This is a genomic window from Micromonospora sp. NPDC005806 (assembly GCF_042871425.1).
Classification (GTDB): Bacteria; Actinomycetota; Actinomycetes; order Mycobacteriales; family Micromonosporaceae; genus Micromonospora.
In genome coordinates this window covers 1-52,146 of the sequence record NZ_JBIAIL010000042.1, presented here as the reverse complement: position 1 = coordinate 52,146, position 52,146 = coordinate 1, and the positions used below count along the sequence as shown (strand labels likewise).

42 protein-coding genes, 1 tRNA gene and 1 pseudogene are annotated in these 52,146 nt (G+C 72.4%); 31 read left to right on the top strand and 13 right to left on the bottom strand.

Annotated features, from left to right (window positions below):
• Positions 1 to 172: 172 nt before the first annotated feature.
• Positions 173 to 1,729: a hypothetical protein gene (locus ACFYOS_RS30435; protein ID WP_387148881.1), complete on the bottom strand. Its 1,557-nt coding sequence runs from the start codon at positions 1,727 to 1,729 to the stop codon at positions 173 to 175.
• Between ACFYOS_RS30435 and ACFYOS_RS30430 the strand changes: the two genes are divergently transcribed.
• Together ACFYOS_RS30430 and ACFYOS_RS30425 are read left to right on the top strand one after the other, a co-directional pair.
• Positions 1,646 to 2,707, top strand: a complete 1,062-nt coding sequence (locus tag ACFYOS_RS30430; RefSeq protein WP_387148879.1) for a Replicase polyprotein 1ab — start codon at positions 1,646 to 1,648, stop codon at positions 2,705 to 2,707. The two genes, ACFYOS_RS30435 and ACFYOS_RS30430, sit on opposite strands and share 84 nt — an antisense overlap.
• The gene (locus tag ACFYOS_RS30425) at positions 2,704 to 3,723 is read left to right on the top strand and encodes an HAD-IIA family hydrolase (RefSeq protein WP_387148877.1); all 1,020 of its coding nucleotides are present in this window, start codon (positions 2,704 to 2,706) and stop codon (positions 3,721 to 3,723) included. Before ACFYOS_RS30430 ends, ACFYOS_RS30425 begins: the two co-directional genes overlap by 4 nt.
• A gap of 27 nt (positions 3,724 to 3,750) precedes the next feature.
• On the opposite strand, the gene ACFYOS_RS30420 is transcribed toward ACFYOS_RS30425, so the two are convergent.
• A complete protein-coding gene (locus tag ACFYOS_RS30420) occupies positions 3,751 to 4,086 on the bottom strand; it encodes an SCP2 sterol-binding domain-containing protein (RefSeq protein ID WP_387148875.1) in 336 nt (111 codons plus the stop codon).
• 112 nt (positions 4,087 to 4,198) lie between these two features.
• On the opposite strand from ACFYOS_RS30420, the gene ACFYOS_RS30415 reads away from it, so the two are divergent.
• The 5 genes from ACFYOS_RS30415 to ACFYOS_RS30395 all read left to right on the top strand — a co-directional run bounded on the left by ACFYOS_RS30415 (position 4,199) and on the right by ACFYOS_RS30395 (position 11,165).
• A complete protein-coding gene (locus ACFYOS_RS30415) occupies positions 4,199 to 4,723 on the top strand; it encodes a hypothetical protein (protein ID WP_387148873.1) in 525 nt (174 codons plus the stop codon).
• The gene (locus ACFYOS_RS30410) at positions 4,720 to 4,983 is read left to right on the top strand and encodes a hypothetical protein (protein WP_387148871.1); all 264 of its coding nucleotides are present in this window, start codon (positions 4,720 to 4,722) and stop codon (positions 4,981 to 4,983) included. Before ACFYOS_RS30415 ends, ACFYOS_RS30410 begins: the two co-directional genes overlap by 4 nt.
• A 21-nt stretch (positions 4,984 to 5,004) precedes the next feature.
• Complete coding sequence (locus ACFYOS_RS30405) at positions 5,005 to 5,850, top strand: TlyA family RNA methyltransferase (RefSeq protein ID WP_387148869.1); 846 nt, start codon at positions 5,005 to 5,007, stop codon at positions 5,848 to 5,850.
• The gene (locus ACFYOS_RS30400) at positions 5,847 to 6,731 is read left to right on the top strand and encodes an NAD kinase (protein ID WP_387148867.1); all 885 of its coding nucleotides are present in this window, start codon (positions 5,847 to 5,849) and stop codon (positions 6,729 to 6,731) included. The genes ACFYOS_RS30405 and ACFYOS_RS30400 overlap by 4 nt, the downstream gene beginning before the upstream one ends.
• 705 nt (positions 6,732 to 7,436) lie before the next feature.
• On the top strand, positions 7,437 to 11,165 hold the full coding sequence (locus tag ACFYOS_RS30395; RefSeq protein WP_387148865.1) for a S8 family peptidase: 3,729 nt from the start codon (positions 7,437 to 7,439) through the stop codon (positions 11,163 to 11,165).
• Positions 11,166 to 11,349: 184 nt separating this feature from the next.
• Here the strand turns inward: ACFYOS_RS30395 and ACFYOS_RS30390 are convergent, their stop codons facing one another.
• Positions 11,350 to 12,336 (bottom strand): helix-turn-helix domain-containing protein, encoded by a 987-nt coding sequence (locus ACFYOS_RS30390; protein WP_387148863.1) that lies wholly within the window; start codon positions 12,334 to 12,336, stop codon positions 11,350 to 11,352.
• 94 nt (positions 12,337 to 12,430) lie between these two features.
• On the opposite strand from ACFYOS_RS30390, the gene recN reads away from it, so the two are divergent.
• The 9 genes from recN to ACFYOS_RS30345 all read left to right on the top strand — a co-directional run bounded on the left by recN (position 12,431) and on the right by ACFYOS_RS30345 (position 25,167).
• Entirely contained in the window at positions 12,431 to 14,188 is a 1,758-nt protein-coding gene (gene recN, locus ACFYOS_RS30385) for a DNA repair protein RecN (RefSeq protein WP_387148861.1), read from the top strand.
• Between the two features lie 118 nt (positions 14,189 to 14,306).
• Positions 14,307 to 15,485, top strand: coding sequence for a putative cytokinetic ring protein SteA (steA, locus tag ACFYOS_RS30380; protein WP_387148859.1), 1,179 nt, complete (start codon positions 14,307 to 14,309; stop codon positions 15,483 to 15,485).
• Positions 15,486 to 15,512: 27 nt separating this feature from the next.
• Positions 15,513 to 16,454, top strand: coding sequence for a copper transporter (locus tag ACFYOS_RS30375; RefSeq protein ID WP_387148857.1), 942 nt, complete (start codon positions 15,513 to 15,515; stop codon positions 16,452 to 16,454).
• Positions 16,455 to 16,512: 58 nt separating this feature from the next.
• Positions 16,513 to 17,376 (top strand): hypothetical protein, encoded by an 864-nt coding sequence (locus ACFYOS_RS30370; protein WP_387148855.1) that lies wholly within the window; start codon positions 16,513 to 16,515, stop codon positions 17,374 to 17,376.
• A 1-nt stretch (position 17,377) separates the two neighbouring features.
• Positions 17,378 to 19,063 carry a murein biosynthesis integral membrane protein MurJ gene (murJ, locus tag ACFYOS_RS30365; RefSeq protein WP_387148853.1) on the top strand — a complete coding sequence of 562 codons (1,686 nt, stop codon included), beginning with the start codon at positions 17,378 to 17,380 and terminating at the stop codon, positions 19,061 to 19,063.
• Entirely contained in the window at positions 19,060 to 20,193 is a 1,134-nt protein-coding gene (locus tag ACFYOS_RS30360; RefSeq protein ID WP_387148851.1) for a glycosyltransferase family 4 protein, read from the top strand. Before murJ ends, ACFYOS_RS30360 begins: the two co-directional genes overlap by 4 nt.
• Positions 20,193 to 22,571: a hypothetical protein gene (locus tag ACFYOS_RS30355; RefSeq protein WP_387148849.1), complete on the top strand. Its 2,379-nt coding sequence runs from the start codon at positions 20,193 to 20,195 to the stop codon at positions 22,569 to 22,571. Before ACFYOS_RS30360 ends, ACFYOS_RS30355 begins: the two co-directional genes overlap by 1 nt.
• A gap of 150 nt (positions 22,572 to 22,721) precedes the next feature.
• The gene (locus ACFYOS_RS30350; protein ID WP_387148847.1) at positions 22,722 to 24,485 is read left to right on the top strand and encodes a CTP synthase; all 1,764 of its coding nucleotides are present in this window, start codon (positions 22,722 to 22,724) and stop codon (positions 24,483 to 24,485) included.
• A 76-nt stretch (positions 24,486 to 24,561) separates the two neighbouring features.
• A complete protein-coding gene (locus ACFYOS_RS30345) occupies positions 24,562 to 25,167 on the top strand; it encodes an NUDIX domain-containing protein (protein WP_387148845.1) in 606 nt (201 codons plus the stop codon).
• A gap of 71 nt (positions 25,168 to 25,238) precedes the next feature.
• Here ACFYOS_RS30345 and ACFYOS_RS30340 read toward each other — a convergent pair whose 3' ends face one another.
• On the bottom strand, positions 25,239 to 25,613 hold the full coding sequence (locus ACFYOS_RS30340) for a TM2 domain-containing protein (RefSeq protein ID WP_387148843.1): 375 nt from the start codon (positions 25,611 to 25,613) through the stop codon (positions 25,239 to 25,241).
• Positions 25,614 to 25,784: 171 nt separating this feature from the next.
• Between ACFYOS_RS30340 and ald the strand changes: the two genes are divergently transcribed.
• The 10 genes from ald to ACFYOS_RS30290 all read left to right on the top strand — a co-directional run bounded on the left by ald (position 25,785) and on the right by ACFYOS_RS30290 (position 35,420).
• A complete protein-coding gene (gene ald / locus ACFYOS_RS30335; RefSeq protein ID WP_387148841.1) occupies positions 25,785 to 26,900 on the top strand; it encodes an alanine dehydrogenase in 1,116 nt (371 codons plus the stop codon).
• Positions 26,901 to 26,910: 10 nt separating this feature from the next.
• Positions 26,911 to 27,897, top strand: a complete 987-nt coding sequence (locus ACFYOS_RS30330) for a site-specific tyrosine recombinase XerD (RefSeq protein ID WP_387148885.1) — start codon at positions 26,911 to 26,913, stop codon at positions 27,895 to 27,897.
• A gap of 192 nt (positions 27,898 to 28,089) precedes the next feature.
• Complete coding sequence (locus ACFYOS_RS30325) at positions 28,090 to 29,013, top strand: ParA family protein (RefSeq protein WP_387148839.1); 924 nt, start codon at positions 28,090 to 28,092, stop codon at positions 29,011 to 29,013.
• Between the two features lie 41 nt (positions 29,014 to 29,054).
• The gene (locus ACFYOS_RS30320; RefSeq protein WP_387148837.1) at positions 29,055 to 30,002 is read left to right on the top strand and encodes a segregation and condensation protein A; all 948 of its coding nucleotides are present in this window, start codon (positions 29,055 to 29,057) and stop codon (positions 30,000 to 30,002) included.
• A gap of 5 nt (positions 30,003 to 30,007) precedes the next feature.
• Positions 30,008 to 31,033 carry an SMC-Scp complex subunit ScpB gene (scpB, locus tag ACFYOS_RS30315; RefSeq protein WP_387148835.1) on the top strand — a complete coding sequence of 342 codons (1,026 nt, stop codon included), beginning with the start codon at positions 30,008 to 30,010 and terminating at the stop codon, positions 31,031 to 31,033.
• The gene (locus tag ACFYOS_RS30310; RefSeq protein ID WP_387148833.1) at positions 31,023 to 31,793 is read left to right on the top strand and encodes a pseudouridine synthase; all 771 of its coding nucleotides are present in this window, start codon (positions 31,023 to 31,025) and stop codon (positions 31,791 to 31,793) included. Before scpB ends, ACFYOS_RS30310 begins: the two co-directional genes overlap by 11 nt.
• Positions 31,794 to 31,984: 191 nt before the next feature.
• On the top strand, positions 31,985 to 32,665 hold the full coding sequence (gene cmk, locus ACFYOS_RS30305) for a (d)CMP kinase (RefSeq protein ID WP_387148831.1): 681 nt from the start codon (positions 31,985 to 31,987) through the stop codon (positions 32,663 to 32,665).
• The gene (gene der, locus ACFYOS_RS30300) at positions 32,662 to 34,068 is read left to right on the top strand and encodes a ribosome biogenesis GTPase Der (protein WP_387148829.1); all 1,407 of its coding nucleotides are present in this window, start codon (positions 32,662 to 32,664) and stop codon (positions 34,066 to 34,068) included. Before cmk ends, der begins: the two co-directional genes overlap by 4 nt.
• A gap of 205 nt (positions 34,069 to 34,273) precedes the next feature.
• Positions 34,274 to 34,347: transfer RNA gene (locus tag ACFYOS_RS30295), tRNA-Pro, on the top strand.
• Positions 34,348 to 34,460: 113 nt separating this feature from the next.
• Complete coding sequence (locus ACFYOS_RS30290) at positions 34,461 to 35,420, top strand: tyrosine-type recombinase/integrase (protein WP_387148827.1); 960 nt, start codon at positions 34,461 to 34,463, stop codon at positions 35,418 to 35,420.
• A 590-nt stretch (positions 35,421 to 36,010) separates the two neighbouring features.
• Here ACFYOS_RS30290 and ACFYOS_RS30285 read toward each other — a convergent pair.
• Both ACFYOS_RS30285 and ACFYOS_RS30280 read right to left on the bottom strand, forming a co-directional pair.
• The gene (locus tag ACFYOS_RS30285; protein WP_387148825.1) at positions 36,011 to 36,943 is read right to left on the bottom strand and encodes a tyrosine-type recombinase/integrase; all 933 of its coding nucleotides are present in this window, start codon (positions 36,941 to 36,943) and stop codon (positions 36,011 to 36,013) included.
• Positions 36,944 to 37,007: 64 nt separating this feature from the next.
• Positions 37,008 to 37,700 carry a hypothetical protein gene (locus tag ACFYOS_RS30280; protein WP_387148823.1) on the bottom strand — a complete coding sequence of 231 codons (693 nt, stop codon included), beginning with the start codon at positions 37,698 to 37,700 and terminating at the stop codon, positions 37,008 to 37,010.
• A 498-nt stretch (positions 37,701 to 38,198) separates the two neighbouring features.
• On the opposite strand from ACFYOS_RS30280, the gene ACFYOS_RS30275 reads away from it, so the two are divergent.
• Positions 38,199 to 38,981, top strand: a complete 783-nt coding sequence (locus ACFYOS_RS30275) for a transposase family protein (protein ID WP_387148821.1) — start codon at positions 38,199 to 38,201, stop codon at positions 38,979 to 38,981.
• A 139-nt stretch (positions 38,982 to 39,120) separates the two neighbouring features.
• Here the strand turns inward: ACFYOS_RS30275 and ACFYOS_RS30270 are convergent, their stop codons facing one another.
• Positions 39,121 to 39,852, bottom strand: coding sequence for a hypothetical protein (locus tag ACFYOS_RS30270; protein ID WP_387148819.1), 732 nt, complete (start codon positions 39,850 to 39,852; stop codon positions 39,121 to 39,123).
• Positions 39,853 to 40,007: 155 nt separating this feature from the next.
• A complete protein-coding gene (locus ACFYOS_RS30265) occupies positions 40,008 to 40,973 on the bottom strand; it encodes a helix-turn-helix domain-containing protein (RefSeq protein ID WP_387148817.1) in 966 nt (321 codons plus the stop codon).
• Positions 40,974 to 41,270: 297 nt separating this feature from the next.
• On the opposite strand from ACFYOS_RS30265, the gene ACFYOS_RS30260 reads away from it, so the two are divergent.
• The gene (locus tag ACFYOS_RS30260) at positions 41,271 to 44,993 is read left to right on the top strand and encodes a S8 family serine peptidase (RefSeq protein WP_387148815.1); all 3,723 of its coding nucleotides are present in this window, start codon (positions 41,271 to 41,273) and stop codon (positions 44,991 to 44,993) included.
• A gap of 206 nt (positions 44,994 to 45,199) precedes the next feature.
• On the opposite strand, the gene ACFYOS_RS30255 is transcribed toward ACFYOS_RS30260, so the two are convergent.
• The 4 genes from ACFYOS_RS30255 to ACFYOS_RS30240 form a co-directional block, all read right to left on the bottom strand.
• Positions 45,200 to 45,370: an integrase core domain-containing protein gene (locus ACFYOS_RS30255; protein ID WP_387148813.1), complete on the bottom strand. Its 171-nt coding sequence runs from the start codon at positions 45,368 to 45,370 to the stop codon at positions 45,200 to 45,202.
• Between the two features lie 154 nt (positions 45,371 to 45,524).
• Positions 45,525 to 45,803: a hypothetical protein gene (locus ACFYOS_RS30250; protein ID WP_387148812.1), complete on the bottom strand. Its 279-nt coding sequence runs from the start codon at positions 45,801 to 45,803 to the stop codon at positions 45,525 to 45,527.
• Positions 45,804 to 45,808: 5 nt separating this feature from the next.
• Positions 45,809 to 46,201: a hypothetical protein gene (locus ACFYOS_RS30245; RefSeq protein ID WP_387148810.1), complete on the bottom strand. Its 393-nt coding sequence runs from the start codon at positions 46,199 to 46,201 to the stop codon at positions 45,809 to 45,811.
• A 478-nt stretch (positions 46,202 to 46,679) separates the two neighbouring features.
• A complete protein-coding gene (locus ACFYOS_RS30240; RefSeq protein ID WP_387148808.1) occupies positions 46,680 to 48,212 on the bottom strand; it encodes a tetratricopeptide repeat protein in 1,533 nt (510 codons plus the stop codon).
• Between the two features lie 141 nt (positions 48,213 to 48,353).
• On the opposite strand from ACFYOS_RS30240, the gene ACFYOS_RS30235 reads away from it, so the two are divergent.
• The 3 genes from ACFYOS_RS30235 to ACFYOS_RS30225 all read left to right on the top strand — a co-directional run bounded on the left by ACFYOS_RS30235 (position 48,354) and on the right by ACFYOS_RS30225 (position 49,888).
• Positions 48,354 to 48,914, top strand: a complete 561-nt coding sequence (locus tag ACFYOS_RS30235) for a helix-turn-helix domain-containing protein (RefSeq protein ID WP_387148806.1) — start codon at positions 48,354 to 48,356, stop codon at positions 48,912 to 48,914.
• 149 nt (positions 48,915 to 49,063) lie between these two features.
• Positions 49,064 to 49,429 carry a transposase gene (locus ACFYOS_RS30230; protein WP_387148804.1) on the top strand — a complete coding sequence of 122 codons (366 nt, stop codon included), beginning with the start codon at positions 49,064 to 49,066 and terminating at the stop codon, positions 49,427 to 49,429.
• A 39-nt stretch (positions 49,430 to 49,468) separates the two neighbouring features.
• The gene (locus tag ACFYOS_RS30225) at positions 49,469 to 49,888 is read left to right on the top strand and encodes a transposase (RefSeq protein WP_387148883.1); all 420 of its coding nucleotides are present in this window, start codon (positions 49,469 to 49,471) and stop codon (positions 49,886 to 49,888) included.
• Positions 49,889 to 51,799: 1,911 nt separating this feature from the next.
• Here ACFYOS_RS30225 and ACFYOS_RS30220 read toward each other — a convergent pair.
• Positions 51,800 to 52,146 (bottom strand): annotated as a pseudogene (locus ACFYOS_RS30220) (alpha/beta hydrolase); the annotation flags it as partial.

Here is a 52,146-nt window from a genome sequence, read left to right as displayed (position 1 = left end):
ATTCCGAACCCGGAAGCTAAGCCCTCCAGCGCCGATGGTACTGCACTCGGGAGGGTGTGGGAGAGTAGGACACCGCCGGACAAACTTTCCAGTCAAGGGCCGCCCCAGCAGGGTCGGCCCTTGACTGCGTTAGCGTCCTGGGGACGCAATCAGGAAGGATGTACCTGTGAGTTCAGGACCGCAGGGCGGAGATCGCCCCCGTCGTAACGAGGACCGTGCCGAGCGCCGGCCGGGGCGCGACGACGCCCGCCGCGACGACCGTTCGTCGTACCGGGGCAGCCGCGACGACCGCTCGGGCGGCCCGCGGGGAGGCGCCGGCGGTGACCGCCGGGAGGGCGACTTCCGGTCGGGCTCCCGCGAGGGCGGCTTCCGCGGCGGCGACCGCCGCGGGGGTGGCTTCCGCTCTGGCCCGCGAGAGGGCGGCCCCCGCGAGGGCGGCGTCCGTGGTGGCGACCGCGAGGGTGGCTTCCGGGGCGGCGAGCGCCGTGAAGGTGGCTTCCGTGGTGGTGACCGTCGGGAGGGTGGCTTCCGCCGCGACGACCGCGAGGGTGGCTTCCGTGGTGGTGAGCGTGAGGGCGGCTTCCGTGGCGGCGAGCGCCGCGAGGGTGGCTTCCGTGGCGGTGACCGTCGTGAGGGCTTCGCCGGCGGCGAGCGCCGCGAGGGCTTCCGTGGCGGTGAACGCCGCGAGGGTGGCTTCCGCGGCGCTGAGCGCCGCGAGGGTGGCGACCGCGAGGGTGGCTTCCGCGGCGGGGAGCGCCGCGAGGGTGGCTTCCGTGGCGGTGACCGTCGTGAGGGCTTCGCCGGCGGCGAGCGTCGCGAGGGTTTCCGTGGAGGTGACCGCCGTGAAGGTGGCTTCCGTGGGGGCGACCGCGAGGGTGGCTTCCGCGGCGGCGAGCGCCGCGAGGGTGGCTTCCGTGGCGGTGACCGTCGTGAGGGCTTCGCCGGCGGCGAGCGCCGCGAAGGTGGCTTCCGTGGCGGCGACCGCGAGGGTGGCTTCCGTGGTGGCGACCGCGAGGGTGGCTTCCGTGGCGGCGACCGCGAGGGTGGCTTCCGTGGCGGCGACCGCGAGGGTGGCTTCCGTGGCGGCGAGCGCCGCGAGGGTGGCTTCCGTGGCGGCGACCGTCGTGAGGGCTTCGCCGGCGGCGAGCGCCGCGAAGGTGGCTTCCGCGGCGGCGAGCGCCGCGAAGGTGGCTTCCGCGGCGGCGAGCGCCGCGAAGGTGGCTTCGGCGGCGAGCGCCGCGAGGGCTTCCGCGGTGGGGACCGCCGCGAGGGCGGCATCCGTGGTGGCGAGCGCGAGGGCGGCTTCCGCGGCGGGGAGCGCCGCGAGGGCGGCTTCCGTGGTGGCGACCGCGAGGGCGGCTTCCGCGGCGGGGAGCGCCGCGAGGGCGGCTTCCGTGGCGGCGAGCGCGAGGGCGGCTTCCGTGGCGGCGAGCGCCGCGAGGGCTTCCGTCGTGACGAGCGGCCCAGTGGCCCCCGTCGTGAGGAGCGTGAGGGTGGCTTCCGCGGCGGCCGGGAGCGTACCGAGCGAGACGGGGAGCGTCGGGGCCCCGGCCGGGACGACCGCCGCCCGGAGGGCGCGTACCGCGAGCGGCAGGACGAGCGCGCCGAGGGGCGTACGGGTGCGGCGCCGGCGCTGCCGGACGAGGTGGTCGCCAGTGACCTCGACTCGACCGTCCGGGCCGAGCTGCTGTCGCTGGCCAAGCCGGTGGCGGAGAGCGTCGCCCGGCACCTGGTCGCGACCGGCCTGCTGATCGACGACGATCCGGAGGAGGCGCTGGCGCACGCCATGGCGGCCCGCCGGCTCGCCTCGCGGATCGCTGCGGTACGGGAGGCCGTCGGGCTGGCGGCCTACCACGCCGGGGAGTGGCAGACGGCCATCGCCGAGCTGCGGACGTATCACCGGATGACCGGGCTGCAGAGCCACCTGGCGGTGCTGGCGGACTGCGAGCGGGCGCTGGGCCGCCCGGAGCGGGCCATCGACCTGTTCCGCGGGGCGGAACGCGACAAGCTCGACCAGGCGGTCGCGATCGAGCTGCTCATCGTGGCGGCCGGGGCGCGCGGCGACCTCGGGCAGAAGGACGCCGCCGTGGCAATGCTCCAGGTGCGTGAGCTGACCACCGACTCGTCCGAGCCGTGGGCGGCGCGGCTGCGCTACGCGTTCGCGGACGCGCTGCTCGCCGTGGGCCGGCGCGAGGAGGCGCGGGAGTGGTTTTCCCGGGCCGCCGATGTGGACTCCGAGGGCGAGACCGACGCCGCCGAGCGGCTGCTGGAGCTCGACGGCGTGGTCATCGAGGGCGACGACGAGGAGGACGAGGAGCTCGCGGCCGGGCCGGGCGCGCCCGGGGCCGTGCCGGCCCGTTCGGACGCCGACCTGACCGGTGGCGCCGACTCCGACGAGCTCGACGCCGACGACCGGGACGACGACCTCGACACCGACGACGAGGACGACGACCTCGACGACGAGGACGAGGACTTCGAGGACGACGACCTCGACGACGAACGGGACGGCGACGCGCGCCTGCGCGACGACCGGGACGTCGACGGCGTGGGCCGGGGCGGCGAGGCGGCCGGCTACCGGGACCGCGACGCCGCGGATCTCGGCGACGACGAGCTGACCGACGCCGAGGCGCGGTCGCTCGCCGACGACACCCGCGTCGCGGCGAAGGGCGACGAGCCGGAGCGGGACGCGGAGGCGGACCGCCGGTGACCGGGAGCGCCGGGGGACGGCTGGTCGACGGGTACACCCTGGTCGTGTTCGACCTGGACGGGGTGATCTACCTGATCGACCGGCCGATCCCCGGCGCGGTCGAGGCGGTCGGCCGGCTGCATGCCGAGGGCCGGGCGGTCGCGTACGCGACGAACAACGCCTCGCGGCGCTCCAGCGATGTGGCCGACCTGCTGGCCGGCATGGGCGTCGCGGCCCGGCCGGAGGAGGTGCTCACCTCCGCCGCGGCCACCGCTGAGCTGCTGCGGGACCGGCTGCCCGCCGGCGCGCCGGTGCTGGTGGTCGGGGCGGAGGCGCTCCGCGCCGAGCTGCGCGCGGTCGGCCTGCGCCCGGTGTCGAGGGTCGACGACAACCCGGCCGCGGTCGCCCAGGGTTACGGGCCGCAGGTCGGCTGGGTCGAGCTGGCCGAGGCGTCGCTGGCGGTCCGGGCCGGCACCCCCTGGTACGCGACGAACGTCGACCGGACGCTGCCCAGCCCGCGCGGCCCGCTGCCGGGCAACGGCTCGCTGGTGGCGGTGCTGCGCACCGCGCTGGGTCGGGATCCGGATGTGGTGGTGGGCAAGCCGGAGCCGGCGCTGTTCGCCACCGCCGCCCGCCGGGCCGGCGAGGGGCGCACCCTGGTGGTCGGCGACCGCCTGGACACCGACATCGAGGGCGCCGGCCGGGCCGGGCTGGACAGCCTGCTGGTGCTCACCGGCGTCAGCGACGTACCCGAGCTGCTGGCCGCCCCCGCCGATCGGCGGCCGACGTACGTCTCCTTCGACCTGGCGGGGCTCTTCGACCCGGCGGCGGTGGTTCGGGTGCCGGGCGCCCCGGACGGCGGCGGCTGGTCGGCGACCGCGGCCGACGGCGGTTTGCTCCTGGACGGTGCGGGAGGCCCCCTCGACGCCCTTGCCGCGCTCTGCGCGGTGGCCTGGTCGACGGGGGCCGTCGGGCGGGTGCGGGCGGCGTCCCCGGCGGCGGAGGAGGCCCTCGCCGCGCTCGGCTTGGCGAGCTGACGGTCCGGCGGCGCCGGACCCGCACAGTCAGAGCAGCTTGCGGAGCTTCAACAGGTCGAGCGGGTTGGCTTTGATCGACACCCGTCGCGAGGTGACCGCCTGGGTGATGTCCAGCTGGCCGTGCACCAGCGCGACCAGGTCGTCGCTGCTGGTGCTGAGCGCGATCTTCGCCTTCGGGTCGTCACCCTCGGTCAGGCCGACCAGCCGCCCGCCCTCGATGCGGCCGTGGAACGCGGTGCCCAGGTCGGTGACCCGGCAGGCCAGGGTGCGGTCCAGGTCGATCCGTCCCTGCGTCTCGGCGTGACGGTCCAGCCGGGCGGCCAGATCCTGCAACGCCTGCCGGCACTCGTCCACGCTGGCCACATCATCTCCTCATCACACGCCACGCTGTTTCCCGGCACCGTACCGCAATGGGGCGTCCCAGGCGCCCGGTAGCGTGACACCTGCACACCCCGCTCCGCGGAAGGACTCAGGCATGCAGGACGCGTGGCGCGCCTACCTCGAGCTGGCCATGGGCCTGACGGAGGCGCCCCGGAAGAAGGCCCAGGACGCCGTGCGGCGCGTCGTCGGCCAAGGCGGCACGGCCGCCCAGCTCCAGGCCCTCGCCGAGGAGCTGGTCTCCACCGGCATGGCGAACCGGGAGGCGCTGACCAAGCTGGTCCGCTTCGAGGTCGACCGGGCGTTGGGCGCGGTCGGGCTGGCCACCGCCGACGAGGTCGCCGAGCTGACCCGCCGGGTGCACGAGCTGGAGCGCCAGCTGCGCGAGGCGAAGGCCGTCCCGGCCGCGGCGCCCTCCGCTACGCCGACCGGCCCCGCGACCGCCCCGACCTCCGTCGGGCCGAGCAAGGCCGTGGCGAAGAAGACCCTGGCGAAGAAGGCGATCGCGAAGAAGCCGCCGGCGACCGTGTCGCGCACCCCGGCCAAGGAGTCCCCCGCCACGCCGGTCCGCCCGGCGAAGAAGGCGGCCGGCCGCAAGCAGACCGGCGGTGCCGGGTCGTGACCGCGCCGTACCGCCCCGGGCCGCCGCCCGGCCCTCGTCCGGGCCCGCCGCCCGGCGGCCCTCGTCCCGGCCCGCCCCCGGGAGTCCGGCCGGCGGCCGCGCCCGCCGAGGACGTCGGGGACGCCCGGCACCCCGCGGTGGACGCCGCCGTGCAAGCCATGGTCAACGCCGAGGCGCTCTCCCCGGCGGACCAGATCGCCCAGTACGAGGCGGCGTACGAGACGCTGCGCGAGACCCTGGCCAGCATCGACCAGGCCTGACCGACCGGAGAACAACCACCCATGGCACGTCGTACCCGGCTGGATGCCGAACTCGTCCGCCGCGGCCTGGCCCGCTCCCGCGAGCAGGCCGCCGCGCTGGTGGAGGCCGGCCGCGTCCAGCTGCGCGGGGTGCCGGCGCGCAAGCCCGCCGCGATGGTCGACCCCGCGGACCCGTTGCTGGTCACCGGCGAGGACCCCACCTCGGAGTACGTCTCCCGCGGCGGGCACAAGCTGGCCGGCGCGCTCGCCGCGTTCGCCCCCGGCGGGTTGACCGTCGCCGGCCGGCGCTGCCTGGACGCGGGCGCCTCCACCGGCGGCTTCACGGACGTGCTGCTGCGCGCCGGGGCCGCCGAGGTGGTTGCCGTCGACGTCGGGTACGGCCAGCTCGCCTGGTCGCTACGGACCGACGAGCGGGTGCACGTCTTCGAGCGCACCAACGTGCGTACCCTCACCCCGGAGGCGATCGGCGGCGAGGTGGACCTCACGGTGGCCGACCTGTCGTTCATCTCGCTGCGGCTGGTGCTGCCGGCGCTGGCCGGCTGCACCAGGCCCGACGGCGACCTCGCGCTGATGGTCAAGCCGCAGTTCGAGGTGGGCAAGGAGCGGGTCGGCGCGGGCGGGGTGGTCCGCGACCCGGAGGTGCGGGCGGAGGCGGTCCTCGACGTGGCCGCGGCGGCGGCGCAGCTCGGTCTGGGGCTGGCCGACGTCGCCGCCAGCCCGCTGCCAGGGCCGAGTGGCAACGTCGAGTTCTTCGTATGGTTACACCGGGACGCGCCCGCCGCGGACGCCGAGCGGGTCCGCGCGGTGGTGGCCGCCGGGCCGCAGGGATTCCCGTCGGCGCCCACGAACGAGGAGGTGTCCGGGTGAGCCGGACCGCTCTGCTGGTGACGCACACCGGTCGTCGACGCAGCACCGAGCACGCCCGGGCGGTGGCGGCCGACCTCATCGCGGCCGGCTTCGAGGTGCGGGTGGTGGCCGAGGAGGCCGACGACCTGGACCTGCCCGGCGTGGTGCCGGTCACCGGGCCGGAGGCCGCCGAGGGCGCCGAGATCGTCTTCGCGCTCGGCGGGGACGGCACGTTCCTGCGCGCCGCCGAGCTGGCCCGCCCGGCGAAGGCGCCGCTGCTCGGCATCAACCTCGGCAAGGTGGGCTTTCTCGCCGAGGCGGAGATCGACGACCTGGACAGCGCGGTACGCGACGTGGTGGACCGCAACTACACGGTGGACGAACGGCTCACCCTCGACGTGACCGCCGAGTTCGACGGCGGCCCGACCATCGAGTCCTGGGCGCTCAACGAGATCAGCGTCGAGAAGGGCGAGCGGGCCCAGATGCTGGAGCTGCTCGTCGACGTGGACGGCCGGCCGCTGTCCCGGTACGGCTGCGACGGAGTGGTCTGCGCGACCCCGACCGGCTCCACCGCGTACGCGTTCTCCGGCGGCGGACCGGTGGTCTGGCCGGAGGTGGAGGCCCTGCTGCTGGTGCCGATCAGCGCGCACGCGCTGTTCAGCCGCCCGCTGGTGACCGCACCGACGTCCACCTTCGCGATCACCGTGGACCCGTTCACCACCCTGGCGGTGCTCTGCTGCGACGGTCGCCGGGTCTACGACCTGCCGCCGGGGGCGCGGGTCACCGTGCGCCGGGGAGCGCTGCCGGTGCGCATCGTCCGGCTCAAGGCGCGCCCGTTCACCGACCGGCTGGTCGCCAAGTTCGACCTGCCGGTGCAGGGCTGGCGCGGCAGCCGCCGCTGAGCCCCGCTCAGCGGCGGCCCGTCGGGCCGACGCCGCGTCGGCGGTCCGGGGTACCCGGGCGTCGGGTCGGTCGGGTTACGGTAGGAGCCTCCCTCGCCGACGACGTGCCGGCGCGGCGTCCCCGCAACGCCGGGGAGCATCGGCCGCGGGCGGGTCGCCGCGGGGCCGGCAGCGCCGTCGATCGAGCGGCCATCGGAGCGTACGGGCTGCGCTGAGGTGGAGTCCGGGCGGGCGGTGACGCCCCGTATCGCCCGGACGCGCGGTCCGGCGGTCGTGGCCCTGGCCAGGGGGTGGTCGGGACCACGACGGTCGGGGTGCCGGAGGAGTCGCGTGCCGGCCGCGGCGGGCGGACCGGTGAGCCGGGCCCGGTCGGGTGTCGACCCCGGCCAGGTCGGCGGGTCGGCGAGCCGTCGCCGGAGGAAGCGGCGGCTCACGAGCCGAGCGGCGAGCGCTCGTCCGGCACCCCAGCCATCAGCCCGCTGCACCGACCGCCGCTGATCGCCGCACACGCTGACGTGCGTCCATGGCCCGGTCACCGCCGGGCAACCGGCCGGACAGCCGGCGGTCCGGCCCCGGCCGTCCGTTGTCCACCTGGCGACATGTCGCCGATGCGGCGGGCCGCAGCTAGTGACCATCGATGATCTCCGTCGCAGACTCCGATCGGTCGACCTCCCCGGTCGAACCTGGAGCAGAGGAGCGCATCGCATGCATTGGCCCCCACGCTGGCTGACCGCCGGCGCGGTCGGCGCGCTGGTCGTCGGACTCGCCGCACCGGCGTCCGCCGCCCGGCCCATCCGGCCCACCGGCCCGATCCCGGCCGCCCCCGCCCCGGGCGCCGCGCCCGTCCGCATCACCCTGATCACCGGCGACCAGGTCGACCTGGTCCAGGCCGCGCCCGGCCGGGTCGCCGCCACCGTCCACCCCGGCCCCGGCCGCGAGCGGATCACCTTCCACACCGTGGAGGCCGACGGCGGGATGCGGGTGCTGCCCAGCGACGTTGTGCCGTACGTCTCCGCCGGGGTGCTCGACTCCAACCTGTTCGACGTGGAGGAGCTGGCCGCCGACGGCTATGGCGACGCCGCTCAGGGCGCGATGCCGCTGATCGTGCGCTACCAGGCACCGGCCGCTGGCCGGGTCCGGCCGCTCGCCGGCGCCACCGCCGCCCGGCCGCTAGAGAGCATCAACGGCGCGGCGCTGCGGGTCGGCAAGGGCGACCTCGGCGGCCTGTGGACAACGCTGCGCGGCACGCCGGAGGCCCGGACCACCGCCGGCGCGCCCCGGCTCGGCGCCGGCATCGCCCGCGTCTGGCTGGACGGGCGGGTCCACGCGGATCTGGAGCACAGCGTGCCGCAGATCGGCGCCCCGGCGGCCTGGGCGGCCGGCCGGGACGGCAACGGCGTCCGGGTCGCGGTGCTCGACACCGGCGTCGACGCCGGCCATCCCGACCTGGCCGGCCGGATCGCCGAGACGCAGGACTTCACCGGCAGCGGCAGCGCCCGGGACGGCCACGGCCACGGCACCCACGTGGCCTCCACCATCGCCGGCAGCGGCGCCGCTTCCAGCGGGCTGCGTAAGGGCGTCGCCCCCGGCGCGCAGCTGCTGATCGGCAAGGTGCTCGACGACGGCGGCCGCGGCTACGACTCGGGGATCATCGCGGGCATGGAGTGGGCCGCCCACTCCGGCGCGAAGGTGGTCAGCATGAGCCTCGGCGGATCGCCCACCGACGGCACCGACCCGATGAGCCAGGCGGTCAACGACCTCACCGCCGAGACGGGCACGCTCTTCGTGATCGCCGCCGGCAACTTTGGCGAGGCGTCCACCGTCGGGACGCCCGGCGCGGCCAGTGCGGCGCTCACCGTCGGCGCGGTGGACCGCGACGACAACCTGGCCGAGTTCTCCAGCCGCGGCCCGCGCCTGGGTGACAACGGCCTGAAGCCGGAGATCACCGCGCCCGGCGTCGGCATCGTCGCCGCCCGCGCCGCCGGCACCACCATGGGTACACCGGTGGACGACATGTACACCCGGGCGTCCGGGACGTCGATGGCGACCCCGCACGTCGCCGGCGCGGCGGCGATCCTCGCCCAGGAACACCCCGACTGGACCGCCGGGAAGCTCAAGGACGCGCTGGTCAGCACGACCAAGGCGAACCCCGCCCTGACCGTCTTCGAGCAGGGCGGCGGCCGGGTGGACGTGGCCCGTGCGCTGGGCCAGCGGGTGTACGGCTCGGCCACCGCCGACTTCGGCCGGCTGAACACCGGCGGTGCGGTGGCGGAGCGGACCGTGACGTACACCAACGGGACCGGCGCGGCGCAGACCCTGCGCCTGGCGCTGGAGCTGCGCAACCTGGACAGCGGCGCGGCCGAGCCGGACGGGGTGTCGCTCGACGCCACGGAGGTGACCGTGCCGGCCGGCGGCAGCGTGGCCGTCCCGCTGCACGCCGACCCGGCGAAGCTGGACCGGGGAGTGCACGGAGGGTGGCTGGTGGCCACCGGGGCGGACGGTGTCGCGGTGCGCACCGCAGTCGGGCTCACCCTCACCGGCCCGATCCACACCGTCACCCTGCGCGCCCTGGACATGGCCGGGCAGCCCGGCCTCTCGCCGGTGGTCACCCTCTTCGGTGAGCACCCGGAGTCGGACCAGCTGCTCTGGCTTCCCCCCACCGGGTGGCAGGTGCAGGTCGAGGAGGGCCCGTACCTGCTCGAGGGGCTGATCGAGCACGGCGCCCCGCTGGACGAGCAGATCACCCTGGTCACCGACCCTGAGCTGATGGTCGACCGGGACATGACCGTGGTGCTCGACCCGCGCAAGGGCACTCCGGTGCGGATCGAGACGCCGAAGCCGACCGAGCAGCGGACGGTGATCAGCTTCTACGAGCACCGGGTCTTCGGCAACGGCCGGCAGGTCGACCACGGCGTCATGAACTTCAGCACGACCCAGCAGGTCAACGTCACCCCGACGCGGCCGGTGAGCCGGGGCGAGTTCGAGTTCGCCTCCCGCTGGCAGCTGGTCGCGCCCATGGTGGACGCCCAGGTCAGCAACGTCTCCGGTCCGCTGGACATCAACCTGCTGGGCCAGTCGCCGGCTCCGGCCGGCCGGAAGAAGCTGCCGCTGGTCTGGGCGGGCGACGGCACTCCGGCGGAGCTGGCCCGGGCCGGGGTCCGGGGTGCGGCCGCGCTGGTCGCCGGCAGCTACGAGCGCGCCGAGCAGGACCAGATCGCCGACGCCACGGCGGCCGGCGCCGCGATGGTGCTCATCGTCCGGCCGGCGGACTTCAGCGCGTGGACGGTCTGGCGCCCGGACGGGGACCGGTTGCCGATCCCGTCGATGGTGGTCGCGTATGACGACGGACAGCCGATGATCGCGGCGGCGAAGAACGGCGCGACGCTGGATCTGACGCTGACCGTGGACAGCCCCTACCTGTACGACGTGTGGCAGGTGTCGAAGGGGCGGGTCCCGGATCGGATCCTGCACCGGGTCACCGCGGACAACACCGCCGAGGTGACCGCCCGCTACGCCGACACCGGCGGGTCCGACTGGGCCAGTGAGCAGCGGTTCGGCTGGCGTCCGTGGCAGACGTACTCCTGGAACGACGACCAGCGGATGGTGCGTACCGGCACCACCCGGCAGGAGTTCGTCAGCGCCGGGGACTCCTGGTGGCAGCAGCAGGTGCTGCACCGACTCACCTGGGGCTGGGGGCCGCTGCTCAGCGGGCTCACCCAGCAGCCCCGGCAGTACGCCGCCGACGACCGGGTCACCGAGACCTGGCACGCCCCGGTTGTCCGGCCGGCCGTGCCGGCGGGTTCCGGGGCGCCGGTGCCCACGCGTACCGGGGACACCCTGAACCTGCGGGTGGCCGAGTTCGTCGACGCCGAGGGCCACTACGCCCCGGCCGGCTGGGGCGAGGAGCAGGACACCGTCGAGCGCCGGCTGAGCCGGGACGGGCAGCAGATCGCCGACCTCTCCGGCCGCTGGGCACTAGTGCCGACCACCCCGGGGGCGGCCCGCTACCGGCTGGACCTGACCACGAAGCGGTCGTCCGACGAGTGGTCCCGGGCCACCCGTACCGAGACGGCCTGGCAGTTCACCTCGGCCCGCCCGGCCGGGGACGCCGCCCAGCCGCTGCCGCTGCTGCAGGTGGACTACCAGGTCCCGGCCGACCTGCGGGGCGAGGTGGCCGGTGGCCACCCGCACCGGCTGGGGCTGACGCTGCGCCAGCCGGCCGGTGTACCGGCACCGACCGGCACCAGTGTCCGGGTCGAGGTGTCGTTCGACGGCGGGCAGAACTGGCGGGCGGTGCCGGTGAACGGCTCGGGCACCAGCTTCACCGCCATGATGCCGGCCGGGCACGGCGCGGTGTCGCTGCGGGTGCACGCCGGTGACGGGGCCGGCAACACCGTCGACCAGACCGTGGTCGACGCGTACGGCCTGCGCTGAGCCGACGTCCGCGCGGGCCGAACCCCCCTTGCCCGCGCGGACGTCATCATCGGTCGGTCCGGGGTGCCCGCCAGGGGGTGGCAGGCACCCCGGGCGGCGCCGCGGCTGAGGTCGCCGCCGCCGGCACCGTCCTCGGGAGGCGGGGCCGACGGCGGCGCGGCCGGTGGCGGGGGTGTCGGGCGGGTCAGAGCCAGCCGCGGCGGGCGACCTGGTAGGCCAGACCCGGCCGGGTGTCGACCGCGGCGACTTCCATCAGGTCGGCCAGCCGCCGCTGGACGGTGCGGCGGCTCACGCCCAGCTGGGAGGCGATGGACTTGTCCGGCACCCCGGCCACGAAGAGCGAGAGCAGCCGGATCTCGTCGGCGTCCGGCCGGTAGTCGTCGACGGCCTGCCCCTCGACCGGCGGGGCGGACGAGCGCACCGGCGTCGCGATCCGCCAGTAACTCTCGAAGAGAGCGAGCAGCGCGTCGAGCAGTTGGCTGCGGCCGATCACCGCGGCGCTCGGCTCGCCGCCATCCCGGTCCGGCACCAGCGGGCAGATCGCCGTCCGGCCGTCCACGATGGCCAGCCGGACCGGCAGCCGGTCCACCACCCGGGCCTGCTCTCCGGCGCGTACGCCCCGCTCGATGTCCTCGAGCCCGCCCGGTTCGAGCAGCAATTCGCGTTCGTAGATGGCCCGGTAGCGCACCCCGCGGGCCAGCGCGTCGAACTCCTCGACGTTGTCCTGGCCGAGCATGGCCAGCGGGTTGGCCCGGCAGAACCAGAGCACCTCGTCACGGGCGCCGTCCTGCGCGTCCCGCAGGCGCTCGCGGAGCACCCCCGCCCCGGTGATCACCTCCACCAGGTGGTCGGCGTCGTGCCGCCGCATCCCGGCGCGGTACTCCTCGGTCAGCTGGGTGACCGCCGCCCGGGCCGCCTCCAGCGCCTCCTGCCGGCGCAGCAGCGCCTCGCCGAGCGGGACGTCCGGTGCCAGCGGCCGCAGCGGGGCGTCGGGCTCCGGCCCGGTCGGCAGCACCAGTCCCTTGCGGTGCAGGGCGTCGAGCTGGGCGCGGATTTCCCCGCTCGGGCGGCGCAATCGGTCCGCCAGCTCCTCGACCCGCGCCGTGGTGAGCTGCACCAGGCAGCGGTAGAGCTGCTCCTCGTCCGGGTTCAGGCCGATCATGTTCAGCACGGGGCAGAACTGTACGACGCCGTGGGCCGTTGTTTACAGCCCCGCACCGCGCCGGCTGGTCAACTGTCGGGGGCCGCGTCTACTGTCAGGTGCTGTGCTGGAAGAGCTGCGCATCACCGGACTGGGCGTCATCGAGGACACCACGCTCCCGTTGACCGGGGGGATGAACGTCATCACCGGCGAGACCGGTGCCGGCAAGACCATGGTGGTGACCGGCCTCGGCCTGCTGTTCGGCGGCCGGGCCGACGCCGGCCGGGTGCGGGCGCAACCGGGCCGCGCGGTGGTGGAGGGGCGGCTGCGGCTGGACGGCCGGGTGGCCGAGACGGTGCACGCCCGGATCACCGACGCCGGCGGCGAGCCCGACGAGGACGGGGCGCTCCTGCTGAGCCGTACGGTGACCGTGGAGGGTCGGTCCCGGGCGCACCTGGGCGGCCGCAGCATGCCGGTGTCGATGCTGGGCGAGGTCGGCGAGCAGGCGGTGGCCGTGCACGGCCAGTCCGACCAGTTGCGGCTGCTGCGCCCGGCCGAGCAGCGCGCCTCGCTCGACCGGTTCGCCGGGCCGGAGCACGAGAAGCTCCTCGACGCGCTGCGCGAGGCGTACACCCGGTGGCGGGCGGTGGTCGACGACCTGGCCGACCGGCGGCGCAACGCCCGGGAACGCAGCCAGGAGGCGGACCTGCTCCGCCTCGGGCTCGACGAGATCACCCGGGTCGACCCGCAGCCCGGCGAGGACGACGAGCTGAAGGCGGAGGCGCAGCGCCTGGAGCACGCCGAGGGCCTGCGCACCGCGGCCCAGCTCGCCCACCACTGCGTGGCCGGCGGCGTGGACGCGGCCGACGACACCCCGGACGCCAGCACCCTGCTCGGCACCGCCCGGCGCACCCTCGAGGCGCAGGCCGGCACCGACCCGGCCCTGGGCGAGCTGGCGCTGCGGCTGGAGGAGGCGGCCACCCTGGTCACCGACGTCTCCGCGGAGCTGTCGGCGTACCTGGCCGCGCTGGACGCCGACCCGGCCCGGCTCCAGACCGTCTACGAGCGGCGCGCCGCGCTGCGCGCGCTGACCCGCAAGTACGCCGACGACGTCGACGGGGTGATCGCCTGGGCCGAGCGGGCCCGTACCCGGCTGTCTGACCTGGACACCTCCGACGAGCTGCTGGACGAGCTGGAGAAGGAGTCGTCCCGGCTGGCCGGGGAGGTGGCCGAGCTGGCCGGGCGGGTCTCCACCTCACGCCAGGAGGCGGCGGTGCGCTTCGCCGAGCAGGTCACCGTCGAACTGGGCGGCCTGGCCATGCCGCACGCCCGAATCGACGTGGCGGTGCTGCCCCGGCCGGTCGGCCGGGCCGAGCCGAGCCTGCCGGTCAACGGCGTCGAGGCGGGCGTCGGCCCGGACGGCGCCGACGAGGTGGAGCTGCGGCTGCTGGCCCACCCGGGCGCGCCCGCGCTGCCGTTGCAGCGGGGCGCCTCCGGCGGTGAGCTGTCCCGGGTGATGCTCGCCATCGAGGTGGTCTTCGCCGGCTCCGGCGGCCCGCCGACCCTGGTCTTCGACGAGGTCGACGCGGGCGTCGGCGGGCAGGCGGCGGTGGAGATCGGCCGTCGGCTGGCCCGGCTGGCCCGCAGTCACCAGGTGCTCGTCGTCACCCACCTGCCGCAGGTGGCCGCGTTCGCCGACCGGCACCTGGTGGTGGCCAAGGACACCGGGGGAGCGGTGACGACCAGCGGGGTGCGCGTGGTGGAGGACACTGAGCGGGCTCGGGAGCTGGCCCGGATGCTGGCAGGTTTGCCGGATTCCGATCTGGGTATCGCGCATGCGGAAGAACTCCTGGCCGTGGCGGCCAAGGAAAGGCGTCCGTGATCCCGGGTTTGTGAGCGCAAGCACACCGGCGTGCGCTCCGGTGTGCTTCCCTGGGTAGGCGGCCCTGCTCAGGCATGTCGCGACAGCAAAACCTGCCTCACATGCCAGGATGGTCACGATGCGTCTACCCACGTTGCGCCGGAACCGGAGCGCGGAACCGGGCTCTGTCCTCGGTGTCGCGCGCCTCGACCGCCGGACGAAACGGCTGGTCGGCCGGCTCCGGCCCGGGGACATCGCGGTCATCGACCACGTGGACCTGGACCGGGTGGCCGCCGACTCGCTGGTCGCCGTCGGTGTCGCCGCCGTGCTCAACGCCAAGCCGTCGGTCTCCGGGCGGTACCCGAACCTCGGGCCCGAGGTGTTGATCTCCGCCGGCATTCCGCTCCTAGACGACCTGGGTGAGAGCGTCTTCGAGCAGATCCGCGAGGGTGACGTCGTCCGGATCGAGGGCAACACGGTCTTCGTCGGTGAGGAGCCGGTCGCCCACGGCGCCCTGCAGGACGCCGAGACGGTGGCCAAGTCGATGGCCGACGCCCGTGAGGGCCTGTCGGTGCAGTTGGAGGCGTTCGCCGCCAACACCATGGACTACCTCAAGCAGGAACGCGACCTGCTGCTCGACGGCGTCGGCGTGCCGGACATCCAGACCCAGATCCAGGGGCGGCACTGCCTGATCGTGGTGCGCGGCTACGACTACAAGGCCGACCTGGACGTGCTGCGCCCGTACATCCGGGAGTTCAAACCGGTGCTGATCGGCGTGGACGGCGGTGCGGACGCCCTGGTCGAGGCCGGCTACACACCTGACATGATCATCGGCGACATGGACTCGGTCACCGACGACGTGCTGCGCTGCGGCGCCGAGGTGATCGTGCACGCGTACCCGGACGGCCGGGCACCCGGCCTGGCCCGGGTGAACGGCCTGGGTGTGCCGGCGATCACGTTCCCGGCGGCGGCCACGAGTGAGGACCTGGCCATGCTGCTGGCCGACGAGAAGGGCGCCTCGCTGCTGGTTGCCGTCGGCACCCACGCCACCCTGGTGGAGTTCCTGGACAAGGGTCGGGGCGGCATGGCCTCGACCTTCCTGACCCGGCTGAAGGTGGGCGGCAAGCTGGTCGACGCCAAGGGCGTGAGCCGGCTCTACCGGCAGAGCATCTCCGGTTCCTCACTGCTGCTGCTGGTCCTCGCGGCGTTGGCCGCGATGGCCTCCGCGGTGGCGGTCTCCACCGTCGGGAAGGCGTATTTGGGCGTGGTCTCCGAATGGTGGGACAATTTCGTGTTCCAGCTCGGCCAGCTCTTCTAGCTCCCCGACGATCAAGAGGCTGCAAGCGTGATCAACTTCCGCTACCACGTGGTGTCCCTGACCGCGGTCTTCCTGGCGTTGGCGATCGGCCTGGTGGTCGGCACGGCCGCCCTGAACGGGCCGGTCGCCGACTCGCTCAAGGAGAACGTCAACGCGCTGCGCAAGGACAACTCGCAGATGCGCCAGTCGGTCAACAGCCTGCAGAAGGAACTGGACATGGAGGAGGACTTCGCCGCCGAGATGGCGCAGGTCGTCCTCCCCGGCAAGCTGAGCGGCCGGCGGGTGCTGGTGCTCAGCCTGCCCAGCGGCCGGGACCACACCGAAGGTGTGGTGAAGATGCTCCAGCTCGCCGGGGCCAACGTCACCGGCCGCGTCGATGTCCAGGACAAGTTCATCAACCCGGACAGCAACAACAACCTGCTGGAGCTGGCCGTCACCGCCGCCCGCCCGAACAGCGTCCCCACCTCGGGCCTGCCGGGCAACGGGCACGGCGTGGAGACCTCCAGCGCGCTGCTCGCCAGCGTGCTGCTGGACCGGCCGCAGGGCAGCCCGGCCATCACCGACGCCGACCGCCGGGCGGTGCTCCAGGCGTACGCGACCGCCGGGTATCTCACCCCGGAGGACAAGGTGTCCGGTGCCGCCGAGGCGGTCGTCCTGGTCAGCGGACAGCCGTACGTGGACAAGGACTCGGCGAAGAAGGACGAGTCGGTGGTGAAGATCGCCGAGCAGTTCGACCGGACCGGGGCGATCGTGGTCGGCGGCATGGGCTCGGCCGGCGGCAACGTGGTCTCCGTGGTCCGCGGCGACCCGGTGCTCTCCCAGACCATCTCGACCATCGACAACGCCAACACCGTCCAGGGTCAGCTCGTCACCACGCTCGCCCTCGTGCAGCAGCTGACCGAGAAGAAGGCCGGCCAGTACGGCGTCGGTGACAACGCCGCCGCGCTGCTGCCTAAACTGCCCCAGTGATCGGACGACTGTCCGGTCCACACCACGTCGGGCTGGGAATCCGGATCGGAGGGGTCGCGTGATACTGGGTCGGCTGCTGGCCGTCGGCGCGGGGGCGGTCGCCGCCCGCTACGTGCTGCGGGAGGTGCGCACCTCGCCGGGTGCGTCGGCGCTGGAGCGCACCAACTTCCGCGGTCGCACGGTCACCCTGGCCGCCGGTCCCGCCCTGGCTGTCGGGGCGGCCACGGCGGGCGCGATCGGCGCGGGCAGCGCCCCGGCCGGCGCCGCCGCGCTGCTCGCCGGGGTGGGCGCCGGCACGGTCGGCCTGTACGACGACATCGTCGGGGCGCGCCCCGAGCAGAAGACCGCCAAGGGCTTCGCCGGGCATCTTGCCGCGCTGCGCGAGGGTCGGGTCACCGCCGGCCTGGTGAAGATCGCCGGGGTGGGCGCGGCCGGCCTCGGCGCGGCCGCACTGCTCGCCGCCGACCCCCGGGTTGCCGCCCACCCCCGCCGGCAGCGTGCCGGCGCCCTCGGCCGCGGCCTGGACGTGCTGCTCGGCGCCGGCGTGGTGGCCGGCACCGCCAACCTGCTCAACCTGCTCGACCTGCGGCCCGGCCGGGCGCTCAAGTCCGGCATGCTGCTCGGCGCGCCGCTCACCCGCGGCCCCTACGGCGGCATCGCCGCCGGTGCGGTCGGGGCCGCCGCCGGGCTGGTGCGCGAGGACCTCGACGAGCGGGTGATGCTCGGCGACAGCGGCGCCAACGCCCTCGGCGCGCTTCTCGGGGTGAGCCTGGCGGCGCGTACCGGGCCGCTCGGCCGGGCCGGCGTGCTCGCCGCGCTCGCCGCGCTCACCGCCGCCAGCGAGAAGGTCAGCTTCACCCAGGTGATCCAGCGGACCCCGGGGCTGCGGGAACTCGACGAGCTGGGCCGGCTCGCCGACTGACGTGAAGAAACCGGCATCCCTCGCCGGCGCCGGCCGCCTGGCCGGAGCGGCCGCCCTCATCGCCGTCCTCACCGTGGTCAGCCGGCTCGCCGGCTTCGGCCGTACCGCCGTGTTCAGCTGGGTCGTCCAGCGCAGCGACCTCGGCGGCATGTACGTGATCGCCAACACGGTCCCGAACATCATCTTCGAGATCGTGGCGGGTGGCGCGCTCGCCAGCCTCGTCGTGCCGCTGCTGGCCCGGCAGGTCGAGGCCGGTGACCGCCGTGAGGTGGGGGCGATCACGGGCGCCCTCCTGACCTGGACCCTGACCCTGCTGGTGCCCCTCGCCGTGCTGGTGGCGCTGCTGGCCGACCCGATCATCGGGCTGCTCGGCGCCGACCGCTCCCCGGCCGAACTGGCCGCCGGTGCCCGCATGTTGCGGATCTTCGCCCCGCAGTTGCCGCTGTACGGCGTCGGCATCGTGCTGACCGGGGTGCTCCAGGCGCACCGGCGGTTCGCCTGGCCGGTGATCGCCCCGCTGCTGTCCAGCGTCACGGTCATCGTCGTCTACGTCGCCTTCGGCGTCATCGAAGGGCGCGGCGTCAGCGTCGCCCAGGTCGGCCGCGTCGGCGAGCTGATCCTGTCGGGGGGCACCACGCTCGGGGTGGTGGCCCTCTCACTGTCGCTGCTGGTACCGCTGCGCCGGCTGCGGCTGCGGCTGCGACCTGGGTACACCTTCCCGAGCGAGGCACGGACGAAGGTCGGCGGGCTGGCCGTCGCGGGCGCGGTGACGGTGACCGCCCAACAACTGGCACTGGCGGTGATCCTGAACCGGATTTCCGGCGGCCCGGTCGGCTCACCCCAGGTCTTCAACCTGGCGCAGACCATGTACCTGCTGCCGTGGTCGGTAATGGCGGTGCCGCTGGCGGTGGCGGCGTACCCGACTCTCGCCGCCACCTCCGCCGGCGGGGACGACGCGGGATACCGGAAGACGCTGGCACCCGCGACGCGCGGGGTGTTGCTGTTCAGTTGTCTGGGCGCGGCGGCCCTGGTGGGCACGGCCGAGGCGGTGGGCCATTTCTTCCCACTGGGGACGGGGGAGACGGCCGCCGCAATCATCGGCTTCGCGCCCGGTTTGATCGGCTATGGGCTTTTCGCGCTGCTGTCGCGGGCACTCTACGCGCGTGGCGCGACTCGGGCGGCCACCGCCGCCATTACGATCGGCTGGCTGGCCGTCCCGGTGGTGGCCGTGCCGCTGTCGGCCCTGCTGCACCGGGACGACCGGGTGCTCGCGGTGACCCTGGCCAACTCGGTCGGGATGCTGCTGCTGGGTGGCCTGCTGGTCGCCGCCGTGGTCCACTCCGCCGGCCGGGCCGCTCTGGCCGGCGTCGGTCGGGCCGGGGCCGCCGGCATGCTCGCCGCCGCGGTCGCCGGGCTCGGCGGGGTAGCCACCTCCCGCTGGTTCGCCGGCCTCGGCGACGGCACCCCGACGGCATCGGGGGCGCTCGTGCAGGGCATGCTGTCGGGGGTTGTGGTCGGCGTCCTGTTCCTCGCCGTAGCCTGGCTGACCGACGCGCGGGACGTGCGGCCGCTGCTCACGGGCGTGGCTCGCCGGTTCGGGCGACGACGACGGCCGGCCGCCGCCGGCACGCAGGAGGACCAGCGGCCCCCCGAGCGGGGCGACGGGAAGGAGACGGTTTCCCCATGACGGACGCCTCGTCGGCGCCGCGGTGGTCCGGCTCGGTGGCCCTGGTGCTCGCCTCCAGCACCGGCGGCGTGGGGCAGCACATCCGCTCGGTGGTCCGGGGACTGACCGCCGCCGGCGCGTCCGTGCTGGTCTGCGGCCCGGCTGCCACCCAGGACCAGTTCGACTTCACCGGGGTGGGCGCCCGGTTCATGCCGGTGGAGATCCCGGCCAGCCCCACCCCGGCCGACACGCGGGCCGTCGCCGCCCTGCGCCGGGTCCTCACCGACGCTCCGGTGGACGTGGTCCACGCGCACGGGCTGCGGGCCGGTCTCGTCGCTGTCCTCGCCCGCCCGGCCGCCCCGCTGGTGGTGACCTGGCACAACGCCGTCCTCGCCGGCGGGCTGCGGGGTCAGCTGTCCCGACTCGCCGAGCGGGTCGTCGCCCGGAACGCCCGGGTCGCCCTGGGTGCCTCCGCCGACCTGGTCGAGCGGGCCGCCGCGCTGGGCGCCGTCGACGCCCGCCTCGCCCCGGTCGCCGCGCCGGTGCTGCCCGCGCCGCGCCGCCGTCGGGCCGCCGTCCGCGCCGAGTTCGGGGTCACCCCCGACCGTCCGCTGATCGTCTCGGTGGGGCGGTTGCACCCGCAGAAGCGGTATGACGTCCTGGTCGACGCCGCCGCCCGGTGGCGCAGCCGGAAACCCGCGCCGGTCGTGGTGATCGCCGGCAGCGGACCCGCGTACCTCCAGCTCGCCGCCCGGATCTCGGCGGCCCGGGCCCCGGTGACCCTGCTCGGGCACCGCACCGACGTGGCCGACCTGCTCGCCGGCGCGGATCTGGCGGTGGTGACCAGCGACTGGGAGGCCCGGCAGCTCTTCGCCCAGGAGGCGCTGCGCGCCGGCGTACCTCTGGTGACGACCGCCGTGGGTGGCCTGCCGGAGCTGGTCGGCGACGCCGCGGTGCTGATTCCCGCCGGCGACGTCGACGCGGTCGACGCGGCCGTCCGCGACCTGATGGACGACGAGACCCGCCGGGCCGAGCTGGCCCACCGGGGCGCCGCCCGGGCCGCGACCTGGCCGACCGAGGCGGACACGGTGGCCGCCCTGACCGCCCTCTACGCCGAGCTGGCGCCGGTGCCGTCGACGGAGGCCCGGTGATGCTGCGCAGACTGACCCCGGTCCTGCTGACGCTGGTCGTGGTGGTGCTCGGCATCACCGCGCTGGCCGCCCGGCCGGACAACGGCGGCCCCGAACGCAGCGCCGACTTCGTGGTGCTGGCCGGGGTGTCCGGGCTGCGCTGGGACGACGTCGACCCGCAGACCACCCCCACACTCTGGCGGATGGCCGAGGAGGGCTCGATCGGCTCCCTCTCGGCGCGCTCCGCGCACCGGCCCACGTGCCCGGTCGACGGCTGGCTCACCCTCGGCGCCGGCAACTTCGCCGCCTGGAACGGCACCGGCCGGGTCGGTGACTGCCCCGTCGCGGGGGTGAGCATCGAGCAGCCCGACGGGATCGGCGCCAACCTGCCCGACCAGGAGAGCGTCGTCGCCTACAACCAGGACAAACTTTCCTGGGGCACCACTCCGGGCGCGCTGTCCGAGTCCGTCCGCTGCTCGGTGGCGGTCGGCCCGGGCGCGGCGGTGGCCGCCGCCCGACCGTTCGGCCGGGTCGACCGGTACGCGCCGGTCCTCCCCGCCGACCCGGCCACGCTGCTCGGCTCGTGCGTGCTCAGCATCGTCGACCTGGGCACCCTCGACGCCGAGGACCCGGCGGTCCGGGCCGCTCAGGCCCGGCAGGTCGACGCCCAGCTCGCCCGGGTGCTCGCCGCCCGGCCGCCCCGCTCGCTCGTCATGGTCGCCGGGGTCTCCGACACCGACGCACCGTCCCGGCTGCACGTGGCGGTCGCCGACGGTCCGGGCTGGGAGCGGGGCTGGCTGACCTCACCGAGCACCGCCCGCGAGGGCTACCTGCAACTGGTCGACCTGGCGCCCACCGCGCTCGCCGCGCTGGGCCGCCCGATGCCCGAGCGGCTCTTCCTCGGCCGTCCCGCGGTCTCCGTCGGCGGCCGGCCGGCCGACCTGCGTACCGCGATCGACCAGCCGGCCGACGCGGACCGCGAGGCAGCCGCGCAGCGGCAGGTGGCCGGCTGGTTCTTCACCCTGCTCGCCGTCGCCCAGGTGGCCCTCGCGGTGGCGGTGCTGCCGCTGCTGCGCCGGGCCCGCCGGCATGCCGGCCCGCACGGACCCGAACCGGTGTCCCGGCGGGTGGTGGCGGCGGTCGAGCTGCTGCTGATCGCCGCCGCGTTGGCCGTGCCGGCTGCCCTGCTCGCCGACGCGGCGCCATGGTGGCGGGGCCACCACGCCGGCTGGTGGTTCGGGGCGGTGACCGCGCTGTTGATCGTGGGCGGCACCGCGGCGGTCCGGTTCAGCCCCGGGCACGGGAGCACCCTCGGCCCGCTCGGCGCGGTCGCCGGACTGGCCACCCTGGTGGTCGGCGTGGATGTGATCACCGGCTCCCGGCTGCAGCTCAACGGCGTGATCGGCTACTCCGCCCTGGAGGGCGGCCGGTACGCCGGCCTCGGCACCGTCGGCCTGGGCGTGTTCGTCGCCGGGTCGCTGCTGTGCGGCGGCTGGCTCGCCCAGCGGGTACGCCGGCCCTGGCGGCCGATGGTGATGGTGGCCGTCGGCGGCACCGCCGTGGTGGTCGTCGGCAGCCCCTACCTGGGCGCGGACTCGATCGGCGCGATCGCGCTCACCGCCGGGGTGAGCGTCGCCGCCGCGATCTGCACCGGCGGCTGGCTGACCGTGAGCCGGCTGGCCTGGGCCACCATGGCCGGGTTGGCGCTCACCATCGGCTTCGCCGTCGTCGACCTGCGCCGAGCGGAGGCCGACCGGGGCAGCGTCGGTCGGTTCCTCGCCGCCCTCGGTGACGGCACCGGCGGGCTGACCGTGCACCGCGCCAGCTCCGCCAACGTGGAAGCCCTGGTCAACAGCCCGCTCACCGTGCTGGCCCTGGCTGGCGCGGCGCTCGTCTGGCTCGCCCTGCTCCAGCCCTGGGGTGGGCTGATGCGCCTGTTCGGCATCTATCCGGCGGTCCGGGCCGCCATGGCCGGCACCGGCGTGGCCGCCGGCATCGGCGGCCTGCTGGGTGGCTCGGCGCTGGACGTGGCCGGGGCGGCGGGGGCCCTGGTGGTGCCGATGGCGGCCCTGGCCGCGCTGCGGGTGCTCGACCACTCCACCGACCGCACCCAGCCCGGCGGCGGGCGGCCCGGCGACGAGGGGTGGACCGGTCCGGCCGGCGGGCCCCTCGACGGCGGTGACCACCACCAGACCGGCGACGCCGGCCGGGCAGCCGGCGCCGGGACCGCCGGTACGGCGGACGCCACCGCCACCGATCCGGGCAGCGGAACGGCCGCGCCGACCGACGCCGGCGGTGGCTCCGCCACGCGCGGCGGCGCGACCGGCGGGGACGACGGCCGTCCGCCCGGGGTGCCCGCCCAGGCCCGTCCGGCATCGACCGAGGTGCCCACCGCCTGAGCCGAACCGGGTTTCACGTGCCCGTACGGCGGGTGCGACGCCGATCCGGGCCGGAAGAGGTGTTACCGTGGAGTCCCGTGGATCGCGTGATCACTTTGCTGATCGGCACGGCGGTTCGCACGACCGCTACGGACGACACGGGAGCAGGCCTTGGCCCCTTCAGCACGGACGACCAGGCACATTTTCGTCACCGGGGGCGTCGCCTCCTCGCTGGGTAAGGGCCTCACCGCCTCCAGCCTCGGCAATCTGCTCACCGCGCGTGGGCTGCGCGTGGTGATGCAGAAGCTCGACCCGTACCTCAACGTCGACCCCGGGACGATGAACCCGTTCCAGCACGGTGAGGTCTTCGTCACCGAGGACGGCGCGGAGACCGACCTCGACGTCGGGCACTACGAGCGCTTCCTCGACCGGGATCTGTCCGGCAAGGCGAACGTCACCACCGGCCAGATCTACTCGGACGTGATCGCCAAGGAGCGGCGCGGCGAGTACCTGGGCGACACCGTCCAGGTCATCCCGCACATCACCAACGAGATCAAGTCGCGGATTCTCGGCATGGGGGAGCCGGACGCCGAGGGTCAGGTCCCCGACGTGGTGATCACCGAGGTGGGCGGCACGGTCGGCGACATCGAGTCGCTGCCGTTCCTGGAGGCGATCCGCCAGGTCCGTCACGACCTCGGCCGGGACAACTGCTTCTACCTGCACGTCTCGCTGGTGCCGTACCTGGCCCCGTCGGGCGAGCTGAAGACCAAGCCGACCCAGCACTCGGTGGCGCAGCTGCGCAGCATCGGTATCCAGCCGGACGCCCTGGTGCTGCGCTGCGACCGGGACATCCCGGACAAGGTCAAGGAGAAGCTCTCCCTCTACTGCGACGTGGACCGGGAGGCGGTCACCGCTGCCCCGGACGCGCCGAGCATCTACGACATCCCGAAGGTGCTGCACCGGGAGGGCCTCGACGCGTACGTGGTGCGCCGGCTCGGCCTCTCCTTCCGCGACGTCGACTGGACCCGCTGGGACGACCTGCTGGAGCGGGTGCACCAGCCCCGCCACACGGTGACCGTGGCGCTGGTCGGCAAGTACGTCGACCTGCCCGACGCGTACCTGTCGGTGAGCGAGGCGATCCGGGCCGCCGGCTTCGGCCACCGGGCCCGGGTGCAGCTGCGCTGGGTGCCCAGCGACGACTGCGTCACCCCGGCCGGCGCGGCAGCCGCCCTGGCCGGCGTGGACGGCATCGTCATCCCGGGCGGCTTCGGCGTCCGGGGCATCGAGGGCAAGATCGGCACCGCCCGGTACGCCCGGGAGAACGGCATCCCGCTGCTCGGCCTCTGCCTCGGCCTGCAGTGCATGAGCATCGAGGTGGCCCGCCACCTGGCCGGCCTGGACGGGGCGAACTCGCTGGAGTTCGACGAGGAGGCCAAGCACCCGGTCATCGCCACCATGGCCGACCAGGAGGACATCGTCGCCGGCAAGGGCGACCTCGGCGGCACCATGCGGCTCGGGGCGTACCCGGCGAAGCTGGCCGAGGGCTCCCTGGTCGCCGAGGCGTACGGCAGCACCGAGGTCAGCGAGCGGCACCGGCACCGGTACGAGGTGAACAACGCCTACCGCGACCAGCTCACCAAGGCCGGCCTGCACATCTCCGGCACCTCGCCGGACGGCCGCCTGGTCGAGTTCATCGAGCTGGACCGGAACCTGCACCCGTTCTTCGTGGCCACCCAGGCGCACCCGGAGCTGAAGAGCCGGCCGACCCGGCCGCACCCGTTGTTCGCCGCGTTCGTCAAGGCCGCCATCGGATACTCCGAGGCCGACCAGCTCCCGGTCGACCTGGACGCCGCGGCGTCGGAGGTCCCGGCGGCGAAGAAGGCGAGCCGCAACGGCACCGCCCCGGCCACGGCGAAGGCGGCGTCCGCGTCGTGAGCGAGCGGAGCCAGCGAGCCATCGGGCTCTGTAGCGCGGCGCCTCGCGTTGCCGTCGAGCGAAGCGAGGCGGCGGCGTGAGCGCCGTCGAGCACCGGTACGAGGTGACCGGTCACCGGGAGATCTGGTCCGGCCGGATCTTCTCGGTGGTCAGCGACGGCGTCACCATGCCCGGTGGCGGCACCGCCACCCGTGACTACGTCACGCACGTCGGGGCGGTGGCGGTGGTGGCGCTGGACGACGCCGGTCAGGTGGTGCTGATCCGGCAGTACCGGCACCCGGTCGGCCGGCACCTGTGGGAGCTGCCGGCCGGGCTGATGGACGTCCACGGCGAGGACCTGGCCGCCGCCGCGGCCCGGGAGCTGGCCGAGGAGGCCGACCTCACCGCCGGCATGGTCGACGTCCTGGTCGACCTGCACAGCTCGCCGGGCTTCACCAACGAGGTGGTCCGGGTCTTCCTGGCCCGCGACCTCGCCGACGTGCCGGCCGACCAACGGCACGATCGGCGCGACGAGGAGGCCGACCTCCAGGTCGTCCGGGTCGACCTCGACGAGGCGGTACGGATGGTCCTGGCCGGGGAGATCACCAACGCCTCCTGCGTGGCCGGGCTGCTCGCCGCTGCCCGGGCCCGGGAGACCGGCTTCACCGAGCTGCGCCGCCCGGAGGCGCCGCTGCCCCGCTGAGCCGGGACGAACGACGAAGGGGCCGCGCGGGTGAGCACACCCCGCGCGGCCCCTTCTCGCTGTATCGCCGCTCAGTCGCGCAGCGGGCGTCCCTGGCCGTCGACACCGCCGTTGACCAGGATCAGGATGCCGTCGATGAGACCCCAGATGCCGCCGAGGCCGCAGGTCACGACGCTCACCACGAGCTGGATCACGCCGGTCTTGGTGTCGCCCATGTAGAACCGGCCGATACCGAGACTGCCGAGGAGGATCTGCAGGATGCCCGCGACGACCTTGCTCTTGTCGGAGACGCCCTGGGGGTGCTGCTGGTAAGGAGGAGTGGTCATGAGCGGACACCTTAGTGATCCACTGCCGTCCTGTCCGCACCGCAGCTCCAACGGTGGGACGATGTTTACCCAATAGTGTCCAGACGGCTGAGGCGGTCTCCACCGCCCAGCCCGGTTCACTCCTGACACATCGTCAGGACGACCGGGCACCGGATGTCACTGTGCTGCCCTCCGGCGAGTTCCCACAGGCCTAGACTGCCGCCGGCGGGACCGGTGAACCGCGTCGGCAATGGGGCCGCCGCGGCACCGAGCAGTCGGGGGTGCGCAACCCCGAAGGAAGGTGTCTGCATCGTGAAGGTCGGAATCCCACGCGAGGTCAAGAACCACGAGTACCGCGTGGCGATCACGCCCGCGGGCGTCAACGAGTTCACCCGCCACGGCCACGAGGTCTTCGTCGAGTCCGGCGCGGGCGTCGGCTCCAGCATCACCGACGACGAGTTCACCGCCGCCGGCGCGAAGATCCTCGCCACCGCCGACGAGGTCTGGGACGCCGCCGAGCTGGTGCTCAAGGTCAAGGAGCCGATCGCCGAGGAGTACCACCGGATGCGCGAGGGGCAGGTGCTCTTCACCTACCTGCACCTGGCCGCTTCCAAGGAGTGCACCGACGCGCTGATCGACCGCAAGGTCACCGGCATCGCGTACGAGACCGTCGAGCTGCCCGACCGCTCCCTGCCGCTGCTCGCCCCGATGTCCGAGGTGGCCGGCCGGCTCGCCCCGCAGGTGGGCGCCTTCTACATGATGCGCACCGGCGGGGGCCGGGGCGTGCTGCCCGGCGGCGTCTCCGGCGTGTACGCCGCCAAGACCGTGGTCATCGGCGCCGGCGTCTCCGGCATGAACGCCGCCGCCATCGCCCTCGGCCTGCAGTCCGAGGTGCTGCTGCTGGACAAGAACGTCGCCCGGCTGCGCCAGGCCGACGCCATCTACCGGGGCCACCTGCAGACCGTCGCCTCCAACGCGTACGAGATCGAGCGGGCCGTGCTGGACGCGGACCTGGTCATCGGCGCGGTGCTGGTGCCCGGCGCGAAGGCCCCGAAGCTCATCTCCAACGAGCTGGTCTCCCGGATGAAGCCGGGCAGCGTGCTCGTCGACATCGCCATCGACCAGGGTGGCTGCTTCGAGGACTCGCGCCCCACCACGCACGCCGACCCGGTCTACAAGGTGCACGAGTCGATCTTCTACTGCGTGGCGAACATGCCCGGCGCGGTGCCGAACACCAGCACCCACGCGCTGACCAACGTCACCCTGCCGTACGCCCTCGAGCTGGCCAACCGCGGCTGGCAGGAGGCGCTGCGCCGCGACCCGGCCCTGGCGCTGGGCCTGAACACCCACGCCGGTCAGGTCGTCTACGGCCCGGTCGCCGAGGCGCACGGCATGGACGTGCTGCCGCTGGCCGAGGTGCTCTCCTGAGGGGCGCAGCCTGACCACAGCCACGGAAGGGGTCGGCGCGGAACCCGCGCCGGCCCTGCGCCGTGCCGTCCGGGGCTACCTGGACCACCTCACCGTCGAACGTGGGCTCTCCGCGAACACCCTCGCCTCCTACCGCCGGGACCTGGACCGTTACCTCGTCACCCTGGCCGCGGCCGGGGTGACCGACCTGGCCGCCGTCGGGGCCGCCGAGGTCGAGGGACACCTGGCCCGGCTGCGCGCCGGCGACGCCGACCACCCGCCGCTCGCCGTCTCCTCCGCCGCGCGCGCCGCCAGTGCCGTACGTGGCCTGCACCGGTTCGCGCTGCGCGAGGGGATGGCCGGCGCCGACCCGGCCCGCGACGTCCGTCCGCCCGTCCCGCCACGCCGGCTGCCCCGGGCGCTGCCGGTCGACGCCGTGGTCCGGCTGCTGGAGACCACCGGCCCGGTCACCGCCACCGGCGACGCGGCGCCCCGCACGCTGCGCGACCGGGCGCTGCTGGAGTTCCTGTACGGCACCGGCGCGCGCATCTCCGAGGCGGTCGGCGCCGCCGTGGACGACCTGGACCTGGCCGAGGGCACCGTGCTGCTGCGCGGCAAGGGCGGCCGGACCCGGCTGGTCCCGATCGGCGGGTACGCCGCCGACGCGGTGCGCGCCTGGCTGGTCCGGGGCCGCCCGGCCCTGCTCGCCGCCGGCCGGGGCACCCCGGCGGTCTTCGTCAACGCCCGGGGCGGCCCGCTGACCCGGCAGGGCGCCTGGGCGATCCTGCGCGGGGCGGCCGCGCGGGCCGGCCTGCCGGTGGACGGCCCGGACGCCGTCTCCCCGCACACCCTGCGCCACTCGTACGCCACGCACCTGCTCGACGGCGGCGCCGACGTCCGGGTGGTGCAGGAACTGCTCGGCCACGCCTCGGTGACCACCACCCAGGTGTACACGTTGGTCACTGTGGAACGGCTGCGTGAGGTGTACGCGACCGCCCACCCGCGGGCCCGCGGCTGACCTCTTCGGACCGTCCGGCCAGCGCGGGCCGTCCGACACGCCGACCCGGTACCGAACGCGCTGCTGGCGCGTGGCGTACAGTCGGCATCGGCGCGAACCTCAGGGGCGACAACCGGGGGTGCGCAGCGGCGCCGCGAGGGACGTCGGACGGCTCCGACGCCAGGGTGGTCGTCGGGAGGGGGCAACGAGGACATGGCAGGCAACGAGGACCGTGCCGAGACCTGGACGTCGGAGCTCCGTGAGCAGCAGGCGACGCTCGGCGGCGACCTCGGTCCGGCCGACCCGGCCGCCTACACCATGCGCAAGCCGATCCCCGAGCCCATGCCGACCGACCGGCACGGCCCGGCCCGGATCATCGCGATGGCCAACCAGAAGGGCGGCGTCGGCAAGACCACGACCACCATCAACCTGGGCGCCGCGCTCGCCGAGTACGGCCGCAAGGTGCTGCTGGTCGACTTCGACCCGCAGGGCGCCCTCTCCGTCGGCCTGGGCGTCAACCCGCACAACCTCGACCTGTCGGTCTACAACCTGCTCATGCAGGACGACGTCACCGCCGAGGACGTCCTGATCAAGACCGACGTGGCCGGGCTGCACCTGCTGCCGGCCAACATCGACCTCTCCGCCGCCGAGATCCAACTGGTCAACGAGGTCGCCCGGGAGATGGCCCTGGCCCGGGTGCTCAAGACGGTCCGCAAGGAGTATGACTTCATCCTGATCGACTGCCAGCCCTCGCTGGGCCTGCTGGCGATCAACGCGCTGACCGTGGCGCACGGCGTGCTCATCCCGCTGGAGTGCGAGTTCTTCAGCCTGCGCGGGGTCGCGCTGCTGCTGGACACCATCGACAAGGTGCGCGAGCGGCTCAACTTCGACCTCGAGCTCGAGGGCATCCTCGCCACCATGTACGACAGCCGCACCACCCACTGCCGCCAGGTGCTCCAGCGGGTGGTGGAGGCGTTCGGCGACAAGGTCTACCAGACGGTGATCACCAAGACGGTGAAGTTCCCGGAGTCGACCGTGGCCGGGGCCCCGATCACCACCCTCGACCCGGCCTCCTCCGGCGCGCGCAACTACCGCCAGCTCGCCCGCGAGGTGATCGCGGCCCAGGCGGACCGGTAGGCCGAACGCCGGGTGTCCGGGCCGTGGACTACGGTTTTCCGGTGACCGCACCACCCCTCGACCCGCCCGCCCAGCGCGGCGCCGGCGATGCCGTGGCCGCCGCCGAGCTGGCCGCCGAGGTCGACGGCGTGGTGCCCGCCGACCCGGCCACCGTCGAGGAGGCCAGCGGCTTCACCGTCCGGCTGGACAACTTCACCGGCCCGTTCGACCTGCTGCTCCAGCTCATCAGCAAGCACAAGCTCGACGTCACCGAGGTGGCCCTGCACAAGGTCACCGACGAGTTCATCGCGTACATCCGGGCCATGGGCGACCGGTGGGACCTGGATGAGACCAGCGAGTTCCTGCTGATCGCCGCCACCCTGCTCGATCTGAAGGCGGCTCGGCTGCTGCCCGCCGCCGAGGTGGAGGACGAGGAGGACCTGGCCCTGCTGGAGGCGCGGGACCTGCTCTTCGCCCGGCTGCTGCAGTACAAGGCGTACAAGGAGGCGGCGGCGCACCTGGCCGAGCTGGAGTCGGTCGGTGGGCGCCGCTACCCCCGTGCGGTCACCCTGGAGCCCCGGTACGCCGAGGCCCTGCCCGACCTGGTGCTCGGCATCGGCCCGGAGCGGCTGCTCAAGCTGGCGCTGAAGGCGATGACCCCGAAGCCGGTGCCGGAGGTGTCGATCGCCCACGTGCACATGGTCCGGGTCAGCGTCCGCGAGCACGCGGAGATCATCTCCGAGCGGCTGCGCCGGGCCGGCACGGCCCCGTTCTCGCTGCTCTGCGCCGACTGCGAGATCACCCTGGAGGTGGTGGCCCGGTTCCTCGCCCTGCTGGAGCTCTACCGGCAGGGGCTGGTCGCCTTCGTGCAGGAGCAGGCCCTGGAGGAGTTGACCGTGCGCTGGACCGGCTCCGCCGACGGCGACACCGAGCTGACCATCGACGAGTACGCCGGCTCCCCGGAGCCGGCCGCCCCGCCCGCCGGCGATCCGGCCACGACGCAGGAGTGACCCCGATGAGCGACGAGGAGCGCCACGACTCCCTGGCCGACCAGGCCGCCGCCTGGATCCCCCCGTGGGAGCGTCCCGCCCCGCCGAAACCCGAGCCCACCGAGCAGCAGCAGCCCGAGCCGCCGGCACAGCGGCAGCCCGAGCCGGCCGCCGAGGCGGAGGCCGAGCCGGCCGACGCGACGCCGGCCCCGTCGGAGACCGCCGCAGTCCTTGGCCGCGAACGGCCCCTGGAGGGGCCGACCGCTGCCGAGATCTCCCCGCCCGCCCAGGTCGCGGCGGATCTTGGCACGGAAACGCCCCTGGCGGGGCCGGTCGATACCAGGATCGCCGAGGAGGCCGAGCCGACCGGCGGGAGCGACGGTGCGGTGGGGGAGGAGTCGTCCGCCGACGAGCCCGGACCGCTGGCGGGGGAAGGGGACGCGGCGGGCATACCCGAGAAGCGGGGGCGGCGGCGGGCGGCGCCGGCACCCGAGCCCGCGCCCGAGCTGGACGACGCGGAGCTGCGCGGCGCCCTGGAGGCGATCCTGCTCGTGGTGGACCAGCCGGTCAGCGAGCTGACCCTGGCCCAGGTGCTGGAACAGGCCCCGGAGCGGATCGGCCCCATGCTCGACGACATCGCCGCCGGCTACACCGCCGCCAGGCACGGCTTCGAGCTGCGCCGGGCCGCCGGTGGCTGGCGTCTCTACACCCGCCCGGAATACGCCACCTACGTCGAGCGGTTCGTGTTGGAAGGGCAGTCGGTACGGCTGACCCAGGCCGCGCTGGAGACTCTCGCCGTGGTCGCCTACAAGCAGCCGGTGACCCGGTCGCGGATCTCCGCGATCCGGGGTGTCAACTGCGACGGCGTGATCCGTACCCTGGTCTCCCGCGGCCTGGTCGAGGAGTGCGGCACCGAAGCGGACAGCGGTGCGTTCCTCTACCGGACCACCACCATGTTCCTGGAGAAGCTGGGGCTGAACTCGGCGGACGAGCTGCCGCCGCTGGCCCCCTTCCTTCCCGACGACGTAGAAGAGCTTGCCGATGCGACGTGATGACCGTGCCCCGAAGCCCGACGCCCCCGTGTACGAGGGTGCCGAGCGCCTGCAGAAGGTGCTCGCCGCCGCCGGGGTGGGCTCGCGGCGCGCCTGCGAGGACCTGATCTTCCGGCGCCGGGTCACCGTCAACGGCCGGGTCGCCCAGCTCGGCGACAAGGCCGACCCGACCCGGGACGTCATCCACGTCGACGGCGAGCGGCTCCAGGTCGACACCCGGCTGGTCTACCTGGCCATGAACAAGCCGCGCGGGGTGGTCTCCACCATGGCGGACGAAAAGGGACGCGCGGCGCTGTCGGACTTCCTCGGCAACCGGGTGGAGCAGCGGGTCTACCACGTCGGGCGGCTCGACGCGGACAGCGAGGGCCTGCTCCTGCTCACCAACGACGGCACCCTGGCCCACCGGCTCATGCACCCCTCGTACGGGGTGCAGAAGACCTACCTGTGCGAGGTGTCCGGGCCGATCCCGCGCAGCCTCGGCAAGCGCCTTCAGGCCGGCGTCGACCTGGAGGACGGGCCGGTGAAGGTCGACTCGTTCAAGGTGGTGGACACCCTGGGCAAGACCGCCCAGGTGGAGGTGAGCCTGCACGAAGGGCGCAAGCACATCGTCCGGCGGCTGCTGGCCGAGGTCGGCCACCCGGTGGCCCGGCTGGTGCGTACCTCGATCGGGCCGATCCGCCTGGGTGACCTGCGCGCCGGGCGCACCCGGCGGCTGACCAACGCCGAGGTCGCCGCCCTGTTCAAGGCGGTGGGTGACTGACCCTTCGATCGGGGTACCGCTCCCGGTAGGCTTCGACGCGGCCCGCGGGCCGGCGGGTGGCGTGGATCGCCCCCGGCGGCGTACCGCGCGGCCGGCCCGCGCGGCGCGGGATGATTGACGATGAGGAACAACCGCTCAACGGCACCGGGGACAACCGGCGACCCGCGAGGTACGGGCTGAGGAGGACAACGGTGGAGGAAAACGTACCGGCCGGGCGCTGCGTGGTCGCTGTGGACGGGCCATCCGGTTCGGGTAAGTCCACCGTGTCGCGGCGGCTCGCCGTCAGCTTCGGTGCCCGCTACCTCGACACCGGCGCCATGTACCGGGCGCTCACCTGGGCGGTGCTGCGCTCCGGCGTCGACCTGACCGACACCGAGTCGGTGACCAAGGTCGCCGGCGAGGTCGACCTGCGCATCGGCACCGACCCCAAGGGGTACGGCGTGACCGCCGACGGCGTCGACGTGGCCAAGGCGATCCGCGGTCCCGAGGTGACCGGCGCGGTCTCCGCGGTGGCCGCCGTGGGCGCCGTCCGCGAGCTGCTGGTCGCCCGGCAGCGGCAGGTGATCGCCGAGGCCGGCCGGATCGTGGTCGAGGGCCGCGACATCGGCTCGGTGGTGGCGCCCGACGCCGACCTGAAGGTCTACCTGACCGCCTCGGAGGCGGCCCGCGCCCAGCGGCGCAGCGCCGAGGACGCCGCCGACGTCGCGGCGACCGCCGCCGACCTGGCCCGCCGGGACAAGCTCGACTCGACCCGCAAGGTCAACCCGCTCCAGCAGGCCGCCGACGCGGTCGTGCTGGACACCACCGAGCTGGGCATCGACGAGGTCGTCGCCCGGCTGCGCGCGCTGCTCACCGAGCGGGGTGTGGCATGAGCGAGGACTTCGGGGGCTGGGTCGAGCTGCGCGAGCCGGAGGTCGAGCCCGGTGAGCCGACCGGCCCGCAGCCGGTGGTGGCCGTGGTCGGCCGCCCCAACGTGGGCAAGTCGACGCTGGTCAACCGGATCATCGGCCGCCGTCAGGCGGTCGTCGAGGACATCCCCGGCGTCACCCGCGACCGGGTCCCGTACGACGCGCAGTGGAACGGCCGGGCGTTCACCGTGGTGGACACCGGCGGCTGGGAGCCCGACGCCAAGGACCGGGCCGCGGCGATCGCCGCCCAGGCCGAGGCGGCCGTCACCACCGCCGACGTGGTGCTCTTCGTGGTCGACGCCATGGTCGGTTCGACCGATGTGGACGAGGCCGCGGTGAAGATGCTGCGACGCAGCGCCAAGCCGGTGATCCTGGTGGCGAACAAGGCCGACAACACCGCCATCGAGATGGAGGCGACCGCGCTCTGGTCGCTCGGCCTCGGTGAGCCGTACCCGGTCTCGGCGCTGCACGGCCGGGGCTCCGGCGACCTGCTCGACGCCATCATGGACGCGCTGCCCGAGGCGCCGAAGGTGGTGGAGTACCGCCCCCGCGGCCCGCGCCGGGTGGCTCTGGTCGGCCGCCCCAACGTCGGCAAGTCCAGCCTGCTGAACCGCTTCTCCGGCGAGGAGCGGGCGGTGGTCGACTCGGTCGCCGGCACGACCGTCGACCCGGTCGACAGCCTGGTGGAGATCGGCGGGGAGACCTGGCAGCTGGTGGACACCGCCGGCCTGCGCAAGCGGGTCGGCAAGGCCAGCGGCACCGAGTACTACGCCAGCCTGCGGACCGCCGCCGCGATCGAGGCGGCCGAGGTGGCGGTGGTGCTGCTCGACGCCAGCGAGGTGATCAGCGAGCAGGACCAGCGGATCCTCACCATGGTCGTGGAGGCAGGCCGCGCCCTGGTCATCGCCTTCAACAAGTGGGACCTGGTCGACGGCGATCGCCGGTACTACCTGGACAAGGAGATCGACCGGGAACTGCGCCGCATCCCCTGGGCGCTCCGGCTCAACCTGTCGGCCAAGACCGGCCGCGCGGTCGACAAGCTCGCCCCGGCGCTGCGCAAGGCGCTCGCGAGCTGGGAGACCCGCATCCCCACCGCGCAGCTCAACCAGTGGCTCACCGCCCTCGTCCAGGCCACCCCGCACCCGGTGCGCGGTGGCCGGGCGCCGCGCATCCTCTTCGCCACCCAGGCCGGGGTGGCCCCGCCGCGCTTCGTGCTGTTCACCACCGGACCGCTGGACGCCGGCTACCAGCGCTTCGTCGAGCGCAAGCTCCGCGAGGAGTTCGGCTTCGAGGGCACCCCGATCGACATTTCGGTACGCCCGCGAAAGAAGCTCGGCCCGGGCGGTCGCGGCAAGGCCCACGGCTGACCCGTCCTCCCGTACGACCCGACGCCGGGTGGCGCCGTCCCGACGGCCCACCCGGCGTCTTCGTCTCCCCCCTCAATCCAGCCGCCTAGGACGCTTTAGGGGAGGTGGCCTGGAGCGCGCGGCACGGGCAGGGCCCTGTGCGCACCGTGCGAAGATCCTGCGCTAAGCTGTAGCGGCTGCCGCGGAGAACACCGCGCGGGGGCATCGGGACGTGGCGCAGTTTGGTAGCGCACTTGACTGGGGGTCAAGGGGTCGTCGGTTCAAATCCGGCCGTCCCGACAGCGAGAGGGTTTCCGCAGGTCAGCGACTTGCGGAAGCCCTCTTTTCATTGCTTGGCATGGGTGCCTGGTCTAGCACGCCGCTGTTGGACTCCTTGACTCGGGCAGGTTGTCATGCCACTTCTCGATCTTCAGAAGCTCACCGTCGGACTGTCCCGGACGTGGGCCGGGTTCCTTCGGGACTGGGACCGGTCGCTGCGGGCCGGGAACTACCCGGAGACCACCCGCTACAACTACCTCCTCGCTGCCGCGCAGTTGGGCCGGTATCTGGGGGAGGCTTCCCCGGATCCGGACGCCGATGACGCCGCCGACGACCCGTGTGCGGTGACCCGGGCGCACGTGGAGGCGTTCCAGGCCTGGATGATCGACACCAGGTCGGCGTCGACGGCGCTGAACAAGCACAAGGGACTGCAGCAGTTCTTCAAGTGGCTGCTCGTCGACGAGCAGGCCATCGACCGGTCGCCGATGGAACGGGTTCGGCAGCCGAAGACACCCCGGAAGCTGATCCCGGTTCTGCGCGACGAGGACACCAGCAAGCTCCTCGACGCCTGCAAGGGCAAGGGCTTCGCCAACCTGCGGGACGAGGCGTTGATTCGGTTGTACTGCAACACTGGTGCCCGGCTGTCCGAGGTTGGCGGCCTCCTCGTGGCCGATGTCGACCTGAACACCGAGTCGGTGCACTTCCACGGCAAGGGTGCCAAGGACCGACGGGTCCGGTTCGGGCCCAAGACCGCGCGGGCGCTGAGCCGCTATCTACGGGCCCGGGACAAGCACAAGGGCGCCGCATTGGCTCAGCTGTGGCTGGCCGAGCGCGGCGTGGCCCCCTTGACCCCGAACGGCATCAAGATCCGGCTCAAGCGGCTCGGTCAGGCAGCCGACGTGCCGGACCTGCACGCACACCGGTGGCGCCACACCTTCGCCCACGAGTGGAAGCGTGCCGGGGGAGACACCGGAGATCTCATGCTGCTGCTCGGCTGGACATCCGAGGACATGCCCCGGCACTACGGTGCTAGCGCCGCCGCAGAGCGGGCGCAGGAGACGCAGGCACGGCTGGGCATCGGCGAACGAGTGTAGGAGCAGGTGCCGCACCCGGCCCTCCCGGACGGACCGAGAGGTCAGGTGCGGCAGCGCCGAGCGCGATTCGCGGCGCACACTTCCCCGCTATGTGATCGACGATCCGGCCTGCGCGTGCGCTGCGTCGAGATCGGTCGACTGGTCTGCTCCGCCGACGCCGCCGAGCGCAACGCCCGCATCCGCCACGGCGTCTGTGCTCAAGGGCGCGTCCCCAACGAGTTCTCCGAGGCGACGGCCGAGGTCAGTCGGTCGGTGGGAACCGCCGACGCAAGTGAGACTCCTATGCTTTCTGGGTTCGGCGCTTCCTCGCCGCCGCCGATCGCTCGGCCAACTGCAGCATGTATGCCGTCCGCGCGTGCCGTGCCATAGCGGTGCGGATGTCGGCGGGCAGGGTGCCTTCGGGGTCGACTTGGCGTTCGAAGCGGTCGAGGAAAGCTTTCGTACCGGCGGCTGTTCGAGTCGTGCGGTCGGTGGTGGCTGCCCAGGAGGCGTGTGCGGCGATGCGGGCCCGTCGCCGGCGCTGCTCCGGTGTCAGGCCTGCCGTTCGCCGCTTTCCTGCCGCGTCGGGCGGTTCGTGGGTGTCTCCGCGGTCAGACACGTTCACCGATCCCCATCCGGGCCTGGACTCGCTGAGCGCGTTCGGCTGCCGCGCTGGCACCGTAGTGGCGAGGCATGTCCTCGGACGTCCAGCCGAGGAGCAACATGAGATCGCCGGTGTCCCCGCCGGCCAACTTCCACTCGTGGGCGTAAGTGTTTCGCCACCGGTGTGCGTGCACGTTGCTGACTCCCGCGCGCTGACCGCGCCGTGTGAGCATGAGCTTGATGCCGTTGGCGGACAACGGCTGCGCGCCGCGCACGGCCAACCACAGGTCGGGCAGCCCGAAGGCGCGGTGGCTGCCACGGACCCGCAGATAGCGGCTGACCGCCCGGGCCGTCTTGGGCCCCAGCCGCACCCGCCGGTCTTTGGCGCCCTTGCCGTGGTAACGCAGGGTGTCGAGCGACAGGTCGACGTCGCCGAGTTGAAGATTGGCCACCTCGGAAAGACGTGCTCCAGTGTTGGCTAGCGTCCGGATGATCGCCTCGTCGCGGACCTGGACGAAGTCTTTCCCCTTGCAGGTGTCCAGCAGTCTCTTGGTGTCCTCGTCGCGGATGATCGGGATCAACGTGACCGGCGTCTTTGGTGGGCGTACCCGCAGCATCGGCGACTGTTCGATCTCCTCCTCGTCCAGGGCCAACCACTTGAAAAACTGCTGGAGGGCCTTGTGCTTGTTGAGCGCGGTCGAAGCCGATCGGGTCTGCACCATCCATGCCTGGAACGCCTCGACATGACGCCGGGTCACCGCTGTTGGTGTAGCTGCTGCTTCCCCCACCTCGTCTTGGCGGCCGTCGTCGGCCAGGTATCGACCGAGCTGGGCGGCGGCGAGCAGATAGTTGTATCGGGTGGTCGATGGGTAGTTCCCGGACCGCAACGACCGGTCCCAGTCCGTGAGGAACGCCGCCCACGCCGGAGGCAGCTCCGCCACCAGCCTCGTGAAATCCACTTTCATGACGGGGCTCCCTCGGGCTGCGAGGCGGTCGAGCGGCTAGTCATGTCGCAGCCCTCCGGGTGAAGACCAGAAGATCCACGGAGTAGTTGAGCTTGCCGTCGCCGACCGGCGAGTTCTTCCGCGCTGCCACGGCCTCGGCCTCGGTGGCGTAGTAGAGGAATTCGTCACCGTCGCCGGGACCGGGAACGGCGACGATCTGCAGGACGTGGGTCAGGCCGGCGGTATGGGCGGCGGGCAGCAGCTCGCCGAGGTGCTCGGCGAAAGTGGTGCCGGGCTGGCCGGGCGCTGCGGAGCTCACTGCGGCGATCGCACAGGTGTCGGCGGTCATGATGAGCCGGCCCGCGGCGAACAGGTCGGCGATGCTGGCCGAGGTCCTGACGGCGTGCCGCGGGGGCCACCGTAGGACGACGAGGCTGATGGGTTCGGTGAGCGCGTCGAGGTCTGCGACCTCGCTGGGGTCGGTGATGGACAGGTACGAGCGGGAGGCGTGGGCGCTGGCGTATTCCAGCTGCGGGTCGCTGTCGAAGTCGACGACCGCGTCGCCGCGTCGGGTGTACACGAGGACGAGTCGCTGGGCCAGGCGCGACGCCAGGCGGGCCCCGGGGTCGGTGGCGGGTCCGGCGTCGTTGCGGTCATCGAGCCGCCAGACGGCGAGCGGGACATCACCACCGACGAGGACTGCGTCGCCGTGGTTCTTCGATGCGTCGTCTTTGCAGGGGTTCGGGCGTGCCACGCCGGTTGGCGTGGGGTCTGGAGAAGCAGTCATGTGCGGGTAGCTCCCACGCTGACTGGCCGTGTTCGCACCTACCAATGGCTTCGGTGACCCGGCTCGGACCACCGACTACGGCGGCCGGGCACCCAACAGCGCCCAACAGCGCCGGCGGCTCTGTTGAGTGGCGCTGCCCAACAGATCGCGCTGGTTCACCCAACAGTTCTCGGCGTCGACCCAACAGTCCTCGCCGTTGGCCCAACAGCGCGGGCATTGGCCCAACAGCGGTTCCCCGCGCGTTGTTGGGTAGCCAACAGCCGGCTTCTCACGGTCGGCGCCGACAGCCTCCGGCTTCGGGCTCGGTGCCGACCGACACCCAGATCCGTCTGCTTGCCGATGAGCCTTTTCCAGCTGATCTTGCCGTTCAGGGCGGGTGTGGCGGGCCCGGAGATCGATGAGGACGAGGCTCCAGGTAAGACAGCAGTCGACCAAGATCCGATGCCCCGACCGGGAGCCTCGCCTGTGCTGTCTTACCCCTCCACGATCCCGCTGTCCAGCCGCACCCTGAACCACCTCGCCGACCTCATCCGAGCGCACCGCACCCAGCATCGATCCCGGTGGCGGCGTCTCGACCCCGGGCGACAGGCACTGCTTGCCCTGGCCCACCTGCGCAACGGTGACACCTACACCCGGCTCGCCGCCGGGTTCGCCGTCGGTGTCGCCACCGCCTGGCGCAACGTGCAGGAAGCGATCACCCTGCTCACCGCAGCCGCCGAGGACCTGGCCACGGCGATGCGGCGCATCCGCCGCCTGGCGTACGCGATCCTGGACGGCACCCTGATTCCGATCGACCGGGTGGCGGACCAGAGACCGTACTACTCCGGCAAGCACAAGCGCCACGGCGTGAACGTGCAGGTCATCGCCGACCCGGCTGGCCGGCTCGTGTGGGCCTCACCGGCACTACCGGGCTCGGCGCACGACCTCACCGCCGCCCGCGTCCACGGCATCATCGACACGCTGACCAGCGCAGACGTGATGACCTTCGCCGACAAGGGCTACCAAGGCGCTCGGGGCAGCGTGCGCACACCGTTCAAGCGGCACCGCTTCCGGCCGAAGCTGTCACGCCGCCAGAAGACGGTCAACCGGACGCACGCGAGAATCCGCGCTCGCGGCGAACGAGCCATCGCCACGCTCAAGACCTGGAAAATCCTGACCAAGCTGCGCTGCTGCCCACGCCGCGCCACCGCGATCGTGCAGGCCATCCTCGTCCTGCACCACGTCGAAGCGAACCGCTACACAGGATGAAAATGGCTCGATCTTCTCAGCCAACAGCACCTAACAGGGCTGTGAGCTGCGCTGTTGGGCTCTCCCGCCGGTCGATGTCGGATGCCATGTTCCGGTTGGCTGTTGGGCGGACATGGCCCTTGAGCAGGCCCAACAGGCATCACCGCCGATTGAGGTGGTCTTGGACTGTCGGGTGGACGTGCGCGGATAGAGGCCTCGCACCGCCATCAGGGGGTGCGGTGCCGAACTCCTCGCAAGGGATGCCATGTCTGCTCGATCCTGGCCGTCGTCTCCGCTGGCTGCGGCCGACCGTGCCTTTACGCTGCTGGTCCAGCCGCCGACCCATATCGGGTTCGACGGTCGCGGGTTCGCTGGCCTGCCTGATGAGATCTTGCCGTTGGAGCGGCTGCGAACGATGCTGCTCTCGCCGCAGACCAGTGTCGAGGTCCGCGACGCGGTGTGGCGTGAGCTGGTCATCCGCGCTCGCCGGGACGGCCCGGCCTGGGTCGTGGCCGCGGTGGGGATCGCCATGCCCGGCCTGCGTCATGTCGCCGGGCTCCTTGCAGCGGGATGGCGTGGCGACACCCGTGATCTGGACGCGGAGCTGCTGGTCGGGTTCGTCGAACGGCTCAAGACCATAGACCTCGAGCCGCGCCGGGTGGTCGGCCGGCTCATCGACGCCGGTCTGCGGGCCGCCCGCAAGGCCCGTGACGCCGACTCCGACGCCCAGCTGATCCATGTCGACGCGACCGGGCCGATCGCGCCGATCCAGCCGTGGGACCACCCGGACCTGGTCCTCGCGCGTGCGGTCGCGGCTGGCGTCATCGACGCCGACGAGGCGAACTTGATCGCCGCAACCCGCCTGGAGCACTGCGGGTGCCGGAAACCCCATCCGTGCAGGTCATGCGGCTGGTCCGTACTGGTGGATGATGCCGCCCGTTACCAGTCGACCCGTAGCGAACCCGACCGCTGTCTCGGAGCCCGGGAATCGATCATCGAAAGGGGATGGAGAGCGCGTTCCGTCCGGCGGCGGTTGGGTCCAGAGAGTCACAGCCAGCCACGCGTTTTGGCGCTCATGCCCATCTGGAAGCGGGTGGTGGCGCCGAGGTCTTCCATCAGGGCGTGGATCCGGCGCTGCGTGGTTCTGATCGACCAGCCTTGCGATCTGGCGATACCTTGGTCGGTCAGCCCTGAAGCGAGCAGCATCAATAGATTTCTGGTTTCCTCGTCCGGTCCGTTCGCGCCGTCCAGCGGCCCGTCGACGGACAGCGGCACGCCCCGCTCCCACTCCGCCTCGAAGAGCGTGATCAGCGCGTCGAGGAGGGAGGATGGATGGATCACGTAGGCGAGGCCGTTCTGCTCGCTGGAGCTGATTGGAATGACGGCCATCCGGTCATCGACCATGAGCATTTTGAGCGGCAGGTCCGGCCTTACCCGCGCTTGTTCACCCTCGCGCAGCGTGGCGAGTAGGCCGGCTCGTAGCCGCCCGGGCCAGGCGACGGCGTTCCGGCTGTAGATCACCCGATACCGGATGCCCCGGCGCAGCCGTTGGCCCTCGTTCTCCGCATTCGCGCCGGGCGTGCTGACGTAGGGCGGCTTGTCGAAGCCGCGTACCTGCGTCTTGGCGCTGTTCTCGATGTGCGCCACTCTGCGACGGATGTTGTCCTGGCCGACAAGCACCTCCAGTGACTGCTCCGGATGGATGTAACGAGATGCGGCCCGGTGCGTCTCCATCAGTGCCTGTGCGGCGTCGCGCGCTTGCCACAGTTTCGACTCGACCGCGCCGATCAGTTCGCCGATCGCTGCGTCAGGTGGCGTGGCGAGATAGCGCACCGGCCGTCCCGGAAGCCGGCTGACCAGACCGCGCTCGGTTAGCCGGACCAGTGCACCTCTGGTCTGAGCCGGGGACAGCCGGGCGGTTGTGGCAAGTTCGTCCGCGCTCGCTCGAGGGTTGCCCACCAGCGCGACGTACACGGCACTCTCCGCCGGCGCGAGGCCCAGTGCTGTGAACATGTCGCCCTCCAGGCTTCCGTTGTTGGCGGGGCTTTCCAATGCGAGGGCGGCGGCCCGGCTGTTCTGCGTGATGCCGGATGCGTGTCCCGGCAGCCGCTGACCATCGTGCTGGCTGGCATGAAACCGCCACCTGGCAAGTATTGGTCAGCCGGCCATCTTGCGCCAGCGGCTGGCGCGCTGCCAGCCTAGCTGCGGCGGTTCGTGATCAACCCCCTCCGGCCGCCCCCCGGCTCAGGGACATCATCAGAGGAGCCCCCTTTGCTAACCCCATTCCCCCGCAGATTGAAGCTGACAGCTTTGGCGTCCGCGCTGGCGATCCTGACGGTCAGCCCGCCGGCGTTCGCCACCACGGTGGACGCCACCCCTGGCGCTACCAGCACATCGCACGCCGGCGCCGGATCCGGTCCGAGCGTCCCTCGCACCGTCACCCTGATCACCGGGGACACGGTTACGATCACCACCGCCGCCGACGGCACGGAGAGCAAGGAGGTCACGGGACCGGACGGTGAAGCCGTCGGGTTCAAGATCCACCAGGTCGGGAAGAGCACCTACGTCTACCCCGACTCCGCCCTGCCGTACGTCTCCGCCGGGCGCCTGGACAAGGAGCTGTTCAACGTCACGCAGCTGCTCGCCGACGGCTACGATGACGCGCACACCGACCATCTCCCGCTGCTCGTCAGCTATACCGACAGCGCCGCCCGCGCCCGCGCCCAAGCGCTTCCCGCTGGAGTCGCGAAGGTCCGCACCCTCAGCAGCATTCAGGGCGCCGCGCTGACCGAGAGCCACAGCCACGCTGCCGACTTCTGGTCCGGGCTCACCGGAGGGGCCGGCGCGCAAAGTGCCGCACGCGTCACCGGCGGCGCCCAGCCCTCCTTCACCGGTGGTATCGCCAAGGTGTGGCTGGACGGGAAGGTCAAGGCCGCTCTGGCCGACACCACCGCGCAGATCGGCGCCCCGGAGGTGTGGGCGGCAGGCAACACCGGTCAGGGCGTCGACGTCGCCGTGCTGGACACCGGCGTGGACAACAGCCACCCGGACCTGGCGGACCGCATCGCCGGCTCGGCCAGCTTCGTGCCCAACGAGGGCGTCTTCGACGACTACGTCGGCCATGGCACGCACGTCGCCTCCACCATCGCTGGCACCGGCGCCGCCTCCGACGGCAAGGAGAAGGGCGTCGCCCCCGGCGCCCGCCTGCACATCGGCAAGGTGCTCGGCACGAAGGGCGGCCAGGATTCGTGGGTCCTGGCGGGCATGGAGTGGGCCGCCCGCGACCAGCATGCCAAGATCATCAACATGAGTCTCGGAGCCGGCCCGACCGACGGCACCGACCCGTTGAGCCAGGCCGTCAACCAGCTCAGCGCGGAGACCGGCGCACTGTTCGTCATCGCGGCGGGCAACTACGGCGCCCCGAACACCGTCGCCTCGCCGGGCGCCGCCGACGCCGCGCTCACCGTCGGCGCCGTGGACAGCTCCGACCAGCTCGCCGACTTCTCCAGCCAGGGCCCGCGCGTGGACGACGGCGGGCTCAAGCCGGAGATCACCGCACCGGGAGTCGACGTGCTTGCGGCACTCTCCCACAACGCCCAGGATGGGGACCACCAAGGCCCGTACCGGACGATGAGCGGCACCTCGATGGCCACCCCGCACGTCACGGGAGCCGCCGCGCTGCTGGCCGCAACGCACCCGGACTGGACCGGCCAGCAGCTCAAGGATGCCCTGATCAGCTCCACCAAGACCACCCCGCAGTACACCCCCGATCAGGCCGGCGCCGGCCGCGTGGACGTCGCGGCCGCGGTGCGGGACACGGTGTTCGCGACCGGCAGCGCCTACGCCGGCCTCGACCCGTGGCCGCACCAGCCCGGTGAGAAGCGCGACAAGGATGTGACCTACACCAACACCGCCGACGCCCCGGTCACCCTCAATCTGGCGATCAACGTGCCTGACGCGCCTGCGGGTCTGTTCACCCTGTCCGCCACGCAGGTCACCGTGCCCGCGCACGGCACCAGCAAGGTCACCTACACGGCCAACCTGGACAAGGCCCCCCTGGACAGCCACTTCAGTGGCATGATCAACGCCTCCGACGCAGACGCCGACGGCAAGGTCCTCGCCCACACCCTCATCGGGGTCGGCAAGGAAGGGGAGAACTACAACCTCTCGATCACCGCCAAGGACCGCAGCGGCAACCCACTCTCCGGGCAGCTCATCGTGGTGGGAAAGACCTTCGGCAACGTCTACGCGCTCGATGAGTCGGGGACGGGCACCATCAAGCTTCCGGCTGGCACGTACGCTGCGTGGCTCAATATCGACCAGCAGGGAGCGCACGGCCCGCACTCCCTGGGCAGAGCGATGCTCGCCGCTCCCGAGATCGTCCTGGACCGGGATCGAGCGGTCACGCTGGACGCCTCAAAGGCGCGGCAGCTCACGGCCGTCACTCCCAAGAAGACGGTCGACACTCAGTTTTCGCTGCACCTGTTCCGGTCCTTCGGTCCCGACGGCGGCTGGCTGGATCGCTCGATACCCAATGGCAGGTACGACAGCGTGTGGGCGCTGCCCACCGGTCAGAAGGTCACTGAGGGTGAGTTCCAGGTTGCCGCGCGCTGGCGCAAAGAGGAGCCCATGCTGACGGTGGCCTCCGGCGCGCGGAACTTCGACGACCTGTGGCTTCAGCATGCCGCAACGCCGCTGCCCAAGGGCCGGATGAAGCTCGACACCGTCTTCGCCGGAGAGGGCGCCGACGCCGACTACGCCGGGCTGCAGGCTCAGGGCAAGATCGCCGTGGTGCGGCACAACGACAACGTCGGGCAACAAGAGCAGGCGGACGCGGCATCGAAGGCCGGCGTGCGGCTGCTGCTGGTCGTCAACAACGGGACGGGTCGGCTGGCACCCTGGTTGAACCCCTTTGTGTTGCCCAGTTCTTCTTGGCTTCCGCAGGTCACGGTAGCCACTCTCACCAGTGACGAGGGCGAAGAACTGATCTCCGAGATCCAGCACGGCCCGACCACGTTGACCGTGGATTCCAACCCCACCACCGACTACTCGTACGACCTCTTCCATGTCTACGACGGCGCGGTGCCCGACGACCCCACCTACCAGCCGGCGGAGGAGGACTTGGCCCACGTCAATGCCTCCTTCCGCAACTACCAGCAGGACAGGGCGACCGAGGAGCGCAAACCCTTCTGGCACGGACAGCTAACCGGCTCCCTTATTGCGCACGAGGTTCCGGCCCAGGGTGAGCGCACCGAGTGGGTCTCCACGGAGGAGGACACCCAATGGCTGGAGCAGAACATAATCCCCTTTGAAATCCAGGAAGGTACCGCCGTGCTGCAGTACAAGGCGGGCAGCACCACCGATGTGCACTGGTTCGGCCCGGTCGAGCGTCCCCGCCTCATTCCCGGGAGGGCGTATCACGACCGGTCTGGCGACTCCCTCAGCGCGTCGGTCCCGGCCTGGGGCGACTCCGGTCCGGGACACATTGGCACCGCCATCGAGAACTTCGGAGTCGAGAGCACGGTGAAGCTGTACCAGGGCGACACGTTCCTGTACGAGAGCTTCGCCGACTGGCTTGATTTCCAGGGACTCAGCCCTGAGCGCCTTCCCTACCGGCTCGTCTCGGAGAACTCCCGGGGCCTCTACTGGACGAACCCGTACTCCACCAGCACGCGGACCGAGTGGGGGTTCACCTCGGCGGCCGAGGACACCAATCTGCCGTTGATTCAGCTCGACTACGACGTCAACACCGACACCGTGGGCAAGGCAAACCGGAACACCGACCTCACAGTCACTCCCTCCCACCTCCCGGGAGGACCGAGCTCCAAGGCGATCGGCGACGTCACCCTTGACGTCTCCTATGACGACGGCGCCACCTGGCAGCAGGCAGCGCTCAAGCACATCGGTGACGGCTGGAAGACCACACTGCACGCCCCGGCCGGCGCCACGTACGTCACCCTGCGTGCCTCCGCGCACGACAACCAGAGCAACAGCATCACCCAGAGCATCACCCACGCCTTCGGGCTGAAGTAACCACCCTCAGTCCGTCACTCGGGCGGGGCCGCCACCCGCGGTCCCGCCCGAGCGGCAGTCCCGCCCGGACACGCCTACACGCCCCGGCGCCGCGCCCACTCGATCGCCTGAGGTTTCAAGACTCGGTCGCGGGCCCTGGGCTGGTCTTATGCGGCGCGGTCGTACTCGTTGATCAGCCCGCTGAGGACCGGCCGGCGCGCGATGCGTCAGTGGTCGGCATTGACGGCGGGCCGGGCTGAGCGCGGTGGAGTCAGGTGCAGGGCCAGGTGCGGTCGCCACCCGTTGTAGTGCTCGGCGTACGCGGCCAGCACGGGCCGCAGGTGTCGGGCGCCGAAGATGAGCATCCGGTCGCTGACCTCGCTGCGGACGGTGAGCACGAACCGCTCGCGTACGCGTTGGCACGCGGACAGCGTGGTGGGGATCTTGACGGCGCCGTTGCGTCGTTGGATCGGAAGACGCGTTAAGCCGGTGCCGGGTGGGCGGTCAGCTCGCCTGCACGAGTGAGGCGTAGGAAGATCCTCAACGGGCTGATCAACGAATACTCCCAGGTGGCGTAGCTCTGACCGACTTTTCGAGCGGCACAGTCACCCCAACCACGTGGACCTGGCGGGTGGCGATCTCGACAAAGAACAGCACGTAGATCCGCTTGAGCGCCACGGTGTCGACGGTGAAGAAGTCACATGCCAGGATCGTGTGGGCCTGGGCGGTCAGGAACTGTTTCCAGGTGGGTCCGGATCGCCGGGGTGCCGGGTTGACCCCGGCGTTGTGCAGGATCTTCCACACCGTGCTGGCCGCGACCCGGTAGCCCAAGCCTGTCAATTCACCCTGGATCCGACGTGCCCCCAGGTCGGGTTCTCTGCCGCAAGCCGCAGCACCAGGTCACGGACCTGCTTGTCGACCGGCGGCCGGCCAGGTCGGGCATGCGAGTGCGTCCACCGCCGGGTGACGAGTTCACGGTGCCACCGCAGCAGCGTGGCCGGGGTGACGAAGAAGGCCGACCAGCGCGGGCGGGGCAGCAGCCGCGACAGCGCCGCCAGCACCATCCGGTCGGCCGGTTGCAGATCGGGGCGGGTCACCTGTCGGCGCAGCACGGCCACCTGATGGCGGAGCACCAGGATCTCCACATCCTTCGCCCCACCGTCGGAGGCGATCTGGAACAACATCTGCAGGATCAGGCGAAGCAGCAGGTGCAGCAACGACGCGCTCATGCCGACGAACATGCCGGCTGCGCCAGGCTCGAGCTCGCACAGAACCGCACTTCAGACGGCCGAACCGAGTATTCGAGCCACACAGGCTGCGCGGGCGGACGTCGGTCTGTGTCGATGGTCGGGTCGCTCGAACCGCCCCGTCACCGCTGCTGTGGCCACGAAGGTCTCCATGCCGGAAAGAGAATCAACGGCCGCAGTCTGACACCCGCGATGCCTTCTCCAGCAGTTCCGGCTCGACGCCAAGCTCCATCATGGACTGCCCTCCCCCGAGATCAGGGCGAGCTTACAGTAGCCACGCCAAAAAGCACCTGGAGTCGGCTCCGCCCGGCGGGAGTGTTCTCGTGGTCGCCGGTCAGGTTATCGCAGAAAATCGGTTCCTTGCCGCGATAGCGACGTCACGGTCTGAAGCTCAGATTGAGTCCGAGATGCCCGCAAGCCAGGAGGGGTCGGGCTCTGAAATCACAAATCTCCGGACCCCCTACTTGCTGGCGATGGAGCCGTCTGCATTGAGTCCGAAGGTGCGGATTGCCTCCGCTCGGGCCGCCTTGCCTTGCTGGATCAGCAGGGCAATAAGTCTGTCGGCAGCAGAGTACGTTCCGGCGTCGACCTCAGCCCGCAGCTCGTCGGTGCGTCCCTGCTCGGCCAGCAGATCGATCAGCCGCATGGCGGCGTACACGTGGCCGGCGTCGGCGCGGGCGCGCAGTTCGTCGGTACGGCCCTGTTCGGCCAGCAGGTCGGCCAACCGCCCGGCGGCGTACCGGTCGCGGGCGTCGGCGCGGGCCCGCAGTACGTCGATCGCCTCCTCGAGGCGTCCCTGTTCGGCCAGCAGATCGGCCAGCCGCCCGGCCATCTGCCCGACCAGCGGCACGGTGCCGTACCCCTCGTGGGCGTCGGCGCGGGCCTGTAGTACGTCGATCGCCTCCTCGAAGCGTCCCTCCTCAGCCAGCCGCTCGACCAGCCGCTCGGCTAGCGGCACGGCGGCGTACCCCTCGCGGGCGTCGGCGCGGGCCTGCAGTACGTCGATCGCCTCCTCGAGGCGTCCCTGCTCGACCAGCAGATCGACCAGCCGCTCACCCAGCGGCTCGGCCAGCGGCACGGGGCGCGTTCCGATACCTGGCTGCTGGCCGGTTGCGTATTCGTGCCCCTCGTGGGCGGCGGCGCGGGCCCGCAGTACGTCGATCGCCTCGTCGGTGCGGCCCTGCTCGACCAGCAGGTCGGCCAGCCGCATGGCGGCGGACGCGTCGTCGGCGGCGGCGCGGGCCCGCAGTACGTCGATCGCCTCGTCGGTGCGGCCCTGCTCGACCAGCAGGTCGGCCAGCCGCATGGCGGCGGACGCGTCGCCGGCGGCGGCGCGGGCGCGCAGTTCGTCAAGGCGTCCCTGCTGCGCCAGCAGGTCGGCCAGCCGTCCGGCGGTGAACAGGGCGGCGAACTCGTCGTCGGCGTCGGCGCGGGCCTGCAGTACGTCGATCGCCTCCTCGGTGCGTCCCTGCTCGACCAGCAGATCGGCCAGCCGCCAGGCGGCGTACGCGTCGTCGGCGTCGGCGCGGGCCTGCAGTACGTCGATTGCCTCGTCGGTGTGTCCCTGCTCGACCAGCAGATCGGCCAGCCGCCCGGCGGCGTACCCGTCGCCGGCGTCGGCGCGGGCCCGCAGTACGTCGATTGCCTCGTCGAGGCGTCCCTGCTTGACCAGCAGATCGGGCAGCCGCCCGGCGGCGAACTCGTCGTCGGCGTCGGCGCGGGCCTGCAGTACGTCGATCGCCTCCTCGGTGCGTCCCTGCTGGGCCAGCAGGTCGGGCAGCTGCCCGGTGGCGTACACGTCGCCGCGGGCCTGCAGTACGTCGATCGCCTCCTCGAGGCGTCCCTGCTCGACCAGCCGCTCGACCAGCGGCACGGCGCCGTACCCCTCGTTGGCGTTGGGGTGGGCCCGCAGTACGTCGATCGCCTCCTCGAAGCGTCCCTGCTCGACCAGCAGATCGACCAGCTGTCCGGCGGCGAACCCGGCGGCGTACATGTCGTCAGCGTCGGCGTCGGCGCGGGCCCGCAGTACGTCGATTGCCTCGTCGGTGCGTGTACCGCTCGGAAACCCGGTTTTGGCCTCTGAGGTGCGGTTTTGTGCGGCCCAGCCAGCCGACCGCGAGGCATGGTGGCGGGCATGTTCCTGTCCTTCGGGTACCTGCTCTTGTGTCAGATCCTGCGGCTCGTGCTGCAAGGCCTGCGTCGCGAGCGGTCCAAGGATCTCGAGATTCTTGTGCTACGTCATCAGGTCGCGGTGCTGCGCCGGCAGGTCGCACGCCCGGACCTCGAGCCCGTCGACCGGTTGGTGCTGTCAGCCCTGTCGCGGCTGTTGCCTCGGTCCCGCTGGTCGACGTTCTTCGTTACCCCCGCCACCTTGCTGCGGTGGCACCGGGAGCTGGTCGCCAGGAAGTGGAACTACCCGAAACGACGACCAGGGCGTCCTTCGATACGGGCGGAGATCCGCACCCTGGTGCTGCGCCTGGCCGAGGAGAATCCGACCTGGGGCCACCGCCGGGTGCAGGGCGAACTGCTCAGGCTTGGCTATCGGGTCGCGGCGAGCACGGTGTGGAGCATCCTGACCGCTGCCGGCGTTGACCCGGCTCCGCGGCGCGGCGGGCCGACCTGGACTCAGTTCCTGACCGCCCAGGCCAAGGGCGTCCTGGCCTGCGATTTCCTGCACGGGACACGATCGGGCTGACCCGCATCTACGTCCTGTTCCTGATGGAGGTCGAGACCCGGCGCGTACACGTCCTCGGTGTAACCAAGCATCCGACAGGGGAGTGGGTCACCCAGCATGCCCGGAATCTGCTGCTGGATCTTGGCGACCGAGTCGCCCGGTTCAGGTTCTTGATCCGAGACCGTGACAGCAATTACATCGCAGCGTTCGACCAGGTCTTCATCGCCGAAGGCATCGAGATCCTGCGCACTCCGCCGCGGGCGCCTCGGGCGAACGCGTACGCGGAGCGGTGGGTTCGCACAGTCCGCCGGGAGTGTCTCGACCGGACGCTGATCTACAACAGGCGACATCTACTAGCCGCCCTCGACGAGTACGTGGCCCACTACAACGAGCACCGGCCGCACCAAGCCCGGCACCAACAACCGCCCAACGCCACCGACATACCGCCACGACCGGTCGTCGACCTGACCGCTGCACGGGTGCGGCGTAGGAAGATCCTCAACGGGCTGATCAACGAATACTCCCAGGTGGCGTAGCTGTGACCGACTTTTCGAGCGGTACAGGTTGCCGGGCCGATCCGGGCCAGACTTTGTGGGCACCGCGGTTACACCGCGGTCCAGGCCATCCCCGGTGTCGGACCAGTCCTGGCGGCCGTGTTCGTCGCCGAGATCGGCGAGGTCGACCGGTTCCCCGGCCCGGCGCAGCTTTCCTCCTGGGCCGGGCTCACTCCCCGCCACCGCGAGTCCGACCTTGTCGTGCATCGGGGACGGATCACCAAGCAAGGCTCGACGTTGGTGCGGTGGGCGGCGGTCGAGGCCGCTCACGGCGTCCCGCAAACCGCCGGCTGGTTGACCTCCACGCGCGCCCGCATCGGCGAGCGACGCGGCGGCAACATCGCCACCGTCGCGGTGGCCCGCAAGCTGCTCACTCTCGTCTACTACGGCCTGCGTGACGGGCACATCCGTGCCCTCGCACCGGCCCAGGCGGCGGCGTGAGCAGGTTCGGACGTGACCGGACGCGTGGTCGTGCCACGTCTGGCCCCCGTCGGCCGACGGCGAGGCCGCCCGCTTGATTGACCCCGTCCGGTCACGGTCGCACACCACCATGCCCCCGAACCCGCGGGGCGAATGGATGACCGGCAGCCGAACCACGGCCTGCCCCTTCCGACAGCAGTCGGAACCTGGCGACGCGACCACACCCACAACACCGACTTCCGGCATCACCACGATGGCGTCCACGGCGCCGGCGTCAAGGCCAAGCCCTACGGGTGGGCCTGCGGCCCAGCCCTGACCCCGACGCCGCACACGCGCCTGCCCGGAAACCATGCCAGAAGACGGGCAAAACAACGTCACCGGGTCAAAACCCCAGCCTTGACCGGCCCCGCTCCTTCATGGATGACGTGGAGAAGTTGCACCACTGCTACTACCTGTTCTACTCCCAGTCCCAGCACTTCAACCCGGACCTGCTGTGACCGCGCCCGACAGCGGCCCGCTTCGTTGGCTGCACACGGACTCCGACCTGCGCGTCTTCCTGACCTGGTGCGCCAGGACCGGTCGGTCGCCGCGTCAGCGACGGCCGCGCGGGTGCTGCGGCGGCTTTGGATCCTCCGGTGGTGGCGGTGGTAACTCGCGGCCCACCTCGTTTGCCGGCGTCGGCTGCTTCGGGCCGCGCCCGTAACGCACTACCCAATACGCGATGAACGCCACAATCACGACGATCAGAAAGAAGCATGCTATCCCCCCGGTGATGCCCATATCGCGAAATTATCGTGTTGTGCACAGCGGGGGACTCGGTTTCGAGGATGCTCGATCAGGTGGGCGGCGGCCTCGACCAAAGGTGACGACCCGGCCACCGGCGGCCGGCCCATGAGGCGAGTGCCCGACAACCGGGTCCGCGCCCGTTGCGTGCCCGATGTTGAGGTCTCCCGGGCAGCTGGGTGACTATTTGGTTGACGATCGGGACGGACGCCAGCGGACTGTCGCGGACACTGGGGGATCGTCCTGGCAGCTCAGCGGCTTCGGAGCCGCAGGTCAGCGTCCGGTGTTGGTTGCCTGGGGGTCAAGGGGTCGTCGGTTCAAATCCGGCCGTCCCGACGGCGTGAGGGTTCCTGCAGGTCACAGGCTTGCAGGAACCCTCTTGCTATCGATCTAGCTCGATCTCTTCTCGAGCAAGTTGCTGCTGGAACCCTTTACTCGCCGGTCTGGCGAGTTGATCTCGGGTGAGGCTTCCCCTGAATGGCATGGTGCATCGGGTGCATCGGCGTTGTCGCGCTCGTCGCTGGACTCCTTGACCTAGGAGCATTTTGCGACAAAGCGAATGTGTCGCCTGCCACGAACATGGCATCAACAGGCGAGTTACCCGACGTGGTGAAGTGCAGGTAAGGGGCGCCGGACGCCCAGCAGGAGCCCGAGGGCGGCGCCGATGAGCCCGTACAGTCCGGCTTCGGCGGTGAGCATGAGGCGGGAGACTGCCTGGGCCGTGCGGCATTGCTCGCCCGGCGGCGCCGCATCGGCCAGCAGGCCCGCTGGGGCGGCGGAGAAGCCGAGCCAGTCTCGTCCGCGGATGGTTGGCCGCCCGGACGCTGTCAGGGTGTGGCTGAGCCGGCGAGTCCGACCCCGCCGATGCGGCGAGCCCCTGCCTGGTGGTGATGACGGTGGTTGCCGTGGGCAGGATTGCCCGCCCCGCGTCGTCGAGGTTGTCGGCGTGATGGTCGTGACTGAGAAGTACCGCGTCGAGCGGTCCGAGTGCCGACGGCTGGACGGCGGGGCCGGCCTCCTTGCCGGAGGCCGTGCCCCAGCCGAACGAGTAGCGGCGTCCGGGCGGATCGAAGGTGGAGGTCGGTGAGCAGGCGCCATCCGGCCGCCTCGATCAGCACGGTCGGCCCGCCGATGTGGGTCAGCCGGGCCTCACCGGGCGTGCCGCAGCGCCCAGTCGAGTGCCGTGTCGGCGATCTGTTCCCAGCCGGGCTCGACACAGGTCCAGTGCGATCGGCCGGGGAACTCGATGTAGTCGGTGATCGTGCCTTCGCCCTTGTAGTGGTGGGCGTTGGACTTGTTCACCGACGGCGGCAGGACGTGGTCGGACCCTCCGGCGATGAACAGCAGCGGCGCCCGGTCGGCGTTGCGGAAGTCGACCCAGGTGTCCTGCTTGCCGGGTTGGAGATTGGCCAGCAAGCCGTCCCACACCCAGCTGCCGGGCGTCGGGATGGCGTACCGGTCGTAGGCGGCCTTCGAGTCCTCGGCCGACAGGTTGT

Excerpts from the sequence above, each read along its gene's own strand:
- ACFYOS_RS30415 (WP_387148873.1), top strand. The coding sequence starts at position 4,199 with ATGCAGGACGCGTGGCGCGCCTACCTCGAGCTGGCCATGGGCCTGACG.
- ACFYOS_RS30405 (WP_387148869.1), top strand. The coding sequence starts at position 5,005 with ATGGCACGTCGTACCCGGCTGGATGCCGAACTCGTCCGCCGCGGCCTG.
- ACFYOS_RS30395 (WP_387148865.1), top strand. The coding sequence starts at position 7,437 with ATGCATTGGCCCCCACGCTGGCTGACCGCCGGCGCGGTCGGCGCGCTG.
- steA (WP_387148859.1), top strand. The coding sequence starts at position 14,307 with ATGCGTCTACCCACGTTGCGCCGGAACCGGAGCGCGGAACCGGGCTCT.
- ACFYOS_RS30360 (WP_387148851.1), top strand. The coding sequence starts at position 19,060 with ATGACGGACGCCTCGTCGGCGCCGCGGTGGTCCGGCTCGGTGGCCCTG.
- ACFYOS_RS30355 (WP_387148849.1), top strand. The coding sequence starts at position 20,193 with ATGCTGCGCAGACTGACCCCGGTCCTGCTGACGCTGGTCGTGGTGGTG.
- ACFYOS_RS30325 (WP_387148839.1), top strand. The coding sequence starts at position 28,090 with ATGGCAGGCAACGAGGACCGTGCCGAGACCTGGACGTCGGAGCTCCGT.
- scpB (WP_387148835.1), top strand. The coding sequence starts at position 30,008 with ATGAGCGACGAGGAGCGCCACGACTCCCTGGCCGACCAGGCCGCCGCC.
- ACFYOS_RS30310 (WP_387148833.1), top strand. The coding sequence starts at position 31,023 with ATGCGACGTGATGACCGTGCCCCGAAGCCCGACGCCCCCGTGTACGAG.
- der (WP_387148829.1), top strand. The coding sequence starts at position 32,662 with ATGAGCGAGGACTTCGGGGGCTGGGTCGAGCTGCGCGAGCCGGAGGTC.
- ACFYOS_RS30290 (WP_387148827.1), top strand. The coding sequence starts at position 34,461 with ATGCCACTTCTCGATCTTCAGAAGCTCACCGTCGGACTGTCCCGGACG.
- ACFYOS_RS30270 (WP_387148819.1), bottom strand. The coding sequence starts at position 39,852 with ATGGGGTTTCCGGCACCCGCAGTGCTCCAGGCGGGTTGCGGCGATCAA.
- ACFYOS_RS30265 (WP_387148817.1), bottom strand. The coding sequence starts at position 40,973 with ATGTTCACAGCACTGGGCCTCGCGCCGGCGGAGAGTGCCGTGTACGTC.
- ACFYOS_RS30245 (WP_387148810.1), bottom strand. The coding sequence starts at position 46,201 with ATGAGCGCGTCGTTGCTGCACCTGCTGCTTCGCCTGATCCTGCAGATG.
- ACFYOS_RS30240 (WP_387148808.1), bottom strand. The coding sequence starts at position 48,212 with ATGTACGCCGCCGGGTTCGCCGCCGGACAGCTGGTCGATCTGCTGGTC.
- ACFYOS_RS30235 (WP_387148806.1), top strand. The coding sequence starts at position 48,354 with ATGTTCCTGTCCTTCGGGTACCTGCTCTTGTGTCAGATCCTGCGGCTC.